The 57,671-nt window shown below is 69.9% G+C and carries 51 protein-coding genes (2 of these 51 only partly in view); 37 read left to right on the top strand and 14 right to left on the bottom strand.

The annotated features are described in order from the left end of the window. Positions 1 to 10 carry the 3' end of a S9 family peptidase gene (locus Mth01_RS05105; RefSeq protein WP_204012061.1) on the top strand. It extends 1,799 nt beyond the left edge of the window, so the window shows 10 of its 1,809 coding nt (coding positions 1,800-1,809); the start codon falls outside the window, past its left edge; its stop codon occupies positions 8 to 10. Here Mth01_RS05105 and Mth01_RS05100 read toward each other — a convergent pair. Next, positions 1 to 1,334: the 5' portion of a helix-turn-helix domain-containing protein gene (locus Mth01_RS05100; protein WP_204012058.1), read on the bottom strand. 22 nt of this gene lie to the left of the window's left edge; only the first 1,334 of its 1,356 coding nucleotides appear in the window; the start codon lies at positions 1,332 to 1,334; the stop codon falls past the left edge of the window. The two genes, Mth01_RS05105 and Mth01_RS05100, sit on opposite strands and share 32 nt — an antisense overlap. A 248-nt stretch (positions 1,335 to 1,582) precedes the next feature. Next, entirely contained in the window at positions 1,583 to 2,224 is a 642-nt protein-coding gene (locus Mth01_RS05095; RefSeq protein ID WP_204012055.1) for a TetR/AcrR family transcriptional regulator, read from the bottom strand. A 221-nt stretch (positions 2,225 to 2,445) separates the two neighbouring features. Between Mth01_RS05095 and Mth01_RS05090 the strand changes: the two genes are divergently transcribed. Next, complete coding sequence (locus Mth01_RS05090; protein WP_204012052.1) at positions 2,446 to 3,906, top strand: aldehyde dehydrogenase family protein; 1,461 nt, start codon at positions 2,446 to 2,448, stop codon at positions 3,904 to 3,906. Between the two features lie 63 nt (positions 3,907 to 3,969). Here the strand turns inward: Mth01_RS05090 and dxr are convergent, their stop codons facing one another. Next, the gene (gene dxr, locus Mth01_RS05085) at positions 3,970 to 5,121 is read right to left on the bottom strand and encodes a 1-deoxy-D-xylulose-5-phosphate reductoisomerase (protein ID WP_239089374.1); all 1,152 of its coding nucleotides are present in this window, start codon (positions 5,119 to 5,121) and stop codon (positions 3,970 to 3,972) included. Positions 5,122 to 5,310: 189 nt separating this feature from the next. On the opposite strand from dxr, the gene Mth01_RS05080 reads away from it, so the two are divergent. The 5 genes from Mth01_RS05080 to Mth01_RS05060 all read left to right on the top strand — a co-directional run bounded on the left by Mth01_RS05080 (position 5,311) and on the right by Mth01_RS05060 (position 13,150). Continuing rightward, the gene (locus tag Mth01_RS05080; protein ID WP_239089370.1) at positions 5,311 to 6,408 is read left to right on the top strand and encodes a trypsin-like serine peptidase; all 1,098 of its coding nucleotides are present in this window, start codon (positions 5,311 to 5,313) and stop codon (positions 6,406 to 6,408) included. A gap of 142 nt (positions 6,409 to 6,550) precedes the next feature. Next, positions 6,551 to 7,711 (top strand): flavodoxin-dependent (E)-4-hydroxy-3-methylbut-2-enyl-diphosphate synthase, encoded by a 1,161-nt coding sequence (gene ispG, locus Mth01_RS05075; protein WP_204012045.1) that lies wholly within the window; start codon positions 6,551 to 6,553, stop codon positions 7,709 to 7,711. Positions 7,712 to 7,851: 140 nt separating this feature from the next. Beyond that, the gene (locus Mth01_RS05070; protein ID WP_239089369.1) at positions 7,852 to 9,609 is read left to right on the top strand and encodes an alpha/beta hydrolase; all 1,758 of its coding nucleotides are present in this window, start codon (positions 7,852 to 7,854) and stop codon (positions 9,607 to 9,609) included. Positions 9,610 to 9,708: 99 nt separating this feature from the next. Continuing rightward, entirely contained in the window at positions 9,709 to 10,551 is an 843-nt protein-coding gene (locus tag Mth01_RS05065; RefSeq protein ID WP_204012134.1) for a GNAT family N-acetyltransferase, read from the top strand. A 406-nt stretch (positions 10,552 to 10,957) separates the two neighbouring features. Next, positions 10,958 to 13,150: a serine/threonine-protein kinase gene (locus tag Mth01_RS05060; RefSeq protein WP_204012043.1), complete on the top strand. Its 2,193-nt coding sequence runs from the start codon at positions 10,958 to 10,960 to the stop codon at positions 13,148 to 13,150. Here the strand turns inward: Mth01_RS05060 and Mth01_RS05055 are convergent. From Mth01_RS05055 to Mth01_RS05045, 3 genes are all read right to left on the bottom strand, one after another. Beyond that, positions 13,081 to 14,367 (bottom strand): ATP-binding protein, encoded by a 1,287-nt coding sequence (locus tag Mth01_RS05055; RefSeq protein WP_204012040.1) that lies wholly within the window; start codon positions 14,365 to 14,367, stop codon positions 13,081 to 13,083. The genes Mth01_RS05060 and Mth01_RS05055 overlap by 70 nt on opposite strands. 211 nt (positions 14,368 to 14,578) lie before the next feature. Further along, positions 14,579 to 15,532, bottom strand: coding sequence for an SIS domain-containing protein (locus Mth01_RS05050; RefSeq protein ID WP_204012036.1), 954 nt, complete (start codon positions 15,530 to 15,532; stop codon positions 14,579 to 14,581). 78 nt (positions 15,533 to 15,610) lie between these two features. Further along, positions 15,611 to 16,732, bottom strand: coding sequence for a hypothetical protein (locus tag Mth01_RS05045; RefSeq protein ID WP_204012033.1), 1,122 nt, complete (start codon positions 16,730 to 16,732; stop codon positions 15,611 to 15,613). A gap of 127 nt (positions 16,733 to 16,859) precedes the next feature. Between Mth01_RS05045 and Mth01_RS05040 the strand changes: the two genes are divergently transcribed. Genes Mth01_RS05040 through Mth01_RS05025 form a run of 4 tightly spaced genes read left to right on the top strand, consistent with a single transcriptional unit; the run spans position 16,860 to position 20,677 of the window. Beyond that, complete coding sequence (locus tag Mth01_RS05040; RefSeq protein WP_204012029.1) at positions 16,860 to 17,951, top strand: polyamine ABC transporter substrate-binding protein; 1,092 nt, start codon at positions 16,860 to 16,862, stop codon at positions 17,949 to 17,951. Beyond that, positions 17,948 to 18,817, top strand: coding sequence for an ABC transporter permease (locus Mth01_RS05035; protein WP_204012026.1), 870 nt, complete (start codon positions 17,948 to 17,950; stop codon positions 18,815 to 18,817). Before Mth01_RS05040 ends, Mth01_RS05035 begins: the two co-directional genes overlap by 4 nt. Further along, complete coding sequence (locus Mth01_RS05030; RefSeq protein ID WP_204012023.1) at positions 18,810 to 19,595, top strand: ABC transporter permease; 786 nt, start codon at positions 18,810 to 18,812, stop codon at positions 19,593 to 19,595. Before Mth01_RS05035 ends, Mth01_RS05030 begins: the two co-directional genes overlap by 8 nt. Further along, entirely contained in the window at positions 19,592 to 20,677 is a 1,086-nt protein-coding gene (locus Mth01_RS05025) for an ABC transporter ATP-binding protein (protein ID WP_204012021.1), read from the top strand. Before Mth01_RS05030 ends, Mth01_RS05025 begins: the two co-directional genes overlap by 4 nt. A 32-nt stretch (positions 20,678 to 20,709) precedes the next feature. Here the strand turns inward: Mth01_RS05025 and Mth01_RS05020 are convergent, their stop codons facing one another. Next, positions 20,710 to 21,327 (bottom strand): TetR/AcrR family transcriptional regulator, encoded by a 618-nt coding sequence (locus Mth01_RS05020; protein ID WP_204012011.1) that lies wholly within the window; start codon positions 21,325 to 21,327, stop codon positions 20,710 to 20,712. A gap of 106 nt (positions 21,328 to 21,433) precedes the next feature. Here Mth01_RS05020 and Mth01_RS05015 point away from each other — a divergent pair, with 106 nt between their 5' ends. The 4 genes from Mth01_RS05015 to Mth01_RS05000 all read left to right on the top strand — a co-directional run bounded on the left by Mth01_RS05015 (position 21,434) and on the right by Mth01_RS05000 (position 26,571). Next, positions 21,434 to 22,708: a glycosyltransferase gene (locus tag Mth01_RS05015; RefSeq protein ID WP_204012008.1), complete on the top strand. Its 1,275-nt coding sequence runs from the start codon at positions 21,434 to 21,436 to the stop codon at positions 22,706 to 22,708. Beyond that, positions 22,705 to 24,096, top strand: coding sequence for an NAD(P)/FAD-dependent oxidoreductase (locus tag Mth01_RS05010; protein WP_204012006.1), 1,392 nt, complete (start codon positions 22,705 to 22,707; stop codon positions 24,094 to 24,096). Before Mth01_RS05015 ends, Mth01_RS05010 begins: the two co-directional genes overlap by 4 nt. Positions 24,097 to 24,201: 105 nt before the next feature. Beyond that, on the top strand, positions 24,202 to 25,599 hold the full coding sequence (locus tag Mth01_RS05005) for an aminobutyraldehyde dehydrogenase (RefSeq protein WP_204012004.1): 1,398 nt from the start codon (positions 24,202 to 24,204) through the stop codon (positions 25,597 to 25,599). A gap of 411 nt (positions 25,600 to 26,010) precedes the next feature. Then, on the top strand, positions 26,011 to 26,571 hold the full coding sequence (locus Mth01_RS05000) for a hypothetical protein (protein ID WP_204012002.1): 561 nt from the start codon (positions 26,011 to 26,013) through the stop codon (positions 26,569 to 26,571). Between the two features lie 113 nt (positions 26,572 to 26,684). Here the strand turns inward: Mth01_RS05000 and Mth01_RS04995 are convergent, their stop codons facing one another. Together Mth01_RS04995 and Mth01_RS04990 are read right to left on the bottom strand one after the other, a co-directional pair. Next, a complete protein-coding gene (locus Mth01_RS04995; protein WP_204012000.1) occupies positions 26,685 to 27,368 on the bottom strand; it encodes a DNA alkylation repair protein in 684 nt (227 codons plus the stop codon). Beyond that, on the bottom strand, positions 27,365 to 28,042 hold the full coding sequence (locus Mth01_RS04990) for a TetR/AcrR family transcriptional regulator (protein WP_239089368.1): 678 nt from the start codon (positions 28,040 to 28,042) through the stop codon (positions 27,365 to 27,367). The genes Mth01_RS04995 and Mth01_RS04990 overlap by 4 nt, the downstream gene beginning before the upstream one ends. Before the next feature lie 165 nt (positions 28,043 to 28,207). Here Mth01_RS04990 and Mth01_RS04985 point away from each other — a divergent pair, with 165 nt between their 5' ends. The 3 genes from Mth01_RS04985 (at position 28,208) to Mth01_RS04975 (ending at position 32,127) form a co-directional block, all read left to right on the top strand. Then, positions 28,208 to 29,584, top strand: coding sequence for an alkaline phosphatase D family protein (locus tag Mth01_RS04985; protein WP_204011996.1), 1,377 nt, complete (start codon positions 28,208 to 28,210; stop codon positions 29,582 to 29,584). An 84-nt stretch (positions 29,585 to 29,668) separates the two neighbouring features. Next, positions 29,669 to 31,198, top strand: coding sequence for a glycoside hydrolase family 3 protein (locus tag Mth01_RS04980; protein ID WP_204011993.1), 1,530 nt, complete (start codon positions 29,669 to 29,671; stop codon positions 31,196 to 31,198). A gap of 50 nt (positions 31,199 to 31,248) precedes the next feature. Further along, on the top strand, positions 31,249 to 32,127 hold the full coding sequence (locus Mth01_RS04975) for an ATP-grasp domain-containing protein (RefSeq protein WP_204011990.1): 879 nt from the start codon (positions 31,249 to 31,251) through the stop codon (positions 32,125 to 32,127). Here the strand turns inward: Mth01_RS04975 and Mth01_RS04970 are convergent. Beyond that, positions 32,117 to 32,872 (bottom strand): glucose 1-dehydrogenase, encoded by a 756-nt coding sequence (locus tag Mth01_RS04970; protein ID WP_239089367.1) that lies wholly within the window; start codon positions 32,870 to 32,872, stop codon positions 32,117 to 32,119. The genes Mth01_RS04975 and Mth01_RS04970 overlap by 11 nt on opposite strands. A gap of 306 nt (positions 32,873 to 33,178) precedes the next feature. On the opposite strand from Mth01_RS04970, the gene Mth01_RS04965 reads away from it, so the two are divergent. The 3 genes from Mth01_RS04965 (at position 33,179) to Mth01_RS04955 (ending at position 35,559) form a co-directional block, all read left to right on the top strand. Then, the gene (locus tag Mth01_RS04965; RefSeq protein WP_204011983.1) at positions 33,179 to 33,949 is read left to right on the top strand and encodes a GntR family transcriptional regulator; all 771 of its coding nucleotides are present in this window, start codon (positions 33,179 to 33,181) and stop codon (positions 33,947 to 33,949) included. Positions 33,950 to 34,142: 193 nt separating this feature from the next. Continuing rightward, positions 34,143 to 34,790 (top strand): GNAT family N-acetyltransferase, encoded by a 648-nt coding sequence (locus Mth01_RS04960; protein WP_204011980.1) that lies wholly within the window; start codon positions 34,143 to 34,145, stop codon positions 34,788 to 34,790. A gap of 73 nt (positions 34,791 to 34,863) precedes the next feature. Continuing rightward, the gene (locus Mth01_RS04955; protein ID WP_204011971.1) at positions 34,864 to 35,559 is read left to right on the top strand and encodes a copper homeostasis protein CutC; all 696 of its coding nucleotides are present in this window, start codon (positions 34,864 to 34,866) and stop codon (positions 35,557 to 35,559) included. Positions 35,560 to 35,603: 44 nt separating this feature from the next. Here the strand turns inward: Mth01_RS04955 and Mth01_RS04950 are convergent, their stop codons facing one another. Both Mth01_RS04950 and Mth01_RS04945 read right to left on the bottom strand, forming a co-directional pair. Further along, on the bottom strand, positions 35,604 to 36,782 hold the full coding sequence (locus Mth01_RS04950; RefSeq protein WP_204011969.1) for a DUF6986 family protein: 1,179 nt from the start codon (positions 36,780 to 36,782) through the stop codon (positions 35,604 to 35,606). Positions 36,783 to 36,815: 33 nt separating this feature from the next. Beyond that, positions 36,816 to 38,150 carry an FAD-dependent oxidoreductase gene (locus Mth01_RS04945; protein WP_239089373.1) on the bottom strand — a complete coding sequence of 445 codons (1,335 nt, stop codon included), beginning with the start codon at positions 38,148 to 38,150 and terminating at the stop codon, positions 36,816 to 36,818. 257 nt (positions 38,151 to 38,407) lie between these two features. Between Mth01_RS04945 and Mth01_RS04940 the strand changes: the two genes are divergently transcribed. Further along, positions 38,408 to 38,944, top strand: a complete 537-nt coding sequence (locus tag Mth01_RS04940; protein ID WP_239089366.1) for a hypothetical protein — start codon at positions 38,408 to 38,410, stop codon at positions 38,942 to 38,944. Positions 38,945 to 39,340: 396 nt separating this feature from the next. Beyond that, entirely contained in the window at positions 39,341 to 41,095 is a 1,755-nt protein-coding gene (locus tag Mth01_RS04935) for a proline--tRNA ligase (RefSeq protein ID WP_204011967.1), read from the top strand. A gap of 200 nt (positions 41,096 to 41,295) precedes the next feature. Here the strand turns inward: Mth01_RS04935 and Mth01_RS04930 are convergent, their stop codons facing one another. Next, positions 41,296 to 41,835, bottom strand: a complete 540-nt coding sequence (locus tag Mth01_RS04930) for a ferritin-like domain-containing protein (RefSeq protein ID WP_239089365.1) — start codon at positions 41,833 to 41,835, stop codon at positions 41,296 to 41,298. Further along, positions 41,828 to 42,319 carry a hypothetical protein gene (locus Mth01_RS04925; protein ID WP_204011965.1) on the bottom strand — a complete coding sequence of 164 codons (492 nt, stop codon included), beginning with the start codon at positions 42,317 to 42,319 and terminating at the stop codon, positions 41,828 to 41,830. The genes Mth01_RS04930 and Mth01_RS04925 overlap by 8 nt, the downstream gene beginning before the upstream one ends. 290 nt (positions 42,320 to 42,609) lie before the next feature. Between Mth01_RS04925 and rimP the strand changes: the two genes are divergently transcribed. The 14 genes from rimP to Mth01_RS04855 all read left to right on the top strand — a co-directional run. Beyond that, complete coding sequence (gene rimP / locus Mth01_RS04920; RefSeq protein ID WP_204011963.1) at positions 42,610 to 43,134, top strand: ribosome maturation factor RimP; 525 nt, start codon at positions 42,610 to 42,612, stop codon at positions 43,132 to 43,134. A 23-nt stretch (positions 43,135 to 43,157) separates the two neighbouring features. Then, a complete protein-coding gene (gene nusA / locus Mth01_RS04915) occupies positions 43,158 to 44,147 on the top strand; it encodes a transcription termination factor NusA (RefSeq protein WP_204011961.1) in 990 nt (329 codons plus the stop codon). Beyond that, complete coding sequence (locus tag Mth01_RS04910) at positions 44,131 to 44,424, top strand: YlxR family protein (protein ID WP_204011958.1); 294 nt, start codon at positions 44,131 to 44,133, stop codon at positions 44,422 to 44,424. Before nusA ends, Mth01_RS04910 begins: the two co-directional genes overlap by 17 nt. Positions 44,425 to 44,615: 191 nt before the next feature. Then, complete coding sequence (gene infB / locus Mth01_RS04905; RefSeq protein ID WP_204011955.1) at positions 44,616 to 47,720, top strand: translation initiation factor IF-2; 3,105 nt, start codon at positions 44,616 to 44,618, stop codon at positions 47,718 to 47,720. Positions 47,721 to 47,792: 72 nt separating this feature from the next. Then, positions 47,793 to 48,092, top strand: a complete 300-nt coding sequence (locus Mth01_RS04900) for a DUF503 domain-containing protein (RefSeq protein WP_204011953.1) — start codon at positions 47,793 to 47,795, stop codon at positions 48,090 to 48,092. Between the two features lie 50 nt (positions 48,093 to 48,142). Beyond that, a complete protein-coding gene (gene rbfA / locus Mth01_RS04895) occupies positions 48,143 to 48,631 on the top strand; it encodes a 30S ribosome-binding factor RbfA (RefSeq protein WP_204011952.1) in 489 nt (162 codons plus the stop codon). After that, positions 48,628 to 49,662 (top strand): DHH family phosphoesterase, encoded by a 1,035-nt coding sequence (locus Mth01_RS04890; RefSeq protein ID WP_204011951.1) that lies wholly within the window; start codon positions 48,628 to 48,630, stop codon positions 49,660 to 49,662. The genes rbfA and Mth01_RS04890 overlap by 4 nt, the downstream gene beginning before the upstream one ends. A 19-nt stretch (positions 49,663 to 49,681) precedes the next feature. Continuing rightward, complete coding sequence (truB, locus tag Mth01_RS04885) at positions 49,682 to 50,593, top strand: tRNA pseudouridine(55) synthase TruB (RefSeq protein ID WP_204011950.1); 912 nt, start codon at positions 49,682 to 49,684, stop codon at positions 50,591 to 50,593. A 93-nt stretch (positions 50,594 to 50,686) separates the two neighbouring features. Further along, positions 50,687 to 51,631: a bifunctional riboflavin kinase/FAD synthetase gene (locus tag Mth01_RS04880; RefSeq protein WP_204011949.1), complete on the top strand. Its 945-nt coding sequence runs from the start codon at positions 50,687 to 50,689 to the stop codon at positions 51,629 to 51,631. A gap of 228 nt (positions 51,632 to 51,859) precedes the next feature. Beyond that, a complete protein-coding gene (gene rpsO / locus Mth01_RS04875) occupies positions 51,860 to 52,129 on the top strand; it encodes a 30S ribosomal protein S15 (protein ID WP_204011947.1) in 270 nt (89 codons plus the stop codon). 370 nt (positions 52,130 to 52,499) lie between these two features. After that, positions 52,500 to 54,809, top strand: coding sequence for a polyribonucleotide nucleotidyltransferase (locus tag Mth01_RS04870; RefSeq protein WP_204011943.1), 2,310 nt, complete (start codon positions 52,500 to 52,502; stop codon positions 54,807 to 54,809). Then, on the top strand, positions 54,806 to 56,116 hold the full coding sequence (locus Mth01_RS04865) for a M16 family metallopeptidase (protein WP_204011941.1): 1,311 nt from the start codon (positions 54,806 to 54,808) through the stop codon (positions 56,114 to 56,116). Before Mth01_RS04870 ends, Mth01_RS04865 begins: the two co-directional genes overlap by 4 nt. 144 nt (positions 56,117 to 56,260) lie before the next feature. Then, positions 56,261 to 56,998 carry a 4-hydroxy-tetrahydrodipicolinate reductase gene (gene dapB, locus Mth01_RS04860; protein WP_204011940.1) on the top strand — a complete coding sequence of 246 codons (738 nt, stop codon included), beginning with the start codon at positions 56,261 to 56,263 and terminating at the stop codon, positions 56,996 to 56,998. 369 nt (positions 56,999 to 57,367) lie between these two features. Continuing rightward, positions 57,368 to 57,671, top strand: a 304-nt coding sequence (locus Mth01_RS04855) for a hypothetical protein (RefSeq protein WP_204011927.1), incomplete at its 3' end; no start/stop codon positions are given.

Raw genomic sequence — 57,671 nt, 5'->3', positions numbered from 1 at the left:
TCGCCTGTGACCGGCTGGGCCAGTAAGGCGGCTGACAGCACCTGCTCCACGTAGGCGTAAAGGTCAGCCACACAGGCGAGGCGAGCGTGCGGTGCCAGTTCCGTCAGTAGGACCGCAATCCGCTGCACGCAGCGCCCGGAGGAGGTACGGGCGGCGTAGCCGACCGCGTCCCGCGCCACCGCGCACGCCTGCTCGACGTCCTCCGAGCGCAGCCACGAAGTGGCCACCAGCGCGGTGTCAATGGCGAGCCTGCGCACATGCGTAATACCGACTCCGTTCAGTGCGTCGGCAGCCTCCACGCGAGTGTCCGACGGGCGGCCCAGGTCGTGCAGGCAATGCGCGATCTCATCGGCCAGGTAGGCGCGAGTGAAGTACCGGATCCACTCCGGCTCTTCCACGCCCTCAGCGGAGCTGACCAGGGCTTCGGCTCGCAGCAGGAGTCCGGTGCTGTCGCTCTCCCGGCCCATCCTCGCCTGGGCTCGGGCCTGTACCGCCAGAATCGCCGCCCGTGTCGACGGACTTGCGGCCGTCCCCACTGCCGTCTCGGCGGCTTGCGCCCACCGCATGGCGATGTGTGGATGCTCACAGTGCAAGGCCAAGTGCCCCAGGTTCACCGCCACCAGATAGCCGCCCAGACAGCGGTCTTCGGCTTCGTCTGCCAGTTGTAACGCCCGCTGGTAGTACCGCTGGGCAGTCCCCGGCTGGCCGGCATCGACGGCCTGATAGCCCGCCAGTTCCCAGAACCGCGACGCCAGCCGTGCCAGCTCGCACGCAACGGCCGGATGAGCGGCTTGGCGGGAGAGCAGGAGCGCCAACTCCCGCTCGGTGTAGGCGACCAACTGCGGCGCGAACGTCCCTGGGCCGTGAGCGTGATCCAACTGCCGGAACATCGTCAGCATGCCTTCGGCAACGGCCAGATCCTGCTCCGTCACCCACAGGCCGTCACCATCGCGGGAGGGGCTTTCGGAGACTGCCCCCGCTCCAGCCCCACTCCCGGCCAGCCAGGCGGAAACGGCCATGTCGGACTCGGCTGCGACGAGCCGCACCGCCGCCCCCGTGGTTGCCCCACCACGCCGCCGCTCGGCCGACAGCGCCGGCCAAAGCGCTGTCAGTAACCCACCTGCATCCAGCGCCCTGTCGCAGGCCACAAGGAAGTCCTGTGTCGGGAATCGCTCCGTCGTCTCCACCCGCCGCACCAGATCCGCGCTGCAGTGGATGAGTCGGCCCAGTCCGGCCTGACTGAGCCCCCGTTCTGTGCGCAGCCGTCGTATTTCCGCGCCGAGTTGTGCACGGGAGGACCCGGCTGGATCGATTTCCCGCGCCTCGAACGGCATGGATACCTCCCCGCACATCCTTGTCAACCATCATGCCCACTCTGAGAGCTCATCGCAGGGATCTATTCGCATCCGGCCCAAGCCCATGCCTCCAAGCCTCGCCGGGTCCCTGATCGGTACCAGCTCGGTGCGCCGCCGCGCGCAGCTCACGATGTGCCGGCCCGACCTGGTGCACCGAACGCATCCGCGGCAATATCGACACCCGCCTCGACAAGCTCCCAGGTGGTGGGTGCGGTGGCTCGGCAGTGTCAGGGGCTCGGCGTGGGACCAGGATCGGTCATGAAGCTGCGGATGGCGGCGGTAGTAATGGTCTCGTACGTCCTGCCGTCGGCCAGATGACCGGCACGTTCCAGGCTCAGCGCACCCTGGGCGGCGGCCCACACCGCGTCGGCGATCCGTCGTGGCTGCGTCGGCACCAGATAACCGGCGGAGATGCAGTCGGCGATCACCCGGTCGACGATGTTCAACGCGGCCCGGGCGAGCGTGCGGGCCCGCTCACTCGGCACGAAACCGGGGATGGCCCGCTCGAACATGAGACTGTAGTAGCCCGGCTCGGACAGCGCGGCGTCCCGGTAGGCCGGACCCAGCGCGGTGAGGTGCTCCAGCGGGTCGCGGCGGTCCGGCACTGCCTCAAGGCGGCGTCGAAAGCGCTCGAAGCCCTCCAGATACAGAGCTTCGGCGAGTCCTTCGTTGCTGCCGAACATCGTGTAGATGACCTGGGCCGAGCAGCCCGCCTCGGCGGCGATCCGGCGGACGGTGAGGCTCTCCGGCCCGGAGGAGTCGAGCAGCCGGCCGGCGACGTCGAGCAGGCGCGTGCGCAGCTCGTCGTATGTGCTGCGGTGGCCGCGCGTGTAGGCACCCTGAAGTCCGAGCGGCGCCGGCGTACCCATCAGCGACGAGCCCTTCTCATATCGGGAGTCTCACAAACCAGACCCGGAAGATGACTTAACCATGCCGCTCGTCTTTCAAACCGCATTGAAACGGAAAACATCCTGAAATTGCCGCGCATTCGTGACCAGGCGAAATCTTGTCCACATCGGCGTGTCGCCCGCCTCCGATTGTGCGGCATGGAGCAACGCCGGTGTCGGCGGGGTGGCATAGCGTGAGAAGCATGGACGTGAGCCCCAACCCCGAACGACGCAGTACCGACCCTCGCCCCTTCTGGCTCGCCGGTCGTCCCGCCATGGGCGACGCCGAAGGGACCGTGACCAACTCCCACGACCGGCGCGTCGTCGGGGTGTATTCGTTCCCCACCGCCGAGCAGGTCGAGCAGGCGGTGGCGGCGGCGGACGCGGTGCGCGGACAGGCCGCCGCGCTGCCCCTGCATGTTCGCGCGGAGGCGCTGGCCCATGTCGCCCACCGCCTCGCCGAGCGGACGGAGGAGCTCGCCCAGCTGATCAGCGGCGAGAACGGCAAGCCCGTCTTCTGGGCGCGGGGAGAGGTCGGCCGGGCCGTGTCCACGTTCCGCTTCGCCGCCGAGGAGACCCGGCGCTTCAGCGGAGAGGTTCAGCGGCTCGACACCGAGGCCGCCGCCCAGGGCCGTCTCGCCTACGTCTCGCGGGTGCCGTACGGGCCCGTGCTGGCCATCACGCCGTTCAACTTCCCGCTCAACCTGGTGGCGCACAAGGTGGCCCCGGCCATCGCCGTCGGCGCCCCGATCATCGTGAAGCCCGCCCCCAAGACCCCCCTGTCCGCGCTGGTGCTCGGCGAGATCCTGGCCGAGACCGACCTGCCGGAGGGCATGTTCTCCGTCCTGCCGGTGCCGAACGAGCGGGCCGGCGCGCTCGTCGAGGATCCCCGGCTGCCCGTCGTCTCGTTCACGGGTTCCGGGCCGGTCGGGTACGCGATCCTGGACCAGGTGCCGCGCAAGCACGTCACGCTCGAGCTCGGCGGCAACGCGGCGGCCGTGGTGCTGGCCGACGCCGACCTTGACTGGGCCGCCGGCCGGATCGCGCTGTTCTCCAACTACCAGGCCGGTCAGAGCTGCATCGCCGTGCAGCGCGTGATCGTGGAGGACGCGGTCGGCGACGAGTTCACCGAGAAGCTGGTCAAGGCCGTCGGCGCGCTCGTCACCGGGGACCCGGCCGACGAGAAGACCCAGGTCGGCCCACTCGTCAGCGAGGAGGCCGCGGTCCGGGTGGAGAGCTGGATCAAGGAGGCCGTCGCGGCGGGTGCGCGCGTCCTCATCGGCGGCACCCGCGACGGCGCGACCATCGCCCCGACCGTGCTCGCCGACGTGCCGGCCGACACGAAGGTCTCGTGCGAGGAGATCTTCGGTCCCGTCATGATCCTGCATCGGGCCGGTTCCGTCGACGAGGCGTTCGCCGCGGTCAACGACTCGAGGTACGGCCTGCAGGCCGGGGTGTTCACCCGCAGCCTCGACATCGCCTTCCGGGCCAACCGGGAACTCGAGGTCGGCGGCGTCATCATCGGCGACGTGCCGTCGTACCGGGCCGACCAGATGCCCTACGGCGGTGTCAAGGAGTCCGGCGTCGGCCGAGAGGGCCTGCGGTCGGCCATGGCGGACCTGACCTACGAGAAGGTCATGGTCCTCACCGGCCTCACCCTCTGATCACATGACTCGGCCGACCGGGGCGGCAACCCGGTCGGCCGTTCCTCACCTGGTGAGCTCGGCTCACCCGGTCAGTTCGGCGGCGCGGGTACGGGCCCACGCGTCGGCGGCCAGCACCTCCTCGACCGATGAGGCCGGTCCCGGCGCGTGTTCGGCGACCACCCGCTCCACGGTGTCCATGATGCCGAGGAACGGCAGGCCGCCCTTGAGGAACGCCTCCACGCACACCTCGTTGGCCGCGTTGTAGACGGCGGGAGCCGTACCACCCTGGGCGCCGACATGGCGGGCCAGCGCGACGGCCGGGAACGCCTCGTCGTCGAGCGGCTCGAACGTCCAGGTGTGCGCGGCGGTCCAGTCCACGGCCGACGCCGCGCCCGGAACGCGCTCGGGGAATCCCAGCGCGAGGGATATCGGCAGCCGCATGTCGGGCGGGCTCGCCTGGGCGACCGTGGAACCGTCGGTGAACTCGACCATCGAGTGGATCACCGACTGCGGGTGCACCACCACGTCGATCCGGTCGAAGCCGATGTCGAAGAGCAGGTGTGCCTCGATCACCTCCAGGCCCTTGTTGACCAGGGTGGCGGAGTTCACCGTGATCACGGGGCCCATGTTCCACGTCGGGTGGTTGAGCGCCATCTCGGGCGTGACGTCCCCCAACTCCGCTCGGTGCCTCCCCCGGAACGGGCCGCCGCTCGCCGTCACGACCAGGCGGCGTACGGCCCGGGCGTCGGCTCCGGACGGCCCGGCGGCCCACAGGCACTGGGCGAGTGCGGAGTGCTCGGAGTCCACCGGGAGCAGTTGCCCCGGCGCGGCCAGTCGCTTCACCAGCGGTCCGCCGACGATCAGGGACTCCTTGTTGGCCAGCGCGAGCACCCGGCCCGCCTCCAGGGCCGCCAGGGTGGAGGTCAATCCGAGCGCGCCGGTGATCCCGTTCAGCACCATGTCACAGGGGAGGGCGGCGAGCTCGGCGACGCCCTCCGGCCCGGCCAGGATCCTCGGCCGTGCGCCGCGTGCGGCGAGGGCCTCCCGGAGCGCCGGTACGGCTGCCGCGTCGGCGACGGCGACCGCCTCCACCCCGAACCTGGCGGCCTGACCGGCCAGCAGGTCGACGCGACCGCCCCCGGCCGCCAGGGCGGCCACCCGGAAGCGCCCGGACGCGCGTTCGACGACGTCGAGCGCCTGGGTGCCGATGGACCCGGTCGACCCGAGCACCACGATCGAGCGTTCCCGCCCGGGCGGTGACGGGGGTGGTGAACCCGGGGGCGACTCGGCCGGCTGACGGCGATCTGTGGTCATAGCCTCATTGTCTCCGAGGAGGAGCGCTCGGTGGACCGGCACGCATCCGCCATCGGATTCACTGAAAGTAGCCACGAGACGACAGATCGTGGTCCAAACTCGGGTTCCATGACTCCCTGTCTCCCCCTGCTCGCCCTCGCCGCCCTCGTCACCGGACTCACGGGAGTCCCGCAGCCCGGGGTCGTCACCATGTCCGCCGCGCCATCTCCGGCCGCCGCCTCCGACATCGTGGATCACGTGACCGCCTCGGCCCTGGGCACCTACTGGACGCCGGAGCGGATGGAGCGGGCGCTCCCCATAGACCTGCTGTCCACGGTCAAGCGGGTGGAAATGGCGACCGCCGGCATCCTTCCGGCCGCCGTGGCCTCCCCCGTGCCTCCCCCATCTCCCTCCCCGTCTCCCTCCCCGTCTCCCTCCCCGTCTCCCTCCCCGTCTCCCTCCCCGTCTCCCGACGCCGCTTCCACCGGGCCCCGGCGCGTACGGCAGGCCGGACTGGCACGCCGACCCGGCCTGCCGCAGGCCAGGACGAGCGGGTCGAAGTGGAACGCGGGCGGTGCGGTGACAAGGACCACCGGCCGGGTGTTCCTGACCATGGACGGCGTCGACTTCGTCTGCTCGGCCAGTGCCGTACGCAGTGCGAACAAGGACGTGGTGGTCACGGCCGGACACTGTGTGAAGAACGGCTCGGGGTCCTGGGCGGAGAACTGGACGTTCGTCCCCGGCTACCGTGCCGGACGGAGACCGTACGGCGCCTACACCGCCCGGCGGATGTTCGTCGCCGGGCCGTGGGCCCGTGGCGGGAACGACGACTACGACCTGGGCATGGTGGCGGTGACCACGGCGAACGGCCGCCACCTCGGCGACGCCGTGGGCGGCCAGGAGATCGGCTTCAACGCCCGGCGGGGGCTGCGCACCTACGGGTTCGGCTTCCCGGCCGACCCGCCCTACAACGGGGAGCACCTGCTGTACTGCGCGGGTGTGGTCCGCGCGGATCCCCAGGGGCAGACCCGCGATCAGGGGCTGCGCTGCGATCTCACGGCCGGGGCGAGCGGCGGGCCCTGGCTCAGCGGCTTCGACCCGGCCACCGGCCGCGGCACGCTCACCTCGGTGAGCAGCTTCAAGTACAGCAACGACCACCGCACGATGTACGGCCCCTATTTCGGCGCGGCGGCCAGGGACCTGTTCCAGGCCGCCCAGCGGGCGTGACACATTGACCCGGGCGTTGGAGCCACCGGTCAACGGAGGGTGGCGGAGGTGAATCGCGGACGCCCCGCCATCGCCGGACATCCCTAGACTGGGACCGCCGGCACATCGGCTCGCCGGGCTCGCCAACACACAAGGTGCTGAAATGTCAGTTGATCTCGGGATTCCCACCGTCCGGACCCAGCCGATCGCCAAGCGGCGGGCATCGCGCCAGATCATGGTCGGCCCGGTCGCGGTGGGCGGGAACGCTCCCGTTTCGGTGCAGTCGATGACCACCACGCCGACCTCCGACGTCAACGCGACACTTCAGCAGATCGCCGAGCTCACCGCGGCCGGCTGCCAGATCGTGCGGGTGGCCGTACCGTCGCAGGACGACGCCGACGCGCTTGCGGCCATCGCGAAGAAGTCCCAGATCCCGGTGATCGCCGACATCCACTTCCAGCCGAAGTACGTGTTCGCCGCCATCGACGCCGGGTGCGCGGCCGTACGGGTGAACCCGGGCAACATCAAGAAGTTCGACGACAAGGTCGGCGAGATCGCCAAGGCCGCCTCGGCCGCCGGGGTGCCGATCCGCATCGGCGTCAACGCGGGCTCGCTCGACCCGCGCCTGCTCCGCAAGTATGGCAAGGCCACACCCGAGGCCCTGGTCGAGTCGGCGCTGTGGGAGTGCTCACTGTTCGAGGAGCATGACTTCCGCGACATCAAGATCTCGGTGAAGCACAACGACCCCGTCGTGATGATCCAGGCGTACCGCCTGCTCGCCGAGCGGTGCGACTATCCGCTGCACCTCGGCGTCACCGAGGCCGGTCCCGCGTTCCAGGGCACGATCAAGTCGGCCGTCGCGTTCGGCGCGCTGCTGGCCGAGGGCATCGGCGACACGATCCGGGTCTCGCTGTCCGCGCCGCCGGTCGAGGAGGTCAAGGTCGGCACCCAGATCCTGGAGTCGCTGGGCCTGCGCGAGCGTGGCCTGGAGATCGTCTCCTGTCCGTCCTGCGGCCGGGCCCAGGTGGACGTCTACACCCTCGCCGAACAGGTGCAGGCGGGGCTGGAGGGGCTGAACGTCCCGCTGCGCGTCGCGGTGATGGGCTGCGTCGTCAACGGCCCGGGAGAGGCGCGCGAGGCCGACCTCGGCGTCGCCTCCGGCAACGGCAAGGGCCAGATCTTCGTCAAGGGTGAGGTCATCAAGACCGTGCCCGAGTCGCAGATCGTGGAGACCCTCATCGAGGAGGCCCTGCGCCTCGCCGAGGCCATGGGTGTGGATGTGGACCTCGACGACGAGCCCGGCCCCGAGGTCGTGGTCCACTGATCGTCGTATGCCGGCCACTCCATTACATGGCGCAATAGAGTGACTACGGAATGGTAATGATCGGGTAGTGTGGGCGGTAGCCCTGCGATCACGTCCGGGAAGCTGTCCTCTGCCGTTTGAGAGCAGAGGGAGCGTGGCCGGTGAAGCGGGTCGTCGGAGTGTTCGCGGGTGTGACGGTGCTGGTCACCGGATTGGTCGGGCCGGTCGGCCCGGTAGGCCCTGTCTGGGCGATCGGCGCCGCCGGAGCGCGGGCTCTCCCGGACGCGTCCCACCCGGCGCCCTGGCGGGGACGGCAGGGGATCACCTGGGGTCCCTGTGAGCGTTCGGGACTGTCGTCGAAGCTCGGCGCCGCTCTCGGCCCTGTGCTGCCCGCCAAGCAGAGCAGGAACCGGGCGCAGGGCGAGGAGTGCGGGACGGTCCGGGTGCCGCTCGACTACGCCGAGCCGTACGGCCAGCAGATAACGATCGCGTTGAACCGGATCAGGGGCTCGGTCTCCAGGGACGGCAACCACCTCGGCTCGCTGCTGGTCAATCCCGGGGGTCCGGGCGGCTCGGGGTTGGAGCTGGCCAGGTTCGTCGCGTCCCAGCTGCCCCGGGACATCGCCACGAGGTTCGACGTGATCGGGTTCGACCCGCGCGGAGTCGGCGCCAGCCGGCCGGCCATCGCCTGCGTGAATCCCAAGCACTACTACGCCCCGCCGCGCCCGGACAACGTGCCGCGCGGCAAGGCCGAGGAGGACGTGCTGGTCGCCCGGGCCAGGCAGTACGCCGAGGCGTGCGGCAACCGTTGGTCGTGGTTCCTGCCGTACCTCACGACCGAGAACACGGCGCGGGACATGGACATGATCCGCGCGGCCCTGGGCGAGGAGAAGATCAGCTACCTGGGCTACTCGTACGGCACCTATCTCGGTGCCGTCTACGCCACGTTGTTCCCCAAGCGGGTACGCCGGCTCGTGCTGGACAGCGTGGTCGACCCCGAGGGCGTCTGGTACGACGTGAACCTCGCCCAGGACCGCAGCTTCGATCGCCGCCAGCGCGACTTCCTGGCCTGGATGGCGGAGCACCACGACGCCTACCGGCTGGGCCGTACCGAAAGGGCGGTGGAGTTCGCGTGGTCCTCGATGCGGTCACGCCTGCGGGAGCGGCCGGCCGGGGGGATCGTCGGCCCCAGCGAACTGGACGACATCTACACCTCGGGCGGCTACTCGAACCTGCTCTGGCCGGCTCTCGCCGAAGCGTTCTCCGCCTACGTGCGCAGGGGGGACACGACCGGCCTTGTCAAACTCTTCCACGACCAGGCCGAGGTGGACGCCGAGGAGGAGAACTCCTATGCCGTCTATCTGGGAGTCGAGTGCCGCGACGCGGCCTGGCCGCGTGACTGGTCCCGCTGGCACGCGGACACGGTGAAGATGCACGCGAAGGCACCGTTCATGGCCTGGCAGAACGCCGTCTACAACGCGCCCTGCGCCTTCTGGCCGGTGCGCGGCGGCACCCCGGTGAAGATCGGGGCCGACCGACTGCCGCCGGTGCTGCTGATTCAGGCCGAGCGTGACGCGGCCACGCCGTACGCGGGCGCCCTGCGCATGCGCGGCCGCTTCCCGACGGCCCGGCTGCTCACCGAGGTGGGCGGGGGCAACCATGGTGTGTCGCTGGCCGGGAACCCCTGCGTCGACCGGCAACTCGCCGCATATCTGCGGGACGCGGCCCTGCTGCCGCAGCGCCGGGGCGTACGCGGCGCCGACGCGACCTGCCCTGCCCAGCCCGGCCCACGGCCGACGGCACGGAAATCGGCGGCAGGCAAAGCGGCGGCACGCAAAGCGGCGCCGGGGGCCGTACGGGATCACCGGGACCTGCTCAGGACACCGAGGCACGACCTGGTGCGGTCGGCACGCCGTTAGGGAGGGCTTCACGAGTCATCTCCCGCTGCGGGGCGGACGGCGCCTCGCAAACAGTCCCCGACTTCCAAAAACAACATGGTCGCGTAGGCTTGGCCCGTGATGCTGCGTACATCGGCGTCGCGCGTGCTCGACGACAGCGATCGCGACGAGGTGCTGGCGCTCCTCGACACGGACCCGGTCGCCAACGTATTCGTCGCCTCCCGGGTCAGGGCCGTGGGGCTCAACACCTCGCGGCTCGGCGGTCAGATGTGGGGGTTCGGCCCGCGCGGCGGGCTTGTGTCCCTGTGCTATGCCGGAGCCAACCTGGTCCCCGTCAACGCCACACCCGAGGCTCTGCACGCGTTCGCCGACCGCGCGCGCAGGCAGGGACGGCGCTGCTCGTCGATCGTCGGTCCTGCGGAGGCGGTCGAGCGGCTATGGGAGCGGCTGGAGCCGCACTGGGGCCCGGCCCGCGCGATCAGAAGGTCGCAGCCGGTCATGGTGACCAGGTCGCTGCCGCACGTCGAGCCGGACCCGCTCGTACGGAGGGTCCGCCCCGAACAGTTCGGCGTCCTGCTGCCGGCCTGCGTGGCGATGTTCACCGAGGAGGTCGGCATCTCCCCGGACAGCGGGGACGGCGGCGCGCTCTACCGGTCGAGGGTCGCCGAACTGATCCGCATCGGCCGGTCCTACGCCAGGATCGAGGACGGCCGGGTGGTGTTCAAAGCGGAGATCGGCGCGGTCACCCCACAGGCCTGCCAGGTCCAGGGTGTGTGGGTGGATCCCGAACTCAGGGGGCGCGGTCACGCGGTGTCCGGCATGGCGGCCGTCGTGGAGCAGGCGATGAGTTACTTCGCCCCGCTCGTCACCCTTTATGTCAACGACTACAACCTGCCCGCCCGGGCCGCCTACCGGAAGGTCGGCTTCCGGGACGTCGACACCTTCATGTCGGTCCTGTTCTGAACACGTCCCGGGTGAGATGTGGGGAACGGCCCGGTTCGACCGGGCCGTTTTCTTACGTCTCGATGGTGATCTGCCATCGCGGGGGCCGTTCCTCCAAGCTACACGAGCACTGTCCGCAGCCTGGAACCATGTCGTACTCCCTCCTGCTCCGTTGCCTGACAATCGAACGTTCCAAGTGTGACCGGACCGCGACCCACCGTAAAGGCCAGAAACCGCTATCCCGTTCCGGAACCGGAGTGCGGCCATCACCTCATTCCGGAAGGCCGCCGACGCCAGGATCCTGGGTGGACGAAGCGCCGCAACGGGCAGGGACGGGAGTACAACCTGCGAGTGACACTAATGCTCCGGTGACAGTCGGCCTTTCGGATGGGACCTTGGTTCAGGGGCTATCCGAGGGGGCGGGGTCATGGACGCCTGGTCGGTCCCGGGATACCGGGAAGTGCGCGAGCTCGGGACGGGCGGCACCGGCAGGGTGGTGCTCGCGACCTATACCGCCACCGGGGCCTATGTCGCCGTCAAGTATCTGCGTGACGAGCTGAGGGGCGACCCCCTGTTTCTGGCCGGGCTCCGTCAGGAAGCCCGGATCATGGTGGAGCTCGACGACCCCGCCATCGTGCGGCTCTACGAATACGTCGAGGCCCGCGACGGCGCGGCGATCGTCATGGAGCTCATCGACGGAGTCTCGCTGCGCGCGATCCTCGCCCAGCACGGACCTACCGGCCCGGAGGCGGCACTCGCGGTGCTGAAGGGGTCGCTCAAAGGCCTGGCGGCCGCACACGCCGCGGGCATCGTGCACCGGGACTACAAACCGGAGAACGTGCTGGTCCAGGCCGACGGGACCAGCAAGCTCTCGGACTTCGGGATAGCCACGCCGAGCGGAGAGCCCGGTACGCCCGCCGGGACACCGCCCTATATGGCGCCGGAGCAATGGGACGGCGGACCCTCCGGCCCGGCCGCCGACGTCTACGCAGCCACCTGCGTGTTCTTCGAATGCCTCACCGGGCGCAAGCCGTACCGGGCCGAGCACCCGACAGCGCTGCGGCACCAGCACCGGAGCGCGCCGATCCCGGTCGTCGACGCGCCGGCCCCGGTACGCCGCCTCATGGCGCGGGGACTGGCCAAGAACCCGGCCGACCGGCCGGCCGGCGCCCGGGCGTTCCTCACCGAACTGGAGGCCGCGGCGGCCGGGGCGTACGGACCCGACTGGGAGCGGCGCGGCCGCCGCCGCCTCGCCGAACTGGCCACCCTGCTGGCGCTGACGTTCCCACTGGCGACCCCCGCCGAGCCGATCGAGGTGAGCACCTCGATCGCCCGGACCTCCCTCGGTCGCACCATGCTCGCCCGGACGCCACCCACCCGGAGGCCGTTCCGCCGTAGGTTGTTCCGGCGCAGGCCGCCCGGCCGGGCCATGCTCACCGGTCGGCAGATGCACTCGGGACCCCGGTTCACGATCGGCGCGGCCGTGCTGTCGGCGATGGTGATCGTGGCGATCGTCGCGGCGGATCGGGGCATTCCCTCCGCCCGGATGTTCACCCAGCCGAACAGACTCAGCCCGCCGCCGCACAGCCGAATCGTGCAACCGTCGCCGGGCCCGGGCGTGTCCTCACCCAGGCCGTCCGCGCCCTCCCCTGTGCCGCCCCGCGCGATGCCCGACTCGCACCCGACCGAAATGGCCCGCACCCGACTGGCCCCCACCCGACTGGCCCCGGCCAAAATGGCGCAGCGCGGTTCCGCGGCCGGACAGCCGATCTTCGGGTGGCCCATCGATCCCGACACGACCCGCGGGCCGACCGGTGGCCCCACCATCGAGCCTTCTGTCGAGCCTGCTGATGAGCAGTCCACCGCGCCGACGACGCCACCCATGAAGGTGACGGCGCTCGACATAACCGAGTTCGACGGCGATTCGGCGACGATCGGCGTGCAGACCACCAGTAGCGGGCGAGCACTGCTCATGGTCCGGTTCGCCGAGGGTTCCTCCCCCCGTCGGCTGGCCCCCGGCCCGCGCCGGACCATCCCCCTGCGTGGTGCGAACTCCTACGCGCAGACCGTCCGGTACGGCTTCCCGCCACCGGCCTGCGGCACCACCGTCTTCCGGCGGGTGACGGCCAGGACGATGCCGCAGGCGGCGGGCGGGACCCGGACCAGGCTGATGAAGGTGACGAGTGCGCCCTGCCCGTCCGTCTCCATCGACTCCTGGGACGGCACGGAGGCCACCGTACGGGTGACGACCAGAGGCACGACGGCCCCGGTGGATCTCACGATCACCTTCACGCAGCGGCTGACGCACAAGGGGCGAACCGCCGCCGTCCGGCGTGAAGCGACGAGGAAGCTGTCCGGATCGACGGACTACACGACGTCGTTCAAAGTGTCCTTCGACCAGCCGGAGTGCGGTTTCGAGGATGTCAGGACCGCCACGGTCACCACCTCACCGGGGGGCGCGACGGCCTCTGCCGACGTGGTGGCGAAAGGGCGCCCGTGCCCCCACGACGCGCCTCCGCCGACGCCCTCCCCGGCGCCCGAGATGACTGATCAGCGCGAGGTGCCGGAGCCTGGCCAGGGCCCGGCGTGGCCCCAGAGGGACGAGACGGGCATGGAGTAGATGCCGCCGCCGTGGGAGCCGGCGAAGGTTCCCAAATGCAGGACGGCTCCGGCGAGCATCCGATCACCCAGTCGATCCTTCAACCAGCGCAGATGCTTCGACGCCTCGCTGCCGGGGGAACTGCTGGCCTTGACCTCGAGGCCGACGACGCGGCCATCGGAGCTTTCGAGGATGAAGTCGATCTCCCGGCCGTCCCGGTCGCGGTAATGGTGGATCTCGAAGGGAGTCTCGCTGAATGTGCGCAGTTTGAGTAGTTCGGTGTAGACGAAGGTCTCTACCAGGCCGCCCAGGGCCGGATGCCCGGCAGGCAGCAGGGCGTCCTCGCTCACGTTGAGCAGGTGCGCGGCCAGGCCGGAGTCCGTCACGAACATCCGCGGAGACTTGGTGATTTTGGAGGTGAGGTTGGTGGACCAGGCGGGCACCTGTCCGAGTTGGAAGACGGTCTCCAGATAGATCGCGTACGTCTTGGCCGTGGCGGGGCTCAGGCCGGCGCCACGAGCGACGTCGGCGAGCACGAACGGACCTCCGGATCTCGCGGCGACCAGGCGCATGAGCGTGGGCAGCGCGCTCACCTGGTGGATTTGCGCGAAATCCGTGATGTCGCGAGTTGTCACGGTGGCGAGGTATCCGTCGTACCAGGCTTTCCTCAGTCGAGGATCGACGAGCTCAACGGCTTCGGGGAAGCCGCCCCGGGTGATGGCACGCAGATAGTCCTCCCGCCGCCAGACCGAGGAGCGGCCGAGCAGCGCGGTCGGGTCTTTGAACACCTGGTCGCAGAAGTCCGCCGGGCCGCCATGCAGTTCAGCACTGGCAAGCGGCCACAACTCGATGAACCCCGCCCGGCCCGCGAGCGACTCGGACAGATTTGGAACCGTGAGGAAGCGCGACGAGCCAGACAAGATGAACTGGCCACGGTGATTGGTCTCATCGACGACCAGTTTGATGCCGCGGACCAGCGCGTCGCCGCCGCGCTGCACCTCGTCGATCAGTGTGGGACGTGACTGGTAGCGGGGGAACCCTATGGGATCGTCCAGCGAGGCGCGCAGCGTCTCCTCGTCATCGAGCGACAGGTACTCGCCGCCGTGTTCCCTGTGGTAGGCCTGGAGCAGTGTGCTTTTGCCGCCCTGGCGGGGGCCGTTGACGATGACGACCCGGAGCCCTCCCGCAAGGAGTTCGAGCCGCGGCTCGGCCAGACGTGGAACGGTTCCCGGTAGCATGCCGACGAGACTAGCGGCACATCATCCAGTCGCTTGCTGATTTGTCGAACGTCGGCTCAAGCCCGTCCCATCGCGTCGTACGGCCCGTATCGCCCTCTCAAGACGCTCGTCCACGAACGCTCCCGATCGCTACTTGTGGAAAATGTTGGCCTCGCCCAGCGGACGCTGATCCAGCGGGCCGCTCGCTGGATCCTGCGTCAGACGGATCGAGCTATCCGCGCGCCCACCATATGGCGGCGACGAGCTCGGCCACCAGGGTCTCGGTGAGCAGCGCCACGTCGGGATCGGTGTCGTGCCGGTAGCGGATCGAGCCCGCCTGACCGGCGAGATCGCCTCCGATCGTGAGCACGGTGGAGCCGCGCCGCCTGATCCAGTCCATGGCCTGCTCGTCGTAGGGCGAGCCGGGGAACACGAGCGCCCGGTAGTCGCGGGTCTTGGTCAGATACACGTCCACGTGGGCCCAGTCACCGGTCTCGCAGGCGTCGGCCTGGCGGCGCGGACCTTCGCGGAACATGAGCGCGGACTGCTCGGCCGACGACAGCCGCTCGGCCGGCGCGATCGTGTAGACGCCGTCCGGCCCGTCCAGCAGCGCCCCGGCGTCCGCCAGCCATTCGACGCGCCGGTCGAGCAGGTCGGCCGTCGCCTCGGCGGCCCGCCGTACGAGCCCGGCGCCGCTCTCGCCGCTCCGGAAGCGGGCCGCCAGCGTGAGCAGGAGGGCCAGCGTGTGCTGGAACGTGCGGCAGGCCACGCCGCCGCGCTCCTCCCCGGCGGCCATCGGCACCACGAGGTCGGCGCCGTCGGTGACCGGGGACCCGGGCGCGTTCGTCATCGCCACGACGAACGACTCGCCGGTGTGGCGGGCCAGCGCGTCGAGCGTCTCCCGGCTGCCGCCGGTCGCCGAGATGGCCACGGCCACGGTCCGGGGGCCCGGTGGCGTGCCGAGCGAGGCGGAGGCGTATTCGGCGATCGCGTCGATCCCGGCCGCCCGGAGCCGCTGCGCGGCCACACCCGCGGCGTACCGGGAACTGCCCATGCCGAGGAAGACGATCCGATCGAAATCCTCGGGCAGGTTCTCGAACGGGTCACACCGTTCGAGTCGGTCGGCCAGCGCCCCCAGCGCCTCCGGCTTGGCCTCGAGATCCGCCCGATAGAGCCCGGCGTCCACCGCCACCCTCTCCCTCTTCTCGCGATCTTGAAGGAACTCGCACGCTCATGTGTCGGCGTGCCCAAACGGCTTTTGTGATCATGTAAACCATGAGCGCAGCACGCCCATGGGGGCATACCGCCAGCGTGGCAGGTGCCGCGCCGCGTAGATCAGCTCACGGCACTCCTGTTCGATCTCGAACGGCCGCAGCAGCGACCGGTCCAGCAGCTCCGCCCGGCCGGCCTCGTCGAGCGCCGCCGTGTACGCGCCGACCAGCTCGGATCGGGTGATCGTCACCCATCTCGCAACCTCGGCGGGATCGACTGTCCTGCGCCTGATCGCGACCTGACCGACGTGATCGAGGCTCGTGGCGAGCTGCGCCAGGTCGCGCGCCGCGGGCTGGAACGCCTCGGCGTCGTCCGCCGCCACCGTCGGATTGCCGTCGAAGTCGACCACGGCGTAACCGCCTCGCCACCGCAGGATCTGGCCCACGTGCAGGTCCCCGTGGATGCGGATCAGGGGCGTACGGACCGGCAGGGCGAGCGGGACGAGCTCGCCGCGCAGCACCGCGGCTCGGGCGGCCAGCCAGGCGCCGTCCGCGCTGTCCGCCACATTCTCACTGGCCGTCAGCGCGAGCGCCGCATCCAGCGCCTCCTCCGCCCTCTTCCCATAGACCACCGGTACGGCCTCGGCCGGCGGGAGCCGTACGGGATCGGGGAAGGTCCGCGACGGCGTCGCCATCGCCAGGTGCAACTCGGCGGCGAGCCGGCCGATCTCGGCCGCGAACTCCATGCCCCCGCGGACCGCCTCGTCCACGCACCACTCCCAGCCGTCCCGCGCGTCCGGCAGGTAAGCGGTCACCAGGGCGACCGGCGCGTCCTCCCAGAAGATCGCGGCGTACGGCCGGGCCGTACGGGCGAAGTCGGCGAGATGGGCGAGCGGGCCGAGAGCCGGATGCGGGCCGCGGACGGGCCGGGGGAACCACTTGACCACCACGCTCTCGCCCACGATCACCGAGTGGTTGGTCTGGTCGACCGTGATCGGGCGCTCCTCGTACGAGGCGGCCGGCAGCGGCGCGAACGAGCGTACGGAGAAAGGCGGTGGCGGGGCGGCGCCGTCCGCCAGGGCGCGCACGACCGACGAGGTGACGCCCTCGGCCGCCACCAGCGTGAGCGTCCCGTCGGATGCCTCCGCGACGTGCGGCCAGCGGGACGGTTCCACATGATCTCCTGAATTTAGATTCAACAAGAAACACAAACATAAAGGTCACGGTCGACAGACAAAGTCTTGTCTACGTTGAGCTGTCCTGCAACACTGGCCGCCATCCTCGTCCCAAGGGAGTCCCCACATGACACGTCGCGCACCCGTCGCCGTGGCCTCCGCCTGCCTGGCGTTCACTCTGACCGCGTGCGGCGGAGCCTCCACCACCGACTCCGCGCCCGCGACGCTCGACGCCAACGCGGATCTGTCGAAGCAGAGCCTGACGATCTCGATCTGGGACGGATACAGCCCGAAGGACCTGCCGGAGCGGGTGAAGGCGAAGCTCGGGTTCGACACCAAGGTCGCCATCCATGACACGAACGAGACCATCATGGCCAAGCTGACCGCCGGCGGCGACAGCGGCATCGACGTGGCGTTCGTGTCGGGGCAGTACGCGCAGGCGCTGAACGCCCAGGGCCTGCTGGAGCCGCTCCACGCCGACCTGATCCCGAACCTCAAGAACCTCTTCCCCGAGGCCGCCCAGCTCGCCTACGACAAGGGCAACACGTTCTCGGTGCCGTACACCTGGGGCACCACCGGCCTGTGCTACCGCAGCGATCTCGTCAAGACCCCGCCGACGAGCTGGAGCGACCTGCTGAACCCGCCGGCCGAGCTGAAGAAGAAGATCACGATGATGACCACCGAGCGGTGGCTGGCGCTGCCCGCGCTCAAGCTGCTCGGCGCATCGGTCAACACCACCGACCAGGCCGTGCTCGACAAGGCCAAGCAGATGCTGCTGAAGGTCAAGCCCGACCTGCTGGCCTACGACGACACGACGTTCGGCGACCGGCTCAAGTCCGGCGAGGCCGCGATGGCCGAGGCCTGGGACGGGTGGTGCCCGACGGCGGAGAAGAACATCAAGTTCGTGGTGCCGTCCGAGGGCAGCGACCTGTGGGCGGACACCATGGTGATCCTCAAGAGCTCCAGGAACAAGGAGGCGGCGCACGCCTTCATCAACTACATCCTCGACCCCGAGATCCACGGCTGGGTGGCGCAGAACATCCTGTACAAGATCCCCAACAAGGTGGCGATGGACGCCCTCGACCCCAAGTTGCTCGAGAGCTACCCGGCGCTGGCGCAGCCGCCCGCCGAGCTGCTCAAGGGTGAGAGCCTGATCGACCTCGGCGAGGCGTCCACCATGTACACCCGCCTGTCCACCGAGGTCTCGGCGGCGCAATGACGGGTACCGGACCGCCCGTCGCCGCCGTACGCAAGGCGGCGGGCCGGCTCGTGACGCTGGGCCCCGGGTTCGGCTTCCTGACCGTCTTCCTGCTGGTCCCGCTGGCGCTGGTGCTGAGCTACACCGTGTTCCGGCGGGGCCGGTTCGGCGGGGTCGTCCACGAGCCGACGGGGGAGAACTTCACCCGCCTCGCCGATCCGCTCTACCTCGACGTCGTGTTCGGCTCGGTGAAGCTCGCGGTGATCACAACGCTGCTGGCGCTGCTGCTCGGCTATCCGACGGCGTACATGATCGCCAAGCTGCCCGCGAAGTGGAAGGTCATCGCCCTGGTGGCGGTCGTGCTGCCGTTCTGGACGAACTTCCTGATCAGGACGTACGCCTGGATCGTGCTGCTCAACTCCGAGGGGATGCTCAACTCCGGGCTGAAGGCGCTCGGCCTCGGCCCGGTTGAACTGCTCTACACCGACGGCGCGATCGTCGCCGGGTTGCTGTACGCCTACCTGCCGCTGATGATCCTCCCGCTCTACTCGGCGATCGAGCGGCTGGACCCGAGCCTGCGCGAGGCGTCGGCGAACCTGGGCGCGCGGCCCGCCAGGACGTTCTGGTCGGTGACGCTTCCCCTGTCGCTGCCGGGCGTGCTGACCGGCTGCGTGTTCGTGTTCGTGCCGAGCCTGGGCAACTTCGTCATCCCCGAACTGCTCGGCGGGGGCCGCCGCATCATGGTCGGCAACCTCATCCGCGACCAGTTCCTCAAGGCCCGCGACTGGCCGTTCGGCTCGGTGCTGGCGCTGGCCGTGATCGCGGTGCTCGTACTGCTGCTGTTCGCCCAGGCATGGGCGGCGCGGAGGGCGGGACGCGATGCGTGACCGATCCGCCCGCCTGGGCTGGCTGCGGCTGCCCTTCTGGCTCACCTACCTGTTCCTGTACGCCCCGATCGCCGTGCTGGTGATCATGTCGTTCAACCGGGCGAAGACGCCGTACACGTGGGGCGGCTTCTCACTCGACTGGTACGGCAGGCTCGCGGAGAACGACTCGATCCGCGGCGGTCTGGTCAACACCCTGATCGTGGCGTTCGGGGCGACGGTGCTGTCGACCGTCCTCGGCACGCTGCTCGCCGTCGGCCTGGCGCGGTACACGAGGTCGCGGCTGCTCGACGCGCTCTCGACGCTGCCCGCGATCCTGCCCGACCTGGTCCTGGCCATCGGGCTCCTGGTGTTCTACACCGCGGTCAAGATGACGCTGGGCCTGCACTCTGTGCTGATCGCGCACACGGTCTTCGGCATGGCGTTCGTTTCCGCGGTCGTACGCGCGCGGCTCAGCCACATGGACACCTCGCTGGAGGAGGCATCCCGGGACCTCGGCGCGACCCCGATCACCACGTTCTTCACGGTGACGCTGCCCACGCTCGCTCCGGGCGTCCTCGCGGGCGCGCTGCTCGCCTTCACGCTCTCGCTCGACGAGTTCGTGATCGCGTTCTTCACGGCCGCGCCGTCCGAGCCGACCCTGCCGATCGTCATCTACTCGATGGTGCGGTTCGGCGTGACCCCCGAGATCAACGCGCTGGCGACGCTGCTGCTCGCGGTGAGCTTCACCGTGGTCATCGTCGCCCAGCGCATGACCAGGTTGACCGAGGCACTCAAATGACACTCATCTCCATCGACGGCGTCAGCCGGCGGTTCGGCCAGGTGACCGCACTCGACACGGTCAGCCTCGACATCCGGCAGGGGGAGTTCTTCGCCCTGCTCGGGCCGTCCGGCTGCGGCAAGACGACGCTGCTGCGCATCCTCGCCGGGTTCGAGCAGCCGGACGACGGCAAGGTGCTCCTCGACGGCGAGGACCTGCTGGCGGTCCCGCCGCACCGCCGCCCGGTCAACCTGATGTTCCAGTCGTACGCCCTGTTCCCGCACATGAGCGTCGAGAAGAACGTGGCGTACGGCCTGGAGCGGGAGAGGTTGCCCCGCCAGGAGATCCGCGACCGGGTCGGCGGGGTACTGGAGACCGTCGGCCTGGCGGCGCAGGCCCGCCGCAGACCGCACGAGCTGTCCGGCGGCCAGCGCCAGCGGGTCGCGCTGGCCAGGGCCATCGTCAAGCGGCCCCGTCTGCTGCTGCTCGACGAGCCGCTGTCCGCGCTGGACAAGAAGGTCAGAGCTGAGATGCAGCTTGAGCTCAAGCGGCTGCAGAACGAGGTCGGCATCACATTCGTGGTGGTCACCCACGACCAGGAGGAGGCCATGTCGCTCGCCGACCGCATCGCGGTGATGCGCGGCGGCCGGGTCGAGCAGGTCGACGCACCCGTGGACCTCTACGAACGGCCGCGCACACCGTTCGTGGCCGACTTCGTCGGCGCCAACAACCTCTTCGAGGGCCGGGTGACCGGCAAGGGGCTCGAGGTGGACGAGCTGGGTGTGCTGCCCGCACCCCCGTCCAGGCCGGGAGAGGGGGCCGGCCTCGCCGAGGGCTCACGTGCACTGCTGGCGATTCGTCCCGAGCGGATCCGTCTCACCCCGCTCACACGAAGTGACGAAGAACCGGGGGAGCATGGCGGCGGGCTGACGGGCGAGGTCGTGGACGTGAGCTTCTACGGAGGCACGTCGCACGTGGCCCTGAGCGTGCCGGGCCACGAGGGGCATGTGCTGGCAGCCACGCAGGGCCCCGCCCGGGTCGATGTCGGCGTACGGGTCGCCCTGAGCTGGGCCGCCGGCGACGCGACCCTCCTCCAGGTCTAGCTCCGGCCTGGCTCCGCCGCCCTCACGAGGGCCTAGCGGCGGGTGGTGGGCTTGAGGGGGTTGCCGGTGGCCAGGCGGGCGTGGTCGAGGATGAGCTCGACGGCCTTCTCCGGGTCGATGGAGTGGTGCCGGGCGATGATGCGGTAGCCGTACGCGTCCTCCAGCGCCACGAGGTTGCGGGCGATGATCTCGGAGTCCTGCGCCAGCGTGAAGACGCCGTGGGCGGCGCCCGTCTCCAGGATCGTCTGGTACATCGACACCTGCCGGTCGAACAGCGTGGTCAGCAGGGTGGCGTACACGCGGTTGCGTCCGGCCGCGCCGCCGAGCTCGCACAGCAGCCGGACGCCGGCGTCGTCGGGCCCTTCGGGCAGCCCGGACCGGATCGTGACGATGAGCTTCTGCGCGGGGTCGGCGATGCCGCTGATCTTCTTGACCCGTCGCTCGTAGAAGCGCTCCATCCCGGCCTGATGGGCCTCGATCAGAAGGTCGCGCAGGTTCGGGTAGTGGTACAGCACAGCGCCGGAGGTGAGGCCCGCCTCCTCGGCGATCTGGTTGAGGTGGACGCCCTCCGTGCCGTGCTGGATCATCGCCCGCCGAGCCGCGTCGATGAGGTCGAGCCGCCGGTCCGCCTTGCTCTTGCGCTGACTCATTCCACTCCGCTTCATCTGATGAGACAACATAATCTCCCAGCTCTTGACGGTTCTGCCAGTCTCGTATTTGAATCTCGGTTCAACTAGAGTTCCGAGGAGTCCCCAGATGACGGACAAGCCGCTGACGATCCTGTTCATGCCGGAGAGCGCCTACGGGCCGACCAACAACTGCATCGGCATCGGCGATGTCCTGCGCCGCCGCGGCCACCGGGTGGTGTTCGCGGCCGAGACGTCGTGGAAGGGGAAGCTGGAGGCGCTGGGCTTCGAGGAGGACCTGGTCGACCTCGAGCCGCCGGCCGAGGAGGAGCAGGACCCCGGCCAGTTCTGGAAGGACTTCATCCGCGACACCGCGCCGGAGTACCGCAAGAGCACCCTGGCGCAGCTCGAGACGGTGATCAAGCCGATCTGGCAGGCGCTCATCGACGGCGCCAAGTACTGCGAGCCGCGGCTCAAGGAGATCATCGAGCGGGTCCGCCCGGACGTCGTCGTCGAGGACAACGTCCTCGCCTTCCCGGCCCTCATGACGGCCGGCGTGCCGTTCGTCCGGATCGTGTCGTGCAACCCGCTGGAGGTGAAGGGGCCGGGCATCGCGCCGCCCTTCTCCGGGCTGCCGGCGGGCGGCACCGGCTGGGCGGAGTTCCGCGCCGAGTACGACAGGACCCACCGGGAGATGTGGACGGCCTTCAACGAGTGGGTCGTCGAGCAGGGGGCGCCGCCGCTGCGGGATCTCGAGTTCGTCCACGAGGGCAACGCTAACCTCTACGTCTATCCCGAGATCATCGATTACGTCGCCGACCGGCCGCTGGACGACTCCTGGACCCGGGTGGACTCGTCCGTACGGGAGACCGAAGAGGAGTTCACGCTCCCGGACATCCCCGGCGACGGCTCGCTGATCTACTTCTCACTCGGCTCGCTCGGCTCGGCCGACCTGGAGCTCATGCGCCGGGTGATCTCCGTGCTCGGCCGGACGCCGCACCGCTACATCGTCTCCAAGGGCCCGCTGCACGAGGAGATCGAGCTCGCGCCGAACATGTGGGGCGCCGAGTTCGTGCCGCAGACGAAGATCATCCCCATGGTCGACCTGGTGATCACGCATGGCGGCAACAACACGACCACCGAGGCGTTGCACTTCGGCAAGCCCATGATCGTGCTGCCGATCTTCTGGGACCAGTACGACAACGCGCAGCGGATCGACGAGACCGGCCTCGGTGTCCGCCTCGACACCTACGGCTTCGCAGACGAGGAACTGACCGGGGCCATCGACCGGCTGCTCGCCGACACCGAGCTACGGGCCCGCCTGGCGGCGGCGGGAGAGGAGATCCGCGGTCGTGACGGCCTACGCGCCGCCGCCGACGTGATCGAGAAGATCGCCGCGAAGTGATCAAGGATGCCGCGCCCCGGGTCTTCTGGACCGACAGGCCCGGGGCGCCCGGTCCCTGGGAGCCGCCGCGCACTCGCACGACGGCCGACCTGCTGATCGTCGGCGGCGGTCTCACCGGTCTGTGGGCCGCCGTGCTGGCCAAGCAGGAGAATCCCGCCTGCGACGTCGTCCTCGTCGAGCGCCGGTCGATCGCCTACGGCGCGAGCGGCCGAAACGGCGGATTCATCTCCGACTCGCTGACCCACGGCCTCGCCCACGGATCGCGCCGGTGGCCTTCGGAGATCGGGACGCTGCTCACGCTCGGCCGGGCCAATCTCGCGGCCGTCGCGGACTTCCTGGCGCACCACGGCATCGACGCCGACCTCCGGTTGGTCGGCAAGACCACGGTGGCGGTCGAGCCGTACCAGGTGGCGGAGCTGAGGCGGGCCGAGAAACTGCACCGCGAGCACGGCGAGGACGCGGTGTTCCTGGACCGTGACGAGATGCGAGCCGACGTCGACTCGCCCACCTATCTCGGGGGGCTTCGCCTGCGCGGCGCGGGCGGCCTCGTGGACCCGGCCGCGCTCACCTGGGGGCTGGCCCGGGTCGCCGAACGTCTCGGCGTCGCGATCCACGAGGACACCGAGGTGACCGCGTTGACGCGGGCAGGGGCCGGCGTCGAGGCGACCATGCGCACCACATCGAGACCGCCGGCCTGCGGCGTGGTGTACGCGGGGCAGGTGCTGCTGGCCACCAACGCCTTCCCCGCGGTCCTGCGCAGGCTGCGCAACTTCGTGCTGCCGGTCTGGGATTACGTGCTCGTCACCGAGCCGCTGTCACCCGCCCAGCGCGCCTCGATCCGCTGGGCGCAGGGCCAGGGCCTGACCGACGCCGGGAACCGCTTCCACTACTACCGGCTCACGGCGGACGATCGCATCCTCTGGGGCGGATACGACGCGATCTACAACTTCGGCGGCTCGGGCAGCGAGCAGCGAGACGCCACGCACAAGCGGCTCGCCGTACACTTCTTCGAGACGTTCCCGCAGCTCCACGGCCTTCGCTTCACCCACAGATGGGGCGGGATGATCGACTCGACCAGCCGGTTCACCCCGTTCTTCGGTACGGCCATGGGCGGACGGGTGGCCTATGCCCTCGGCTACACGGGCCTCGGCGTCGGGGCGTCGAGATTCGGCGCGTTGGTCGGCCTCGATCTGCTGGCCGGACGGTCCACCGATTGGACGCGGCTTCGAATGGTCCGGCGTCATCCGGTGCCGTTCCCGCCGGAGCCGCTGCGCTGGCCGGTGGTGGAGGTCACCCGCCGGGCGCTGGCCCGAGCCGACGACAACGAAGGCCGCCGCGGTCCCTGGCTACGTCTCCTGGACCGCTTCGGTGTCGGCTTCGACAGCTGAACCACCCGCCGCGCTTCCCGGCATCCGCTGCTCGCGGGAAGCGCCGCCCACCCAGAGGAACGCCGCCTATCCAGAGGAACAAGGTACGGACGACAGGGGAGTCGCATGGCCACTTTGATCAATCCCGCCGACGGGCGCGTGCTCGGCGAGGTGCCGGAAACGACCGCGGAGGGCGTGGCGGCAGCCGTACGGGCGGCCCGGGAGGCGTACGAGCAATGGCGCGAGACGACGCCGGGGGAGCGGGCACGGGTGCTGCTGCGCCTGGCCGACCTGGTCGAGCAGGACGCAGAGGAGCTGACCCGGCTCGAGGTCGAGGAGACCGGCAAACCGGCGGCGGTGTTCCGGGACGGCGAACTGCCGTTCGCCGCCGACAACCTGCGCTTCTTCGCCGGGGCGGCCAGGTCGCTCGAGGGGACCGGGGCCGGCGTTTTCAGCCCTGGTTACACCTCGGTGCTGGTCAGGCGACCGGTCGGGGTCGTCGGCTCGATCGCGCCGTGGAACTTCCCGTTCGTCATGGCGGTCTGGAAGATCGGACCGGCGATCGCCGGCGGCAATGCCGTCGTCATCAAGCCGGCGCCGACCACGCCACGCAGCACCCTGCGGTTGGCAGAGCTGTTCGCCAAGGCGGGCGCACCGGAGGGGCTGCTGCGGGTGGTGACCGGAGGAGCCGAGGTGGGCCGGACGCTTGTCACCGATCCGGGCGTGGACATGGTCAGCGTCACCGGATCGACCGAGACCGGCCGCGCGGTCATGCGGGGCGCGGTCGACGGGCTCAAGCGGGTCCACCTGGAACTGGGCGGCAAGGCCCCGGCGCTGGTCTTCGCCGACGCGTCACTCGAGGAGATGGCGGCCGGGGTCGTGATGGGGGCCACCTACAACACGGGCCAGGACTGCACCGCCGCCACCCGCGTCTACATCGAGAGGCCCCGGTACGCCGAGGCGGTGGAGGCGCTGCGCGAGACACTGGCGCGGGTGCGGCCGGGCGACCCCTGGGCCGCCGACTCCGACATCGGCCCGCTGATCTCGGCGGCCCACCGCGAGCGGGTGCACGGCTTCGTGTCCCGGGCGTCCGGCCGGATCGTCTGCGGTGGCGCGCCGATGGACGGGCCCGGTTTCTACTACACACCGACGCTCATCGCCGATGTCGATCAGTCGAGCGAGGTCGTCCAGGGCGAGATCTTCGGCCCGGTGCTGGTGGCCATGCCGTTCGACGGCGAGGACGAGGCGGTCAGCCTCGCCAACGGCACGCCGTACGGCCTCGCCTCGTCGGTCTGGTCGAGCGACGTCTCCCGGGCGCTGCGCGTGTCCCATCGGCTGGACGTGGGCGTGACCTGGGTTAACGACCACCTGCCCATCGCCTCGGAGGCGCCGCACGGCGGGGTCAAGGGCAGCGGTTTCGGTAAGGACATGAGCCAGGAGGCGGTGCGGGAATACTCGGTCACCCGGCACCTCATGATCAAGCATGCGGCGCCGGCGGCACGTGACTCCTTCCGTCCCGCCTGACGAAGTCCTCACTGACCAGACGACAGTTCCCATACTGACCATTCGACCCGGGGCCGGGGACCGGCCCCGGGTTCTTTGTTCCATATTCATGCTATTTAGTCAGCATATGTCCCGGTTCTGTGGTCGCCGGTGTGAGATGCCCCGCAGTTGTCTTCGCGGCCGACGCCGGTCCGATTTGTCCGCATGGATAAAACGGACATATTACTACAATAGGGGTGTTTATTGCATGAAGGCATCTATAAAGCGATAATGCCAGCCTAAAAGCTGCAGGTGGCTGTTTATGGTCGCATCCAGCTGGAAATCAACATGCACAGGAAAGGTAACCGACAATAGACTGCGAGGGCATTCATCCATATATTCGGGATTGATGTCTCGGGAAAAATCACAGAACGGGGGAACAACAATATGACGATGTTCGCGAAGGTTATCGCAGGGCTGGCGCTCGGCACCGCGCTCGCCGGTGGCATCGTGGCCCTGGGGGCCACCGCCGCCGGGGCCAGCACCGGCCCGGACAACAACCGCCTCATCAACAACAACAACGACTACATGCACAACAACCACTGGTTCTCTCCGCAGAACAACTGGTGGAACCAGCTGGGCAGGGCCGACAACCGGAACGGTCGCGAAGCGCTCGGCATGGCCGTGAAGGACGTCGTGCTCGGGTTCCAGCAGAAGGACAACCGGGACGACAAGCAGTTCCTCAACAACTGGTGGAACAACCGCGCGATGTTCGGCGGCAACAACGCGTTCGGCAACAACCGGAACATCAACGAGCACCCGCTCCAGCGGAACCGTGGGGTGAACCAACCCGTGCTCGTTCAGCCGGTCCAGCGTGAGCGGGTGATCCAGCCGGTCCAGCGTGAGCGGGTGATCCAGCCGGTCGCGGTCCAGCCGACCCAGCAGCGGGTGATCCAGCCGACTCTGCCGTTCAACAGGTTCCCGCGGTTCGGCGAGGGGCTCGGCGGCTTCTGAGCAGGGTGTGGCCTGCCGCTTTTCCCGGCGCCTGAGCCGACATTCAGGTCGCAGCGGTTCTTCCCGGCCGCCCGCAAGGGCGCGCCGGGGAGGACCGCAGGCGTCTCCCCAAGTCAGGAGACGGGCACGTTGCGCAGCGCCTCACGCCGGCTCAGGCCGCTGATGCCCTGGTGGTTCACATAGCGGACCACCTCGTCCGGGTCGGTCTTGGCGTACTCGCGAAGCGCCCAGCCGATGGCCTTGCGGATGAAGAACTCGGTGTCCGACAGATTCGGCTCGATGCACGCGTACAGCAGGCCGAGATCCGTACCCTTCTTGAACGCGTTCTGACACAGGATCGCGGCGCGCCGCTTCCACATGTCGGCGTCGCCCGCCCACTCCAGCATGAGCGGGCGCATCGCGTCGGGATAGCGCTCCAGCAGCGTGCCGATCCGGTGCACCGCTATGTCGTCGACCACGTCCCACCAGGCACCCGTGACGATCATTTCTTCGTACATCGGCACTGTGTAGAGCGTCTGCCACGACTGGTAGTAACGGTGGGCGGCGAGCTCGATCGCGGCGTACCGCTCCTCGCGGTACTCGGCCTCCCGCCACAGGGAGAGTACGGCCCTGCGCCACTCGGGCGCCGATTCCAGGCGATGCTCCCGGAAGACTCGCCGCAGGGCGTTCCGGCGTGGCACGGACGTCACACCGAGAAACGGCATGACCGATTTCATGTAGGCGGTCATGGCCGGGGCGCGCGAGGGGTCTGCCACCTCGGTCAGCGCGAGCCGTACCTCCTCGACAAGCGTCGTCATCGTGATCCGCCGGTCTCGTCGCCGGAGGCGAGGCCGTCGAAAAGTACCTTGACGAAGTGGTCGGCGAGGGCGCCCGTGTCCAGGTGACCGTCGGGGCGGAACCACCGTGCGGTGACCCAGACCGTGTCGCGGATCATCCGGTAGGTGAGTTTGGGATCCACGTCGGAACGGAACTGTCCCACGGCCTGGCCGCGCCGGATCTGCTCCACCCACATGCGCTCGACCTCGTCCTCGGCCCGATCCAGGTAGCCGAAGCGGTCGTCGGGCAGTGACCGCAGGTAGCTCCAGTCGTTCTGCATCACCGTGATGGCCGCGCGGTGCGCGTCCAGGGATCCGAATCCGACCCGCACCATCTCCGAAAGGACCGACCGGGGGTCGCCGTCGCCGCTCAGCGCCGCCCGGTAGCGGGCGGTCACGTCGTCGAGGAAGGTACGGAGAACCTCGTCGACGATGGTTTCTTTGGAATCGAAGTGATGGTAGAGGCTCCCCGAGAGGATGCCGGCCTCCAGGGCGATCTCCCGGACCGTGGTGGCCTGGAAGCCTTTTCGTGCGAAGAGCTCGGCGGCGAGTTTCACGAGGTGATCGCGGCGATCTGACGCGCCCGCGCCGGTGGCGACCGCTCGCGTCGCCCGCGTCGCGGCGGAGGCGGCGCCTGAGTTCTTTCGCTGGCTCACGGGCTCCATTATGGGCTCTCAAGCAAGGGCTCGCTCAAAATTCCGACATTCCCCCGTCCTGACCAGCTGCGATCCGCATTCCCGCGTGATCGCCTCCCCGAACCTCCGGCTGCACGGCCCCGCAGCCACGACCGCAGTCACTTTGCCTGCGGCAGGATCTGAAACATGGCCAAATCTGGTTATCCATTTACGCTCGGAGTCGCTTCGGGGGAACCGTTACCCGATGGTGTGGTCCTGTGGACCCGGCTGGCTCCCGATCCGCTGAACGCGAAGCGGCCGGGCGGCATGCCCGATCGGACCGTGTCCGTGCGTTGGCAGCTCGCCGAGGATCGTGCGTTCGCCCGCGTCGTCCAGACCGGAACCGCGGCGGCCCAGCCGGAATGGGCGCACAGCCTCCACGTCAGGGTCGCCGGGCTGCGACCGGGCACGGAGTACTTCTATCGGTTCTCCGTCGACGACCACGTCAGCCCCGTCGGCCGTACCAAGACGGCTCCGGCGCCGGACTCCACCGACCCCGTCCATTTCTGCTTCGCGTCGTGCCAGCGCTACGAGCACGGCTATTTCACGGCGCTGCGCCATCTCGCCGACGAGCGGCCCGACGTGGTGCTCCACCTCGGCGACTACATTTACGAGTACGGCAAGCCGAAGCAGCCCCGCCCGGGCCGCTACGTACGTCCGCTGGAGTCGGAGGCCGAGTGCACCACGCTGGCCGCCTACCGCAGGCGCTACGCGCGCTATCACATGGACCCCGACCTCCAGGCGGCGCACGCCGCCGCGCCGTGGCTCGCGCTTCCCGACGATCACGAGGTGCGGGACAACTGGGCCGGGGGGCTGCCGGGAAACGGCAGCAGCCCGTCGGCCTTCCTCAAACGCCGAGCCGCCGCCTTCCAGGCGTACTACGAGCATCTGCCGCTGCGGGTGCGCCCGACCGGGCCGGATCTGCGCAACTACCGCTGGCGGCCGTACGGACGGGTGATCGACTTCATGCTCGCCGACACCAGGCAGTACCGCGGCGGCCGGGACATGCTCGGCCGTGAGCAGGAAGAGTGGCTGATCAGTCGGCTGAAGGGCGCGACGGCCAGGTGGAAGGTGCTCGCGCAGGCCGTGTTCTTCGCCCAGCGGCGATTCCCGAACGGGACGCTGAGCGCCGATGCCTGGGACGGCTTTCCCGACTCCCGCGCCCGCGTCCTCGCGAACGCCCCGGACGGGCTGGTGGTGCTGGGCGGCGACGTGCACAACAACTGGGCCTGCGATCTGCGCGCCGACTGGTCCGATCCGGCGTCGGCGCCGCTCGGCGTCGAGTTCGTCGGCACGTCGGTCACCAGCCTGCCGCCCGACACCGACGCGAAGGCGATCCTCGCCGCCAATCCGCACATCGAGTTCTTCGACGGCCACCGGGGCTACGTCTCCTGCAGGGCGAGCATGGACGACTTCCGCGCCGACTACCGAGTGGTCGGCTACGTGGACCGGCCGGGCGCACCGGTGTCCACGGCCGCAGTTTTCACGGTCGAGAAGAACCGGTTACGCCGGGCCGACCTGTGAGATTCCGCCGTTCGGCGGACTAGCAAATAGGAAACTTTCCTATTAGATTGCGGGCATGCCTCAACACTCCCTCATGGGCGCAGCATGAAGCGAAGCCCGGATCTGCTCCGTCTGGCGGACACGGTCATCCTGCCCGGTTTCGAGGGCACCACGGCTCCCGACTGGGTGCGGCGCCGGATCGGCGACGGACTCGCGGGGGTCGTGCTCTTCTCCCGGAACATCGCCACCCCGGCCCAGCTCGGCGGCCTCACTGCGGCCCTGCGCGCGGAGAGCCCCGACATTCTCATCGGCATCGACGAGGAGGCCGGGGAGGTGACCCGCCTGGAAGCGCGCACGGGCAGTTCGCGGCCGGGAAACTACGCGCTCGGCGTGGTCGACGACGAGGAACTGACCGAGCGGGTGGCCCGCGACATCGGGCGGGACCTGCACGACGCCGGGATCAACCTGGACTTCGCCCCGGCCGCCGACGTCAACTCCAACCCCGACAACCCGGTGATCGGACTGCGCTCGTTCGGCGCGGACCCGATGCTGGTGGCGAGGCATACGGCGGCATGGATCCGCGGCCTGCAGTCCACCGGCGTGGCCGCCTGCGCCAAGCACTTCCCCGGTCACGGCGACACGTCGGTCGACTCCCACCACGGGGTGCCGAGGGTCGGGGTCTCCCGGGAGGAGCTCGCCGAAGTCGAGCTGTGGCCGTTCCGGGCCGCGATCCGTGAGGGCGTGCGCTGTGTCATGACCGGCCACCTGCTCGTCACCGCCTACGACGCCGAGCGGCCGGCCACGCTCAGCCCGCGCATCCTCACCGGCCTGCTGCGCACCGAGCTCGGCTTCGACGGCCTCATCGTCACCGACGGCATCGAAATGGCCGCGGTGTCGGGGGCGTACGGCATTGGCGGCGCGAGTGCGCTCGCCGTCGCGGCGGGGGCGGACGCGGTCTGCGTGGGCGGGGAGAACGCCGACGAGGCCACCCTGGACCGCATCCGCGAGGCGATCGTCGACGCGGTCACCGGGGGCGCGTTGCCGGAGGATCGGCTCGCCGACGCGGCGGCCCGGGTGCGGGCACTCGCCGCCTGGCTCGCGGACCGCACCGCCTGGGACGCCCCGACGGTTTCCGGGGAGGGGGACACCACGGTGGAGATCGGCCTGGCGGCCGCGCGCCGTGCCGTACGGATCACTCGCCGGCCGGGAGCCGAGGCCGTGCTCCCCCTGACGGCGGCCCCGCACGTGGTGGAGCTGGCGCCGGAGACCAATCTGGCGATCGACAAGGGCATGCCGTGGGGGGCCGGTGAGCCGCTGAGCAAGCTGCTGCCGGGCACCACGGTCACCCGCCTGACCGAGCCCGACGTCGTCGGGCCGGGCGGCGACATGTCGGACGCGGTGCTCGATCAGGCCGCCGACCGGCCGCTCGTGCTGGTCGTACGGGACGCCCATCGTCATCTCTGGCAGCTCGGCCTGGTGGAGCGGCTGCTCGCCGCCCGGCCGGACGGCGTCGTCGTCGAGATGGGCCTGCCCGGCCGCACCGACCTCGGCGTGGCCCACATCGCCACCCACGGCTCGGCCCGGGTCTGTGGCCAGGCGGCCGCCGAGGCGCTGACCGGAGTGGTTCCCGGGTGAGCGGTGCGTCTCCGTAGCATGGGTTCGCACCTGGTAACGGAGGGAGCACGATGAAGGTTGCGTACGTCACCACCGGCCATCCGGTGGCCGGCCATGACGACGAGCGAGAGATCGTCCTGGCGGCCTGGTACGGCGCCGGCATCGAGGGCTCACCGGCGGCGTGGGACGACCCGCGCGTCGACTGGTCGTCGTTCGACGCCGCCGTCGTCCGATCGACCTGGGACTACATCGACAGCAGGGACGGTTTCGTCGCCTGGGCTCACCGGGCCGGGACGGCGACGAGGCTGTTCAATCCCGCTTCAGTGATCGAGTGGAACACCGACAAGACCTACCTCAAAGACCTCGGGGTGCCGATCGTGCCGACGTGCTGGGCCTCACCCGGGGCCCGGTTCTCCGGGAAGGGTTCGTCCGAGGGCGGGTTCCCGGACTGGGACGAGTACGTGGTCAAGCCGGCGGTCTCGGCCGGGGCGCGCGGCGCGCTGCGGACCGCCGACCGGGTGGCGGCCGAGAAGCACGCGGCCGGGCTCCTCGACGAGGGTCGGACGGTCATGATCCAACCGTACCTCCGGACCGTGGAGCACGAGGGCGAGCTCTCGCTGCTGTACTTCGGCGGGCAGTTCAGCCACGCCGTCCGGCGCCACCCGATGCTGTCGGACACCAGGCGCACGACCGAGGAACGGGCGACGCTGCGAGATCCGGACGACGACCAGTTCGCCCTCGCCGAGCGCGTTCTGGATCAGTGCGCGCGCCGCTTCCCAGGAGAGGCGCCGGCGGACCTTCTCTACGCCCGGGTCGACCTGGTCCGGATGCCGGACGGCGAGCCGGTGCTCATGGAGCTCGAAGTCGTCGAGCCGTACCTCTTCCTCCGGTACGAGCTCGCGGCCCCCGACATGTTCGCGCAGGCTCTGGTCGAGCTGCTCAGGCGGTGAGGCCGCCGTCGACGGGGATGACAGTGCCGGTGAGGTATGCGCCCGCACGGGAGGCGAGGAAGACGGCCGCTCCGGCCATGTCATCGGGCCGGCCGATGCGGCCCAGCGGGATCTGGCTCTCGACGGCGCCGCGCATCGCGGGGTCGTCCAGCACGAATGCCATCATCTTCGACTCGAACGGCCCGGGCGCGATGGCGTTCACCGTGATGGATTCGCGGGCGAGCCGGTGGGCCAGATGCCGGGTCAGCATGTGCACCCCCGCCTTTGAAGCCGAGTAGGCGTAGTGCTCCATCGCGGAGACGCGGATGCCGTCCACCGAGCCCACGTTGATGACGCGGGCCGGGTCGTCGGCCGAAGCGGCGGCGCGCAGCAGGGGCAGGAACCGCCGCGTCAGGAAGAACACGCCCTTGACGTTGATGTTCCAGACCTTGTCGAAGGCGTGCTCGGGATATTCCTCGAGCGGCGCGCCCCAACTCGCTCCCGCGTTGTTGACGAGCACGTCGAGCCGGCTCTCCCGGGCCGACACGGCCTCGACCAGGGTCTCGACCCCCTCCGCCGTCGACAGGTCCGCCTGGACGGCGTGGCAGCCCAGTTCGGCGGCGGTGGCCTCCAGTTCGTCCTTCTTCCGAGAGGAGATGTAGACGGTCGCGCCCGCGTCCCGGAAGCCCTTGGCGATCATCTTGCCGATCCCACGCGAGCCGCCCGTGACGACCACGGTCTTGCCGTCCACAGAGAACAGGGTCATACCCGGAAGCATACCGATCAGTCGGTTCCCGTACGGAGGCGTGGGCTGGGGCGGTCGTGAATGAAAGGCGTCCTGGCGGGTGTGGGGGACCCGCCAGGACGCGCCCGCCCCGGCTGGGGGCTTCGACCTCGGCGAGGGTTGAGGTCGAAGCCCCGGTCAGCCGGGGGGATCGATGGACATACCCAATGGATGGATTTGTACCAACGTTTGGATAATCGCGGTCCAGCGCGCTCTGGTCAAGGGGTTGTTCCCCCTTTCAGGGAGATCGTCTAGATTTGTTGGAACAAAAGGTGGGATTGAGGAAAGATGGCACGGTCGTCGCTCTACCAGCAGGTGGCCGCCGAGGTGCGGCGGGCCATCTACACCGGCGAACTCGCGCCAGGCGACCAGATCCCGACCGAGACCGACCTCATGGAGGCGCACGGCGTCAGCCGCAACACCGTGAGACTGGCCCTGGGCGAGCTGGAGAACGAGGGCCTCATCCTGCGGATGCGTCGCCGTGGAACGTTCGTACGGGAGCGTCGTCCTCTGCTGATGCGCCCTCAGGACGAGTTCCCGTCCCGCGACCAGGACGTCGATCGCCGCCTCGACTCGTTCGTGCACGCGGTCACGTCGGAGGGCCGCAACCCCGACCAGAACATCGAGGTGTCCATCGTCGAACCGCCCGAGGACGTCGCCACGCGGCTCGCCCTCGCCGACGGGGGCCTCGCCGTCGTCCGACGCCGCCTGCGGTTCGTGGACGGTCAGCCGTACAACACCAATGACTCGTATTTCCCCCTCGACCTGGTGGCGGATTCGGAGATCGCCAGGCCCGGGAACATCACCCGCGGAGCGAACCGGGTCCTGGAGGAGCTCGGCCACCCGCAGACGAGGGTCGTCGACGACATCTCGGCGCGGATGCCGACCTCGGACGAGACGCTGCGACTGCGCCTGGAGCCCGGCACGCCCGTCGTCGTCCATGTCCGGGTGGGCTACGACGGGGAGGACGCGCCGGTACGGGTCGCGGTGTCGGTGCTCCCGGCCGACAAGCACCTGATCCGATACGAGCTGGAACGTCAGCCGGCTTCTCGGCCGTAAACGACCGAGCCCGCACCCCCCCGCCGTCGATGGCTTCGGCGGCCCGGCTCACGTACGGTGCGCCCGCCCCGTCGCAGCTCCCTCGCCCGAGGGGTCCTCCCCGCTGTTCCGCCGCCGGGAGCAGGTCGCCGCGCCGCACCCTCGTCACCCTCTGTGATCGCAACGAATCCCACAGCATCGAAAGGACTTCGCCATGCGCGCGAACACTCTGAGCCTGCCTGCCAGGCTCACGCTCACTCCCCGCCGTGCCACGCCGGATGACCTGCGGGCCGTGCTCGGGCTGCTGGCCGAGACAGCCCGCTGGCTGGACTCGCTCGGCGTACGGCAGTGGCCGGCGGAGGGCTTTCCCGCCGGACGGATCGAACCGCTCATCGGAGCCGGGGCGATGTACGTCCTGGACGACGACGCCGTCACCGGCGCCCTGGCGGCCACGATGGCGCTGGACGGTCATGCCGATCCCGAGTTCTGGCTGCCCGCCGACCGTCCCGCTGACGCGCTGTACGTCCACAAGCTCGCTGTGAGCCGGGCTCACGCGGGCGAGGGGCTGGGCGAGGCCCTGCTCGCCTGGGCCGCACTGCGCGCCGGCACCCTCGGCCGCCGGTTGCTGCGGCTCGACTGCGCCAAGGACAACGCGCGGCTGCAGGCGTACTACCGCGACGCCGGATTCCGGCACGTGCGCACGGTCGACCTGCCGCATCGGGCATCGGGAGCGCTGTTCGAGCGCCGGGCTTCGGGCGTGCCCGCCCCGCGCGCGGCCGCGGGTCCGCTCCTGCAACGGGCCGCTGAGCACGGCCCGGCGCATCGAGGCTCATTGACGACAACAATCGCCACAAGAAGCTAGTTGAGCCTCGAACGGGAACGGATGTCAGCGGATGCCATATGGCGCCGCAAATGGACTCGATACTGTTCGAACTATGACCAAGCTCCTTGAAGTGATCGCGCTGGACGTGCGCGACGCCGTCGCCGCCGAGGCGGGTGGCGCGGACCGCCTGGAGATCGTGTCGGATATGAGCTCCGGCGGGCTCACCCCCTCGGCGGAGACCGTCGCGGCCATCGCGAAGGAGTGCAGGCTGCCGCAGATGGTCATGCTGCGGTCGAGCGCCGGCTTCGCCGCGACCCCGCAGGAACTGGACCGGCTGCGCCGGAACGTCAAGGAACTGGCGCAGGCGGGCGCGGGCGGTTTCGTCTTCGGGTTCCTGACGGCGGACGGTTCGGTGGACCTGGCGGCGACCGAGGCGCTGATCCACGCGGTGGCCCCGCTTCCGTGGACCTTCCACCGGGCGGTGGACCACGCCGCCGACGTGCGGGCGGCCTGGCGTGCCGTACGGCTGCTGCCGAACCTCGCCACCGTGCTCACGGCGGGCTCGGCACAGGGTGTCGGCACCGGCCTGGGCGTGTTGCGCGCCCGCGCCGAGGCCGGGGACGGGCCGCTGGTGCTGGCCGGGGGAGGCCTCAGGAAGGAGCACGTGCCCGTGCTGCTCGACTACGGCGTCCAGGCCTTCCACGTCGGCGGTGCCGTACGGGACCCCGGTTCATCTCCGGATCGGTGGAGCGGTCCCGTCGACGCCGCGCGCGTGCGTGATTGGCGCCGCCTCGTCGATCATGAGTGACGTCGATCAGGAGTGACGAGGCGGCGCGGCCACCGGAACGCCGCTCAGCCGAGGGCTCGATCGGCCCGGGCCAGCGCGGCGACGAGGGTCTTCACCGTGGCGGGTTCGTCCAGGACGCCGCCCGCCGCCCGGGTGCGCTCCTCCCAGGCGTGTACCCGCTCGACGTAGTCCTCGTAGCGGGCGAGGTGGAACGCGTAGACGGTGGCGAAGCGGCTGATGAGATGGGACGGATGCATGTCCCAGCCCTGATGGAAGCCGTGGGACAGCGAATGCCTGACGAGCGCGGCGTGCCTGCGCAGTAGCGCCCGCACGTCGGCGGCCGAGTCCGAGGCCGGTGCGGCGGCGAGCGAGCCGTCGCAGAGTTCCACGCCGGACCCGGCCAGCGCCGTCTGCATCACGTGACGGGCGTGGTCGCACGCGGGATGGTCGAGGCGCTGTTCGTGCGGCGGCAACCCGAGGGAGGCGGTGTAGTCGAACACCCCGAAGTGCGCGGCGGCCAGCCGCCCGCCGAGGGAGGGCACCAGGTCGGCCGACCGCTGCAGCAGCAGCACCGTCTGCGGGGCCTCCACCTGCATCTCGAACCGCAGCGTGCCGGGTTCGAGCGGCAACGACGCCTCCAGTGCCTCCAGGCATCGGGCGAACTGCCCGAGGTAGGCCTCCATGAGCACCTTCGGGAAGGTGACCGTGAACCCCGGCGGCAACTCGCCGGCCCGCCTGATCACCGTGGTGAGGAAGCCGTCAAGCGTACGGATCGACCGGTGCGGATCACCGTCGGCGAACGACTTGACCCGTAGACCCCACCGCCGGGGCAGCGTGCCCGCCTCGCGCATCGCGGCCACGGCCGCCGCCGCGCTCTCGGCGTGCCCGTCCTCCTCCTCCGGCGGGCGCTGCCCGTATCCGTCCTCGAAGTCGATCCGCAGGTCCTCGATCGGCTCGACCGACAGCTTCCGGCGGACTCGATCATGTACGGGCTGCGCCAGGTCGGGATCGCATTCGAACAGCGCGGCCAGGTCGGCCGGAGTGAACAGGTGCCGGTGCAGGAGGTCGGTCGCCGCGTGCCGCCACTCGGACACGGTGGCCGCCGTCACCTTGTCGGCGGGGACATAGACGGTATGCACCGGTTGCCAGGCGGGTTCCCGTACGGGAAACCGCTCGGTCTGCTCCCGGTGCGTCTCCGCGAACCCGGTCAGCGGTCCGTCCAATCCTGTCAGGGTCGTCTCCATGTCGATCTCATATCGATCTCGTTTCGATCATGGTCAGGACGGGGACTGCGGCGCGGGCTGGGCGATGCGACCGCAGGCCGCCAGCATGGCGGCCCGGCCGACGAGCTTGACCCGGGCGCCGCGATCGAGGGCCGCGGCGAGGCCGGCCTCGGCGGCCTCGATGGTGAGCCAGTCCTGATACGTCACCGGGACGACGCCACGGGCGTCCAGGACGTCGTCGAGCCGCAGGCGCGCCGTACCGGGAACGGTCTCGGCGAGCAGACCGCGCACGGTCTCGGCGGCGTCGGACTTGTTGGTCCCGATGACGCCGGTCGGGCCGCGCTTCAGCCATCCCGCGACGTACTGGCGGTCTGAGACCTTCCCGGCGATGTTGGGCACGGTCATCGAGGCCGTGTCGAAGGGCACCCCGGCGAGCGCCACGCTCTGGTATCCGACCGACCGCACGACCATCCCGGCCGGGATCGTCTCGAACTCGCCGGTGCCGACCACCCGGCCGCCCTCCAGGCGGGTCCGCTCCAGGCGGACGCCCTCGACCCGCGAACCGCCCAGGATCTCCACCGGGCGCAGCCAGAAGCGCAGGTCCAGCCGCCGCTGCCGTCCGGCGGGCACCCGCTCCGACCACGACCGCAGCACGTCCACGTTCCCTCTGACCTGCCGCGAGAGCGAGGCGAGGTCCTCGGGCTCGACCTTGACCTCACCGGGCAGCGTCAGCACGTCCGCGCTCGGCAGCTCGCCGAGTTCCCGCAGTTCCTTCAGGGTGAACTTGGCGTGCTCGGGGCCGCGGCGGCCGATCATGTGAATCCGCCGGACGCGCGAGGCCGCCAGCCGGGCGAGCACGTCCTCCGGCACGTCGGTGCTGCGCAGCTCGTCGGCCGTCTTCGCCATGATGCGCACGACGTCCACCGCGACGTTGCCCACCCCGATGACGACGACATCCTCCGTGTCGAGGGAGAACGTCTCCGGGGGGACGTCGGGATGCCCGCAGTACCAGTTGACGAAGTCGGTGGCGGCGACGCTGCCCGGCAGATCCTCGCCCGGGATCCCCAGATGGCGGTCGATCATCGCCCCGGTACAGTAGACGACCGCGTCGTAGCACGCCATCAGATCGTCGACCGAGACGTCCGAGCCCAGCTCGATCCCGCCGAGGAAGCGCACCCCCGGTGTCTCCAGGACCCGCCGTAGGTAGTCCGCGATCGACTTGATGGAGGTGTGGTCGGGCGCGACGCCGTACCTGACGAGTCCGTACGGTGTGGGCAGCCGCTCCAGGACGTCCACCTCGACCGGCTCGGGGCACTGCTTGATCAGGGCTTCTGCCGTGTAGATCCCGGCGGGACCCGACCCGACGATCGCGACGCGCAGTGCCACCATAGCCTCCATATACCGGGCGTCCTACGAGTGATTCTTCATCATCGGGCCGCCGCCCTGCCAGGGCAACGCGGCGCTCGGTCAGTGGGACCAGTTCATGCCTGTGGGCCATGGGGCTGGGGAGTGCTTCAAACGTGGTGTCCGTCGCGAGCGTGGGTCGCCATCTGGGCCGGGCGTGGCGGGAATGACTTTTGAAAACACGATCTAAAGGAGGGGGAAACCCGGGGACGCGGTGGCGCGGCGGTGGGACCCTCCCAGACATGAGGGGACCGCACGGGGCACGGGATGACGGCATGGCACCGGCCCGGCACTGCGAGGCCGATCACCGATGTCGGGGTGAGGGGGCGCGGGACGGCGTCCGTCTGCCCGACGCCCGGCGATACGAGGCGCTCGGCCGGGTGCTGGCCGCGCTGGCAGGCGAGGCGGAGGTGCGGGAGGCCTGCCGCGATCTCACCTGGCGGCGGGGCGCCGATCATTGCTGGCATGTCGAGTGGCGCGACGGGCCGCACGCGGCCGAGGTCGCCGCGCTGCTCGTCGACCGGATCCGCGGGCCGGAGGCCGCGGTCCCCCTCGCCGGACTGAGCGGGCCGGCCACGGCTTCGACGGCGTCGCTGGACGTCACCGGCGCGAGCTTCGTGCTGCTGGCCGTCGACCCGGTGGGCATGGACCGCCTGCGCGCTCGCCCGGGCCGGTGGCGGTTGTCCGCGACGCTCGCCGGAGTCACGGCGGACCGGGCCGGGGGAGAGGCGCGACGCGCCGGTTCCCGGCGGTGCTGGGAGGAACTGCTCGGCGGTTGATCGTACGGCTACCGCGCCGTGACCCTCGGGGGGAGAGGCTTTACCATTCCGGGCGTCCATCGGGCCAGTTATTTGACATCCGTATTACACTACCAGTAGTCCGTGCACGCCGCCGCGGGCCTGCTGGCCGTGCTGCTGGCCACGGACGTGCTCGGCGGCGTGGCCGCGGCCGCCGTCTGCGCGTTCGCCGCCACCGCCTGACTCTGACTGACTCTGACTGACTGGGCCGGTGGCCGGCGGGCGAAGCCAGGAGAGCGGCCGGCGGACGACGGGAAGCAGCGTCCCGTCCCGGAAGTCGATAACCTTGGGTCACATCATCTTCACTTCGGCTCTCACGCCGTCTCCGGGAAGATCGAGGAGATATCGCGCGAGACCTCTCACGAGCAAGGAGTAGCCGTGCTGCTGCGTATGTCGACCCTGTTCCTGCGCACGCTGCGTGAGGATCCGGCGGACGCGGAAGTGCCGAGCCACAAGCTGCTCGTCCGCGCCGGATACGTCCGCCGGGTCGCGCCCGGCATCTACTCCTGGCTCCCGCTCGGCAAGATCGTACTGGAGAACGTCGCCCGGGTCGTGCGCGAGGAGATGGACCGGATGGGCGCCCAGGAGGTGCTCTTCCCCGCGCTGCTGCCCCGCGACTACTACGAGACCACCGGCCGCTGGACCGAGTACGGCGACACGCTGTTCCGCCTGAAGGATCGCAAGGGCGCCGACTATCTGCTGGGGCCGACGCACGAGGAGATGTTCACCGACATGGTCAAGGGGGAGTACTCCTCCTACAAGGACTACCCGGTGACCCTCTACCAGATCCAGACGAAGTATCGCGACGAGGCCCGCCCCCGGGCCGGCATCCTCCGCGGCCGCGAGTTCGTCATGAAGGACTCCTACTCCTTCGATCTGGACGACGACGGGCTGAAGCGTTCCTACGAGATGCACCGGGACGCCTACATCCGGATCTTCGACAGGCTCGGCATCGACTACCGGATCTGCTTCGCGATGTCCGGCGCGATGGGCGGCTCGGCCTCCGAGGAGTTCCTCGCGCCCTGCCCGACGGGGGAGGACGCGTTCGTGTCCTGTCACGACTGTGGCTACGCCGCCAACGCCGAGGCCGTCGTCACCCCCGCGCCGCCCGCCGTCACCGGGGGGCAACCGCCGCTCCAGATCCTGGACACGCCCGACACGCCGACCATCGAGTCGCTGGTCGCCCACGTCAACGAGCACTTCGGTCTCGGGATCACCGCGGCGGACACGCTGAAGAACATCGTGGTGAAGGTCCGTACGCCCGGTTCCGACGAGATCAAGCCGCTGGTCATCGGCGTCCCCGGTGACCGTGAGGTGGACTTCAAGCGCCTGGAGGCGGCGCTGGCGCCCGGTGTCCCGGAGATCTTCGAGGCGGAGGACTTCGCACGCCATCCCGGCCTGGTGCGCGGCTACATCGGGCCGCAGGTGCTCAAGGCGCTCGGCATCACCTACCTGGTGGACCCGCGCGTGGTCACCGGCTCCGCCTGGGTGACGGGTGCGAACCTGCCCGGCAAGCACGCCGCCCACGTGGTGGCGGGCCGGGACTTCCAGCCCGACGGCACGATCGAGGCCGCGGAGGTTCGCGCCGGGGACGCCTGCCCCCGCTGCGGTCATCACCTGTCGATCGACCGTGGCATCGAGATCGGCCACATCTTCCAGCTCGGCCGCAAGTATGCCGACGCCGCCGAACTCGACGCCCTCGGGCCCGATGGCAAGCCGATCCGGATCACGATGGGTTCGTACGGCGTCGGCGTCTCCCGGGCCGTGGCCGTGCTCGCCGAGCAGTGCCACGACGAGCTGGGCCTGGTGTGGCCCCGCGAGGTGGCCCCGGCCGATGTCCACATCGTCGGGACCGGCAAGGAGAACCAGGTCGAGGTCGCCATCGGGCTCGCCGAGGAACTGGAGTCGCGCGGCCTGCGGGTTGTGGTCGACGACCGTCCCGGAGTCTCGCCCGGCGTCAAGTTCAAGGACGCCGAGCTGCTCGGCATGCCGACCATCCTGATCGTGGGCCGTGGGCTCGGCCAGGGAGTCGTGGAGCTGCGCGACCGGGTGAGCGGGACGAAGGAGGAGATCCCGGTCGACGAGGCCGTCGACCGAATCCTGACCGCCTGCCGCCCCACTCCGCACGCATAATCCCCCAACCCACCCCAAACCCCCCCGGCGTGATCTTGCGAATACTCGCAGTAATCCCCGTTGACCTGCCCGGTTTCCCTTCGTGATCTTGCAGAGACTCGGGGGCGCCCTGTGCGAGTTTCTGAAAGATCATAAAAGCGTTTTCACAGGTAGAAGGCGCGTGTGCGAGTATTCGCAAGATCACGGGATGGGGGGTGTGGCTAGCCGATCGGCTTCGGCTGCGACGGGGACGAGGGTGGTGTGGGGCCGACTGGCGAGGGGCCGGATTCGGCCCGGCCGGGCATTCCGGGGAAGGCGCTGATCGACGGCTGCCAGCCGTACGCCCGGGTGGCGCATTCCTGGGCGGCCAGTGCGGCGAGTCGGCGCAGCGACGGGTCGCGATCGGCCGCGAGCTCCAGGTAGGCGGTGATCAGGCGGCCCTCCACCAGTACGGCCAGGCGAACCGCGTCGGCCGAGGTCCGTACCTCGAAGGGCAGGTGATAGGCGGGCCCCGGCTCCGTCGGCGACCCGCCGCGCTGAGCGATCATCGAGCGGAGCTGATCGCGTCGTGCCCGATGGGCGTCGAACCCGCCCGTGGCCCGCGCGCGTAGCCCGTCGGCGACCTTCCCGCCGATCACCCCGTAGGCGTACACGGCGGCGTGCTCGGCTGCCAGCGCCCTGGCGAGAGCGTCGCCGCCGGCCGCGGGGACGGCGGCGGCCGGCTCCGTGGCAGCCGGTTGCGCGATGGCCGGGTCAGTCACGCAGTCTCCCCAGCGCGACGGCGTGGACGGCCTCGCACGCCCCGATGCTCGCCAGCAGTTGCGCGAGCGCGGGGGACGCCTTGGCCAGCTGACCGGGTCGCCCGGCCGCCGCACGGCGTTCGGCGTCGCGGAGTCTGCCGACGGTCACAGACGGGCCCTCCGACGGCGAGGGTGAGCCCGAAGGAGAGGGAGACGGGGCGGCGCCTGCGCGGCCTTCGGCGCCAGGTGGCAGCATTTCGCGCAGAGCGGCCAGATGGGCGACATGCCGTTGCCGGAACGGTTCTAGCGCGGCGGCCGTCTTGACCGAGCCGAGAGCGGCCCGCTGATAGAGCGAGACCAGCCGCTCCTTGTCGCGGATCAGCGTGCTCAGCAACACCGCCTGAGGGTCCGGCGGTTTCGGCGCGGGGGGCTCGGGAGAGCGGGACGAGCAGCCGGTGGCGGTGAGTCCGGCAGCCGTCGCGCCCAGCAGCGCGCGCCTGGTCACGCGTGCTCCGCCGCTCCGTTCCACGACCAACGTCCTCCCGCCGGCTCCCGTCGAGCTCTTCCCGCCTTCTCCGCCGTCGGGCCGGCGTCCCCTCCAGGACCGCGCCGTCAGGGCGAATCTTGTCGGCCGGGGCACTAGCATCGTACGGCGCGCTGCCCAGTGGTCACCGCTTCGTGATGATGGTCGGGCTCGTGTCGGCTCGCCGCTCGGGTATGGCGCCATTTCCGCCCTGCGGTGTCGATAGGCTGTTGGCACATCGGGCGAGGTACACCAGTGAATGGGAGGTCGGCATGGGCAGTGACCCGCGACGCGGCCGTCTGGTGGAGCTGCTCGGCCCGGTGGTCGCCGAGAAGGGGCTCGACCTGGAGGACGTGAAGATCGTCCCGGCGGGCAGACGGCGGCTCGTACGCGTGATCGTGGACCGCGACGGCGGCGTCACGCTGGACGATGTGGCCGAGGTGAGCCAGTCGGTCTCCAAGCGGCTGGACGAGTCGGACGTTCTGGGCACGGGTCCGTACGTGCTGGAGGTCAGCTCCCCCGGTGTGGACAGGCCGCTGACCGAGCCGCGCCACTGGCGCCGGGCGCGTGGCCGTCTGGTGAAGGCCGAGATGCGGGACGGCACGACCGTGGAAGGGCGCGTGACCGGGACGGGCGAGTCCGGTGTGGAACTGGACGGGACACGCCGCATCGCGTTCGACGAGTTGGTCCGGGGCCGGGTGCAGGTGGAGTTCAACCGGCCGGCCGAGTTCGACGACGCCTTCGGCGGTGACTTCGACGGCGCCCATGATGTCGACGACACTGACGACGAGGGCTAGGGGGGAGCCTTGTGGACATTGACATGAGCGTCCTGCGCAGCCTGGAGCGGGAGAAGGACATCTCCTTCGACCTGGTCGTCAAGGCGATCGAGGACGCGCTGCTGATCGCGTACTTCCGGACCGAGGGCGCCGCGCCGAAGGCGCGCGCCGAGCTCGACCGCGTCTCCGGCCATGTGACCATCTGGGCCGCCGAGCTCGACGAGAACGGCGAGGTGGCCAGGGAGTACGACGACACCCCGGGCAACTTCAGCCGGATCGCCGCCACGACGGCCAAGCAGGTGATCCTCCAGCAGCTTCGCGACGCCGAAGACGAGATCAATTTCGGGGAGTTCGCAAGCCGTGAGGGCGAGCTGGTCGCCGGGATCATCCAGCAGGGCAAGGATCCGAGGGTCGTGCTGGTCGACCTCGGCAAGATCGAGGCGATCCTGCCGCACAACGAGCAGGTCCCCGGCGAGGAGTACCTGCACGGCGAGCGCATCCGCTGCTATGTGGTCCAGGTCAAGAAGGGACCGAAGGGCCCGTCGGTGACCCTGTCGCGTACGCACCCGAACCTGGTGAAGAAGCTCTTCGCGCTGGAGGTGCCCGAGATCGCCGACGGCACCGTGGAGATCGCCGCCATCGCCCGCGAGGCCGGTCACCGCACCAAGATCGCGGTCAGGTCGCGCAGGTCGGGTGTGAACGCCAAGGGCGCCTGTATCGGCCCCATGGGGTCCCGAGTGCGGAACGTCATGACCGAGCTGCACGGCGAGAAGATCGACATCATCGACTGGTCGGAGGAACCGGCGGACTTCGTCGGGAATGCCCTGTCGCCCGCGCGCGTTTCCCGAGTCGAGGTAATCGATCCGGACGGCCGGATGGCCCGGGTGACCGTACCCGACTACCAGTTGTCGCTGGCGATCGGCAAGGAGGGGCAGAACGCCCGTCTCGCCGCGCGGCTGACCGGATGGCGGATCGACATCCGTCCTGACGTCCAAGAGGCACCGGCTGATCCCGCTGATGCGTCGGCACGGTAAGCTGGAATATGGTTGCCGGGCAACCCCGTTAAGAACGTGCGTGGGTTGCCGGGTTCGCACGGTAAAGTCCGAGTTGCTCCGCCTGGTGGTGGTCGAGGGTGTCGTCATCCCGGATCCGGGAGGGCGGCTCCCGGGGCGTGGTGCGTCACTGCATCCGTCCCTGCGCTGTCTGGAGCTCGCCGAGCGCCGTCGGGCGTTCTCTCGTGCGTTTCGCGCACAGGGAGTGTTTGACGTGAGTGTTCTGCGGGCTCACCTGGAGGGGCTTGACGCCGGATAGCACCGGGTGAATGGTTACCGTTCGGCTCCGGACGTCCGGGGCCGGGCATGAAGAAATCGTCAAGTAGGACGCCGAGTTGATGGGCGGAGTCAGATTGCTATGAGCGCCTGATGAGCACGCGGCGATGAGTACGTTCAGTTAGCGACGGTCCGGCGGCACTGCGAGCCTCCCGGACCGAGTTAGGGAGTGCAGTGGCGAAGGTCCGGGTGTACGAGCTCGCCAAGGAGTTCGGAGTCGAGAGCAAGGTCGTCATGGCCAAGCTCACCGAGATGGGCGAGTTCGTGAGGTCGGCGTCCTCCACGATCGAGGCGCCGGTCGTCCGCAAGCTAACAGAGGCGTTCGGCAAGGGTGACGCCTCCAAGGGCGGCGGCAAGCCGTCCTCCCGTCCGGCGCAGCCGAAGCCTGCGCCGAGGCCGGCAGAGAGCCCGGCCGGTGACGGTGCCGCGCAGGCGCCGTCCCCCCTCCAGTCGACAGGTGCGGCCCAGCCCGCGGGAACGGCGGCGAAGCCGATCCCGAAGCCGGGGCCGCGTCCGGCCCCGCGGCCGGTTCCGATGCCTCATCCGACGCCGCCGGTCCCACAGCCTGAGGCCGCGCGTCCTGACGCCGCACGCCCGCGGGCACCGCGTCCGGACGTCCCGCGTCCCGAGGCGCCCCGCCCCGAGGCGCCGCGTCCCGCGGCGGCTTCCGGTCCTCGCCCGGGTTCCGCCGCGCCCAAGCCCGGCCCCCGGCCTGGCCCGCGACCGGTGCCGGGTGCGCCGGCCGGCGCCGGCGCGCCGGGAGGCGGCGCCCCGCGCCCCGGTGCGCCCAAGCCCGGCCCCCGCGGCCCGCGGCCCGGTAACAACCCCTTCTCCTCGAACGCCAGCGGCATGGGGCAGCGTCCCGCGCGGCCGGGCGGTCGTGACGGCGGAGAACGGGGAGATCGTCCTGGTGGAGACCGCGGTCCGCGCGAGCCTCGTCGCGACGCAGGCGGCGCCATTCCGCGTCCGCCCGCCGGTCGCTCCGGCGCTCCGGGCGCGGGTGGTCCTCGTCCGGGCCCCGGCGGTCCGCGGCCGGGTCCCGGTATGGGTGGTCCGCGTCCCGGTCCGGGCGCCGGGGGTCCGCGTCCGGGTGGCCCGCGTCCCAATCCGATGATGATGCCGCAGGGGCGTCCGGCCGGACCGGGCGGCGGTGGCCGTCCCGGTGGCGGTGGCCGTCCCGCTCCCGGTGGCGGTGGCCGTCCCGGTGGCGGTGGCCGTCCGGGCGGCGGGTTCGGCGGTCCCCGGCCGGGTGCCGGCGCGGGCCGTCCCGGTGGCGCCGGCGGTGGACCGGGCGCCGGTGGCGGCGGGTTCGCCGGCCGTCCCGGCGGCGGTGGCCGTGGCCGCGGCGGTGGCACGGCGGGCGCGTTCGGGCGTCCGGGCGGTCGTCCGACCCGTGGTCGCAAGTCGAAGCGTCAGCGGCGTCAAGAGTTCGACAACATGCAGGCGCCGGCGATCGGCGGCGTGCAGGTTCCTCGTGGCGGCGGACAGACGATCCGGCTCCCGCGTGGCGCCTCCCTGTCCGACTTCGCCGACCGGATCGGCGCGAACCCCGCCTCGCTCGTGCAGATCATGCTGCACCTGGGCGAGATGGTGACCGCGACCCAGTCGGTCAACGAGGAGACCCTGCAGCTTCTCGGCGCCGAGTTGGACTACATCGTCCAGGTCGTCAGCCCGGAGGAGGAGGACCGGGAGCTGCTCGAGTCCTTCAAGATCGAGTTCGGTGAGGACGAGGGCGACGAGGCCGATCTCGCGCCGCGCCCGCCGGTCGTGACCGTCATGGGCCACGTCGACCACGGTAAGACCAAGACGCTCGACGCGATCCGGCACACCAACGTCGCCTCCCGCGAGGCCGGCGGCATCACCCAGCACATCGGCGCCTACCAGGTGTCGACCACGCACGAGGGCGAGCGGCGGAAGATCACCTTCATCGACACCCCGGGTCACGAGGCGTTCACCGCGATGCGTGCTCGCGGTGCGAAGGCCACCGACATCGCGGTGCTGGTGGTCGCGGCCGACGACGGTGTGAAGCCGCAGACGATCGAGGCGCTCAACCACGCCCAGGCGGCGGACGTCCCGGTCGTGGTCGCGGTCAACAAGATCGACAAGGAGGGCGCGGACCCCACCAAGGTCCGGGCGCAGCTCACCGAGTACGGCCTGGTGGCCGAGGAGTACGGTGGTTCCACGCTGTTCGTGGACATCTCCGCCAAGCAGGGCATCGGCATCGACAGCCTGCTCGAGGCCATCTTGCTGACCGCGGACGCCGAGCTCGACCTGCGGGCCAACCCGGACATGGACGCCCAGGGCCTGGCCATCGAGGCACACCTGGACAAGGGCCGCGGTCCCGTGGCCACCGTGCTCGTGCAGCGCGGCACGCTCCGGGTCGGCGACTCGATCGTGTGTGGCGAGGCCTTCGGCCGCGTCCGCGCGATGCTGGACGACAACGGTGAGCAGGTCGAGGAAGCCGACCCGTCGCGTCCGGTTCTGGTGCTCGGTCTGACCGCGGTCCCGCGGGCGGGCGACAACTTCATCGTCGTCTCCGACGACCGGATGGCCCGTCAGATCGCCCAGCAGCGGGCGGCACGTCAGCGCATCGCCGACATGGCGAAGTCCGGTCGCCGTCGCACCCTCGAGGAACTGTTCAAGGACCTCGAGAAGGGCCAGGTCAACGAGCTCAAGCTCATCATCAAGGGTGACGTCTCCGGTTCGGTGGAGGCCCTTGAGGACGCGCTGCTCAAGATCGACGTCGGCGAGGAGGTCAGCCTCCGCGTGCTGCACCGCGCCGTCGGCGCCATCACGGAGTACGACGTCAACCTGGCGATGGCCGACGACAACGCGGTCATCATCGGCTTCAACGTGCGTCCCGAGGTGCGGGCGCGCGACCTGGCCGAGCGCGAGGGCGTCGACATCCGGTACTACTCGGTCATCTACCAGGCGATCGAGGAGATCGAGGCGGCCCTCAAGGGCATGCTGAAGCCGGAGTTCGAGGAGGTCCGCACGGGCACCGCCGAGATCCGCGAGATCTTCAAGGTTCCGAAGATCGGCAACGTCGCCGGTTCGATGGTGCGCACGGGCACGATCACCCGCAACAGCAAGGCCCGGCTCATCCGCGACGGCGTCGTCGTGGCCGACAACCTCACCGTCTCGTCGCTGCGCCGGTTCAAGGACGACGCGACCGAGGTCCGCGAGGGCTTCGAGTGCGGTATCGGCGTCGGCTACAACGACCTCAAGCTCGAAGACGTCATCGAGACGTTCGAGATGCGGGAGAAGCCGCGCGTCTGACGTCCGTGCCGCCGCCCCCGTGCTCGCACGGGGGCGGCGGCCGAACGTCACCGCCGCGGTAAGACGACATCCATGTACATTGGGGCACTTACTCTGGACATCCTGCTCGGCGACGTGCGTTCGCTGAAGCAGAAGCGCTCCGTGGTCCGTCCGCTGATCGCCGAGTTGCAGCGGAGGTTCCCGAGCGTCGCGGTGGCCGAGACCGGTCACCTGGATCTGCACCGCCGCGCGGAGATCGGCATCGCGGTGGTTTCGGCGTCGGCCGCCAACTGCGACGAGGTGCTCGGCTCGTGTGAGCGTGTGGTCGCATTCCACCCCGAGATCGAACTGCTGTCCGTACGACAGCGGCTCTTCAACGACCACGAGGAATAAGGCGGCCGGGTCGGCGCGTCAGCCGTACGAGTGAATGAGGGAGCGTGAGCATGGACGTAGCGCGCGCCAGAAAACTGGCCGACCGCATCCAGCAGGTCGTCGCCGAGATGCTGGAGCGGCGGATCAAGGATCCGCGGCTCGGGTTCGTCACGGTGACCGACGCGAGGATCACCGCCGACCTGGGCGACGCGACGGTCTACTACACGGTCTTCGGCTCAGAGGCCGAGCGGGCCGCGACCGCCACCGCGCTGGAGAGCGCCAAGGGGATCATCAGGTCGGAGGTGGGACGCCAGACCGGGCTGCGGCACACCCCCACGCTCACGTTCGTCCACGACCCGCTGCCCGACAGCGCACGCCACATGGACGACCTGTTCGCGGCGGCGCGGGCCAGAGACGCGGAGATCGCCAGGCAGGCCGAGGGCGCCCAGTTCGCCGGAGACGCCGACCCCTACCGGTTCGAGGAGGATCAGGCCGGGGACGCCGTCGCTGTCGACGTCGACGTGGACAGCGAGGACGAACACCGGCGCCGGGCCAGGTGACGACGATCGACACCACTGTCGGGGAGGCGAGCTGGGATCGGGTGATCGAACTGGTCCGCGGTGCGGACAGCGTCGCGCTCGCATGTCATGTCTCCCCCGATGGAGACGCCCTCGGCTCCATGCTCGGCTTCGGCCTCGCGCTGGCCCGCACCGGGAAGAGGGTCGTCGCGTCGTTCGGTGACCGCTGCTTCACCGTACCCCGCCTGCTGCGGTTCCTGCCCGGCCAGGAGCTGCTGGTCGAGCCCGCGACCTACCCGGCGGAACCGGCCCTGATGATCACGTTCGACGCCTCCACGGTGGAGCGGCTCGGCCTGCTCGCCCCGAGCGCGGGCCGTGCGGGGGAGCTCGTCGTAATCGACCATCACGTGTCCAACACCCGGTTCGGGTCGCTGCATCTGATCGACCCCTCGGCCGCTGCCACGGCCGTCCTGACCGAGGAGCTCATCCACCGGCTGGCCCTGCCGGTGGGCAGGGACGTCGCGACCTGCCTGTACACGGGGCTGGTGACCGACACGGGCTCCTTCCGCTATTCGGCGACCACCCCGGCGGTCCATGCGATGGCGGGGCGGCTGATCACCGCCGGCCTGAGACCCGACGAGATCGCCAGGGAACTGTACGACCGCTCGCCGTTCGCCTACCTGCGGGTGCTGGGCGCCGCGCTCGGCAGGGTCACGCTGGAGCGGTCGGCCGCGGCGGGTCACGGTCTGGTGTGGACCTACGTCACCCGTGCCGACCGTGTGCTGGGCGGCCTGCCGTACGACGAGGTGGAGGGCGTGATCGACGTGGTCCGCCGGGTCGACGAGGCGGACGTCGCGGTAGTGCTCAAGGAGGACGACGAGGGGGTCTGGAACGTCTCGACCCGCTCCAAGGGCGCGGTCGACGTCGGCCGGGCCTGCGCCGAGTTGGGCGGCGGCGGCCACAGCCGCGCGGCCGGCTTCTCCTCCAGGCTCCCCCCGGAGGACACGATCGCCTCCCTGCGCCCGCGCCTCACTCCCTCCCCGGCTGATCTCCCAGAACCCCGCAACTCCTGATCTCGCATTGGACCTATCCATGAGTACGGCAAGGCCTCGCAGAACTCCGCCGCCGAGCGGGTTGATCGTGGTGGACAAGCCTGCTGGCTGGACCTCCCACGATGTCGTCGGCAAGATGCGCGGCATCGCCGGGACCCGCAAGGTCGGCCACGCCGGCACGCTCGACCCGATGGCCACCGGCGTGCTCGTCGTCGGCGTCGAGAAGGCCACCCGGCTCCTCGGGCACCTCGCGCTGACCGAGAAGGTCTACGAGGCCACGATCCGGCTCGGCGTGGTCACCAACACCGACGATGCCGAGGGGGAGATCACCGCGGTCACCCCCGCCGGGCACGTCACCGAGGCGGACGTGCGCACCGGCGTCGCCGCGCTCACCGGTGAGATCATGCAGGTCCCCCCGCAGGTGAGCGCCATCAAGATCAACGGTGAGCGGGCCTACAAGCGGGCCCGGGCCGGTGAGGAGGTCGAGATCGCCGCGCGGCCGGTCACGGTCCGCGCGTTCGAGGTGACCGCGATCCGCCGGGCCATCGGGGCCATCGGGGACGCCGTGGACGTCGACGCCACCGTTACCTGCTCAAGCGGGACCTACATCCGGGCACTGGCGCGAGACCTCGGGGCCGCCCTCGGTGTCGGCGGCCACCTCACCCGCCTCCGGCGCACCCGGGTCGGACCGTACGGCCTGGCCGCTGCCCGGACGATCGAAGATCTCGCCAGGGAATGCGTGATCATGCCGATCGCGGACGCGGTGACCGCGGCCTTCCCCCGCAGGGACGTCACCGCGCAGGATGCCCGGCTGGTGGCGCACGGCGGCCGGCTGCCCGCGGCCGGGCTGGGACCCGGCCCGGTCGGAGTCTTCGGCCCGGAAGGGGCGCTGCTGGCCCTCGTCGAGGAACGCGGCGGTACGGCCAGGCCCCTGGTGGTTTTCGCGCCCTGACATCAATGCACCCTCGGCGGCATGGCAGTCTTGTCTACTGCCGGTTTGCCGAGCCGTATCAGGAATCGAGCCGTATCAGGAATCGAGGTCGAAGTGCAGAGCTGGCACGGACTGGATGGCGTCCCCGAGAACTGGGGCAGGTCCGTCGTCACGATCGGCGTGTTCGACGGCGTACATCTCGGCCATCAGCGGATGGTGGCGCAGACGGTGGGCATGGCCCGTGATCTCGGCCTGCCATCGGTCGTCGTCACCTTCGACCCGCATCCGGATGAGGTCGTCCGGCCGGGCACCCAGCCGCTGCGGCTCACCACCCTGCACAGGCAGGCCGAACTGCTCGCGTCACTGGGCGTCGACGCGGTGTGCGTGCTGCCGTTCACGCTCGAGTTCTCACGGATGTCCCCCGACGAGTTCGTGCAGACGGCGCTGGTGGACCGGCTGCACGCGGCGGGGGTCGTGGTGGGGGAGAACTTCCGCTTCGGGCACAAGGCCTCCGGGGACCTGGACACGCTGCGGACGCTGGGGGAGAAGTACGACTTCGTGGCGGTGGGGGTGCCGCTGGTCAGTGACGGCGTCACCATCTCCTCGACCTTCATCCGCGAGCGGCTGGGCGTCGGGGACGTCGTCGGCGCGGCCGCCGCGCTGGGGCGCCCGCACCGAGTCGAGGGCGTGGTCGTCCGGGGCCATCAGCGGGGCCGGGCGCTGGGATTCCCGACGGCGAACATCGAGTCGCCGCCGCTCGCCGCGATCCCGGCGGAGGGCGTCTACGCAGGGTGGATGCAATGTGTCCAGGCGCACTCGCCGTACGAGGGGCAGCGCTGGCCGGCCGCCATCTCCATCGGGACGAACCCGACCTTCGACGGAGTGGAGCGCACGGTCGAGGCGTACGCGCTGGATCGGGACGACCTCGACCTCTACGGCGCGCATGTCGCGGTCGACTTCGCCGAGCGGCTCAGGGACACGTTGCGGTTCGACTCGATCGAGGCGCTGATCGAGCAGATGCACCAGGACGTCGCGCGCGCCCGTGAGGTCACGGCCTGACCGGCCTCCTCAATAACGGGCGCGGGCCATCTCGGAGTTGCGCGCGAGTCTGCGACTCGGTGGTAACCTTGCAAGTCAGCCATGTTCAGGTGGCGTCATGTCCGGCGGACGTGGCGGGCCACCGGGCCGGCCTCACGGCGACTGTAGGCACGCGCGGTCGTTCGCGGGTTGGGGAGTCGGAGACGACCTGAGCAATGTTGTGCGTGCCTCCCATCAGAAGGAGAAGAAGTGTCGCTTGACGCGGCCACCACCAAGGCCATCATCGGCGAGTACGCCACCGGCGAAGGAGACACCGGGTCTCCGGAGGTCCAGATCGCGCTGCTGAGCAAGCGCATCAGCGACCTGACGGAGCACCTGAAGGTCCACAAGCACGACCACCACAGCCGCCGGGGTCTGCTCCTGCTGGTCGGCCGCCGCCGCCGGTTGCTGAAGTACCTGCAGGCGAAGGACATCACTCGCTACCGGTCCCTCATCGAGCGTCTGGGTCTGCGCCGATAATGTGGAAAGGAGCGGCGATCCTTCGCCGCTCCTTTCTCATGGCGGGCCACAATGGGCCCGGAGGACGTCCGTCCCGCGTGAGAGGCCGGATTGAACGCCGCGCGCGGCGGAACAGATGGAACAACTGAACAGCCGAGGGGGCGGCGGGCCATCGGGCCTGCCCCACCCGAGAGACAAGCCCCGCGTCCGAACGCAAGCCGCACGCACGATCCCGCGGTGTGAGAGGGCCGGTCCTCGGTAGTGGCCTCCGGTCGGTACGGCACAGCCGTACGAGAGGAACCGGGCGCTTCGATCGAAGACCGGCGCTGCACCTGAACGGGGAGCCGGGCACGGAAGGACGCGGGAGACCGACCGAACTAGGAGGTCCCCCGTGGAGGGTGTCCACAACACGGAAGCCGTTATCGACAACGGCTCATTCGGCACGCGTACGATCCGGTTCGAGACCGGGCGCCTCGCCCGGCAGGCGGCCGGCAGCGCGGTCGCCTACCTGGACAACGAGACCATGGTCCTGTCCGCCACCACCGCGTCCAAGCATCCGAAGGAGAGCCTGGACTTCTTCCCGCTCACCGTCGACGTCGAGGAGCGGATGTACGCGGCGGGCCGGATTCCCGGCTCGTTCTTCCGGCGTGAGGGCCGGCCGTCGGAGGACGCGATCCTCACCTGCCGTCTGATCGACCGGCCGCTGCGCCCGTCCTTCGTCAAGGGTCTGCGCAACGAGATCCAGATCGTGGCGACGGTGATGGCGCTGCACCCGGATCATCTGTACGACGTCGTCGCGATCAACGCGGCGAGCATGTCGACCCAGCTCGCCGGGCTGCCGTTCTCCGGTCCGATCGGCGGCGTCCGCGTCGCGCTGATCCAGGGGCAGTGGGTGGCGTTCCCGACCCACGACGAACTGGGTGGCGCGACGTTCGACATGGTGGTCGCCGGGCGCGTGCTGCCGGACGGCGATGTCGCGATCATGATGGTTGAGGCGGAGTCCACCCGGGACACGCTCAAGCTGGTCGCCGATGGCGCCGTCGCGCCCACCGAGGAGGTCGTGGCCCAGGGGCTGGAGGCTTCCAAGCCGTTCATCAAGGTTCTCTGCGAGGCGCAGTCCAAGCTGGCCGAGGTCGCCGGCAAGGAGACCGCCGAGTACCCGATCTACCTGGACCACCAGGAGGACGCGCTCGAGGCCGTCACCGCCGCGGTGCGCAGTGAGCTCTCTTCGGCGCTGACCATCGCGGGCAAGCAGGAGCGGGAGTTCGAGATCGATCGGGTCAAGGCCCTCGCCGCCGAGAAGCTGCTGCCCGACTTCGAAGGGCGCGAGAAGGAACTGGCCGCTGCCTTCCGTTCGCTGACCAAGAGCCTCATGCGTGAGCGGGTGCTCAAGGAGGGGGTGCGGATCGACGGCCGCGGTCCCAAGGACATCCGGCTGCTCAGCGCCGAGGTCCACGTGGTGCCGAGGGTGCACGGCTCGGCCCTGTTCGAGCGTGGCGAGACCCAGATCCTCGGTGTCACCACGCTGAACATGCTGCGCATGGAGCAGATGATCGACACGCTCAATCCCGAGCGGACCAAGCGCTACATGCACAACTACAACTTCCCGCCGTACTCGACCGGTGAGGTCGGCCGGGTGGGCTCGCCGAAGCGGCGCGAGATCGGCCACGGCGCGCTGGCCGAGCGTGCGCTGCTGCCCGTGCTGCCGTCGCGCGAGGAGTTCCCGTACGCCATTCGGCAGGTGTCGGAGGCACTCGGGTCCAACGGCTCGACGTCGATGGGCTCGGTCTGCGCCTCCACCATGTCTCTGCTCGACGCCGGTGTGCCGCTCAAGGAGATGGTCGCCGGCATCGCGATGGGCCTCATCGGCGAGGGCGACCAGTACGTCACGCTCACCGACATCCTCGGCGCCGAGGACGCCATGGGCGACATGGACTTCAAGGTCGCGGGCACCAAGGACCTGATCACCGCGCTGCAGCTCGACACCAAGCTCGACGGCATCCCGGCCCACGTGCTCGGCGCCGCGCTGAAGCAGGCGAGAGGCGCCCGCCTGGCGATCCTGGACGTGATGCAGGAGGCCATCGACACTCCGGCGGAGATGAACCCGACCGCGCCGCGCATCATCACGATCAAGGTGCCGGTCGACAAGATCGGCGAGGTCATCGGTCCCAAGGGCAAGATGATCAACCAGATACAGGACGACACCGGCGCCGAGATCACGATCGAGGATGACGGCACGATCTACATCGGCGCCACCGACGGCCCGTCCGCCGAGGCCGCGCGGTCGCTGATCAACGGCATCGCCAACCCGCACATGCCGGAGGTCGGCGAGCGCTACCTGGGCACGGTCGTGAAGATCGCCGCCTTCGGCGCGTTCGTGTCGCTGCTGCCCGGCAAGGACGGCCTGCTGCACGTCTCCCAGATCCGCAAGCTGCACGGCGGCAAGCGGATCGAGAACGTCGAGGACGTCATGAACGTCGGTGAGAAGGTCCAGGTGGAGATCGCCGAGATCGACTCCCGCGGCAAGCTCTCCCTGGTCCCGGTCGAGGTGGTCGAGAAGGAGGCCGCGGAGAAGGCCTCCGCCGAAAGCGACGGGGAGGCCACCGGGGCCGACGGGGAGGCCGCCGCGCCCGAGGAGGAGCAGCGGACGCCGCGCCGCCGCAGCCGCACCCGAGCCGGACGGGACGACCGCAACTCGTGACGACCACAACTCTGTACCCCGGAAAGGACGGCGTGGGGGTCATCCGCCGCACCGTCCTTCCCGGCGGGCTCCGGGTGGTGACCGAGACCATACCGACCGTCCGCAGCGTCGCGGTCGGCATGTGGGTCGGCATCGGGTCACGCGACGAGGCGCCCGAGCACATGGGCGCCACGCACTTCCTCGAACACCTGCTGTTCAAGGGCACCCCCACGCGGGATGCCATGGAGATCTCCGCGTCCATCGAGGGCATCGGCGGTGAGATCAACGCCTTCACGGCCAAGGAGTACACCTGCTACTACGCCCGGGTGCTCGACGAGGATCTCCCACTCGCGATCGACGTGCTCGCCGACGTGGTCACCTCCTCACTGATCACCGCCGAGGACGTGGAGTCCGAACGCGGCGTGATCCTGGAGGAGATCGCCATGCACGACGACGACCCGTCCGACGTGGTGCACGAGCAGTTCTCCGCCGAACTGTACGGTGACACGCCGATCGGCCGGCCGATCCTCGGCAACGAGGACTCGATCAACGCACTCACCCGTGACCGCATCCGCGAGTACTACCAGCGTTACTACCTGCCGCCCCGGACCGTGGTGTCGGTCGCCGGCAACATGGACCACGAGCGGGTGGTCGAGCTGGTGGCGGCCGCTTACGAGCGTGCGGGCGCGCTGGACGGCGGAGCGCTGCCGTCGCCGCCGCGCATCGGGGGTCCCGGGGTGGAGCCGCGTTCGGGCATCCGCGTGATCGACCGCCCGACGGAGCAGGCCAATCTGGTGCTCGGCACCACGGGCCTCTCGCGTACCGACGATCGTAGGTTCGCCCTGGGCGTGCTCAACGCGGCCCTGGGCGGTGGGATGTCCTCGCGGCTGTTCCAGGAGATCAGGGAGAAGCGCGGCCTCGCCTACAGCGCGTACAGCTTCACCTCGCAGTACGCCGACACCGGGCAGTTCGGCATCTATGTGGGCTGCCTGCCGTCCAAGATCGAGGATGTGCTGAAGATCTGCCGGGACGAGGTGGCGAGGGTCGTGACCGAGGGCATCTCCGCAGAGGAGATCACCCGCGGTAAGGGCCAGATGCGCGGTGGGCTCGTGCTCGGGCTGGAGGACACCGGCTCGCGCATGTCCCGTATCGGCAAGAGTGAACTGGTGTACGAAGAGCTCATGTCGGTGGACGAGGTGCTCGCCCGGATCGAGGCCGTGACCGCGGAGGACATCGCCGACATCGCGCGTGACGTGCTCAACCGGCCGCTCACCCTCACCGTTATCGGACCGTACGCGGACAAGGACTTCAGTTTCGCGATCGCCTGAGCAGCGGTGACCACGGAGGCCGCGCGGGTTCACGTCGTGACCCGCGCGGCCGTTTCGTCTCCTGCGCGTTCCTCCCGCCGCTCTCACTCGGTCCGTCCGTGCCCTGGCGCCGTCTCGCCTGTCCGGGGCTATAGCCTTGGGCGCGTGACAAAGGTCGGTGTTCTGGGCGCCCGCGGGCGTGTTGGCGTGGAAGTCTGCAAGGCCGTGCATGCGGCCGATGATCTGGAGCTCGTGGCGGCCGTCGACAAGGACGACCCGCTGGAGTCGCTGGCGAAGGCCGAGGTGGTGGTGGACTTCACCCACCCCGACGTCGTGATGGGGAACATGCGGTGGTGCATCGACCGCGGCATCCATACGGTGGTGGGCACGACTGGCTTCGACGCGCGGCGGCTGGACCAGGTGCGCGGCTGGCTCGCCGCCAACCCCGGGACCAACTCGCTGATCGCCCCCAACTTCGGCATCGCTGCGGTACTGATGATGCACTTCGCCCGCCAGGCGGCGAAGTACTTCGAATCGGTCGAGATCGTCGAGCTGCACCACCCCAACAAGGCCGATGCCCCCTCGGGTACGGCTCGCCGCACGGCTGAGCTGGTGGCCGAGGCCCGCCGGGAGGCAGGTCTCGGCTCCAGTCCCGATGCCACCACTTCCCAGCTCGACGGTGCCCGCGGGGCCACCGTGGACGATGTGCACGTGCACGCCGTACGGCTCGCTGGGCTGATCGCTCACCAGGAGGTCATCCTCGGCGGCGAGGGGGAGATCCTCACCATCCGCCACGACACGATGAACCGCGCGTCCTTCACACCCGGCGTCCTGCTCGGCGTACGCCGAGTCGGCGGACTCGACGGTCTCACGGTGGGGCTGGAGCACCTTCTCGACCTGTAGCCTGTGCAGGCGCCTGCGGCGCGTGATCAACGAGCCGCCACCTCAGGAAGGGTGGTACCGCCGAACCTCGGTGAAGCCGGTCCCGATTGGGCGAACGTGGAGACTCGACTCCGGTCAATTCCATCGCGATCCGGTCGTCTTCGGCGATTCTGGCAGAGTCTGCGCAGTTCAGGCCGCCGATGGCGGTTCCGGGAGGGCTGGTTGGCCTTCCAGGTTCATAAACGTTGTCCATCGGGTTGAAGTCCATCCACAGAACCTTTTTCTGTGGTCCGAGGCCATCCGGGCATGCGGCATGGTTGTCGCGGGTCGCCACCCGGCGGCTCGCGAAACGACAACCCCCTGGAGAAAGGCATGGTTACCATGGCCGACATGGACTTCGAGGACCGCATCACCGGGCTCGAGATCGACGTGCAGTCGATCAAGATTCTGGTCGGCGCCGTCGACAACAAGGTCGAGCGTCTACGACTGGACCTGCAGCACGCGCAGGGCGCCAATGTGCGCATGTTCCAGGCGCTGCGCGACGACATGGTGGACTTCCGCGTGAGCGTGGACGCTCGCTTCGACAAGGTGGACGCTCGCTTCGGTGAGGTGGATGCCCAGTTCGCCGCGGTGAACGCCCGGTTCGATGGCGTCGACCGCCGCTTCGACAAGGTGGACGCCCGGTTCGAGGCGG

Origin of the sequence: Sphaerimonospora thailandensis, assembly GCF_016863115.1 — a bacterium.
In the GTDB taxonomy this organism is placed as follows: domain Bacteria; phylum Actinomycetota; class Actinomycetes; order Streptosporangiales; family Streptosporangiaceae; genus Sphaerimonospora; species Sphaerimonospora cavernae.
This window is presented reverse-complemented; position numbering and strand designations above follow the sequence as displayed.

Bases quoted from the DNA above. Each gene is read 5' to 3' on its own strand.
- ispG (WP_204012045.1), top strand. From the start codon at position 6,551: ATGTCAGTTGATCTCGGGATTCCCACCGTCCGGACCCAGCCGATCGCC.
- Mth01_RS04985 (WP_204011996.1), top strand. From the start codon at position 28,208: ATGGCCAAATCTGGTTATCCATTTACGCTCGGAGTCGCTTCGGGGGAA.
- Mth01_RS04970 (WP_239089367.1), bottom strand. From the start codon at position 32,872: ATGACCCTGTTCTCTGTGGACGGCAAGACCGTGGTCGTCACGGGCGGC.
- Mth01_RS05005 (WP_204012004.1), top strand. From the start codon at position 24,202: ATGGCCACTTTGATCAATCCCGCCGACGGGCGCGTGCTCGGCGAGGTG.
- Mth01_RS05080 (WP_239089370.1), top strand. From the start codon at position 5,311: ATGACTCCCTGTCTCCCCCTGCTCGCCCTCGCCGCCCTCGTCACCGGA.
- Mth01_RS04960 (WP_204011980.1), top strand. From the start codon at position 34,143: ATGCGCGCGAACACTCTGAGCCTGCCTGCCAGGCTCACGCTCACTCCC.
- nusA (WP_204011961.1), top strand. From the start codon at position 43,158: ATGAGCGTCCTGCGCAGCCTGGAGCGGGAGAAGGACATCTCCTTCGAC.
- Mth01_RS05040 (WP_204012029.1), top strand. From the start codon at position 16,860: ATGACACGTCGCGCACCCGTCGCCGTGGCCTCCGCCTGCCTGGCGTTC.
- Mth01_RS05015 (WP_204012008.1), top strand. From the start codon at position 21,434: ATGACGGACAAGCCGCTGACGATCCTGTTCATGCCGGAGAGCGCCTAC.
- Mth01_RS04995 (WP_204012000.1), bottom strand. From the start codon at position 27,368: ATGACGACGCTTGTCGAGGAGGTACGGCTCGCGCTGACCGAGGTGGCA.
- Mth01_RS04940 (WP_239089366.1), top strand. From the start codon at position 38,408: ATGAGGGGACCGCACGGGGCACGGGATGACGGCATGGCACCGGCCCGG.
- Mth01_RS05000 (WP_204012002.1), top strand. From the start codon at position 26,011: ATGTTCGCGAAGGTTATCGCAGGGCTGGCGCTCGGCACCGCGCTCGCC.
- rimP (WP_204011963.1), top strand. From the start codon at position 42,610: ATGGGCAGTGACCCGCGACGCGGCCGTCTGGTGGAGCTGCTCGGCCCG.
- Mth01_RS05060 (WP_204012043.1), top strand. From the start codon at position 10,958: ATGGACGCCTGGTCGGTCCCGGGATACCGGGAAGTGCGCGAGCTCGGG.
- Mth01_RS04980 (WP_204011993.1), top strand. From the start codon at position 29,669: ATGAAGCGAAGCCCGGATCTGCTCCGTCTGGCGGACACGGTCATCCTG.
- Mth01_RS04910 (WP_204011958.1), top strand. From the start codon at position 44,131: ATGCGTCGGCACGGTAAGCTGGAATATGGTTGCCGGGCAACCCCGTTA.
- truB (WP_204011950.1), top strand. From the start codon at position 49,682: ATGAGTACGGCAAGGCCTCGCAGAACTCCGCCGCCGAGCGGGTTGATC.
- Mth01_RS05090 (WP_204012052.1), top strand. From the start codon at position 2,446: ATGGACGTGAGCCCCAACCCCGAACGACGCAGTACCGACCCTCGCCCC.
- Mth01_RS04975 (WP_204011990.1), top strand. From the start codon at position 31,249: ATGAAGGTTGCGTACGTCACCACCGGCCATCCGGTGGCCGGCCATGAC.
- Mth01_RS05025 (WP_204012021.1), top strand. From the start codon at position 19,592: ATGACACTCATCTCCATCGACGGCGTCAGCCGGCGGTTCGGCCAGGTG.
- Mth01_RS04965 (WP_204011983.1), top strand. From the start codon at position 33,179: ATGGCACGGTCGTCGCTCTACCAGCAGGTGGCCGCCGAGGTGCGGCGG.
- Mth01_RS05030 (WP_204012023.1), top strand. From the start codon at position 18,810: ATGCGTGACCGATCCGCCCGCCTGGGCTGGCTGCGGCTGCCCTTCTGG.
- Mth01_RS05065 (WP_204012134.1), top strand. From the start codon at position 9,709: ATGCTGCGTACATCGGCGTCGCGCGTGCTCGACGACAGCGATCGCGAC.
- Mth01_RS04945 (WP_239089373.1), bottom strand. From the start codon at position 38,150: ATGGTGGCACTGCGCGTCGCGATCGTCGGGTCGGGTCCCGCCGGGATC.
- Mth01_RS05055 (WP_204012040.1), bottom strand. From the start codon at position 14,367: ATGCTACCGGGAACCGTTCCACGTCTGGCCGAGCCGCGGCTCGAACTC.
- Mth01_RS04900 (WP_204011953.1), top strand. From the start codon at position 47,793: ATGTACATTGGGGCACTTACTCTGGACATCCTGCTCGGCGACGTGCGT.
- Mth01_RS05095 (WP_204012055.1), bottom strand. From the start codon at position 2,224: ATGGGTACGCCGGCGCCGCTCGGACTTCAGGGTGCCTACACGCGCGGC.
- Mth01_RS04950 (WP_204011969.1), bottom strand. From the start codon at position 36,782: ATGGAGACGACCCTGACAGGATTGGACGGACCGCTGACCGGGTTCGCG.
- Mth01_RS05020 (WP_204012011.1), bottom strand. From the start codon at position 21,327: ATGAGTCAGCGCAAGAGCAAGGCGGACCGGCGGCTCGACCTCATCGAC.
- Mth01_RS05035 (WP_204012026.1), top strand. From the start codon at position 17,948: ATGACGGGTACCGGACCGCCCGTCGCCGCCGTACGCAAGGCGGCGGGC.
- rbfA (WP_204011952.1), top strand. From the start codon at position 48,143: ATGGACGTAGCGCGCGCCAGAAAACTGGCCGACCGCATCCAGCAGGTC.
- Mth01_RS04955 (WP_204011971.1), top strand. From the start codon at position 34,864: ATGACCAAGCTCCTTGAAGTGATCGCGCTGGACGTGCGCGACGCCGTC.